A 56,296-nucleotide genomic window follows, 5' to 3' on the forward strand; every position below is an offset into this window, starting at 1 on the left:
CTCGAAGCGGTCGAGGAGGTCGCCCGGCGGGTCCAGCTCGGCGACCGGGAGATCTCCGCCGCCCAGCTCGCCGAGGTCTTCGGCTTCGACGACCGGCGGCTCTGGACCCCGGTCGGCGACCTGTCCGGCGGGGAGCGGCGCCGGCTGCAGATGCTCCGGCTGCTCGCCGGGGAGCCGAACGTGCTGCTCTTCGACGAGCCCACCAACGACCTGGACACCGACACCCTGGCCGCGCTGGAGGACCTGCTCGACTCCTGGCCCGGCACCATCGTGGTGGCCAGCCACGACCGCTACCTCATCGAACGGGTCACCGACACCGCGTACGGGATGTTCGGTGACGGCCGGCTGGTGCACCTGCCCGGCGGCGTCGACGAGTACCTGGCCCGCGCCGCCGGCCGGGCCGCCCCGGCCGAGACCGCGGCGCCCGCCCAGCCGAAGACCCCCGCGGCCACCGGCATGTCCGCCGCCGAGGCCCGGCAGGCCCGCAAGGAACTCGCCCGGCTGGAACGGCAGGTCGCCAAGCTGGAGCAGAAGGAGGCGGCCCTGCTCGACCAGCTCGCCGCGCACGCCACCGACTACGCCAAGGTCGCCGAACTCGACGCCCAGCTCAAGGAGCTGCGGGCCGAGCGGGAGCGGACCGAGGAGACGTGGCTGACCCTCGCCGACGAGATCCCGGCGAGCTGACCGGCCCCGCCGCGCACGGGTGCCCGGCACACCGGCACCCGTGTGCGGCGTCACACCTCGACGTGCGGAACAATCGTCGGCGAACCCTCACCCGAACGGCGTTGGAGACTCAGACATGGCCCACACCCCCGTCAACCACCCCGCGCGGCCGATCTACCGGGCGATCGGCGGGCTCACCGGTCTGTACCTGGTTGTCTTCGGCGTGCTCGGCATCATCGCCAGCGCCGGCAACGAGGTCCTCGCCCAGGACGACACCCGGGCCATCGGGCAGGGCACCAACCTCGGCTTCTCGCTGATCAGCGTCCTGCTCGGGCTCGCCGTGCTGGCCGGCACCGCGATCGGCCGCAACCTCGACGTGGTGGTCAACCAGTGGCTGGCGTACCTGCTGATGGCGGTCAGCCTGGCCGGGCTCGCGTTCCTCCGGACCGAGGCGAACATCTTCAACTTCAGCGTCGCCACCGTCATCGTGCTGATGGTGCTCAGCCTGGTGCTGCTGATGGTCGGGATGTACGGCAAGGTCGGCACGGACGAGGAGCGGGAGGCGTTCGAGAAGGCGCGCCTCGTCCTCTGATCCTTCCTCCCTGCCGCGGGCCCGGTTCGTCCGGGCCCGCTCTCGTTCGTGCCGCTCCGCCCGTGCGGCTGGCGGTTCGGCGGACAGACGCCGGTGGCCCGGGTGACAATCCTGGTGAATTGCTGCCATTCGGACGGAGGACGGGCGATGGTGCACTTTCCGGTGAACCATCCGGCGCGACCGATCTACCGGGTCCTGGCCGGGCTGGTGGGGCTGTACATCCTGGTCTTCGGCGTCTGGGGCGTCGCCCTGACCTGGGGTGATCCGCTCTTCGAGCGCGACGGCGACTGGGTGCTCGGGCTCCGGACCAACCTTGCGTTCTCGCTGGCCTCAGTGGTGTTCGGCGTCGTGCTGATCGTCGGCGCGTCCCGGCGCGGCAACCTCGGCCACTACATGAACCTGACCGCCGGCGTCGTCTTCCTGGTCACCAGCATCCTCATGATGTCCGTGCTGCAGACCGAGGCCAACTTCCTCAACTTCTCGATGTCCACCGTCGTGGTGTCGATGCTCTTCGGCCTGCTCCTGCTCGGCACCGGCCTGTACGACAAGGTCGGCACCGACGAGCACGCGGAGGAGCAGCGGCGCCGCCGGAACCACCCGGTGCACGAGACCCACCTGCGCCGGCCCTGAGGCCGCTCAGCGCCCCCGCACCGTGATCAGGCCCGGCTTGGCCTCCAGGTGCGACAACCCGTTCCAGGCCAGGTTCACCAGGTGCGCCGCCACCGTCTCCTTACGCGGCTTGCGCACCTCCAGCCACCAGCGGCCGATCAACGCCACCATGCCCACCAGCGCCTGCGAGTAGAGCTCGGCCAGCTTCGGGTCGTACCCCCGGCTGGAGAACTCCGCGCCCAGGATGTGCTCCACCTGGTGCGCCACGTCGTTCATCACGCTGCTGAAGTTGCCGGTCGCCGACATCACCGGCGACTCGCGCACCAGCACCCGGAACCCGCTGGTCTCCTCCTCGATGTAGCCGAGCAGAGCCAGCGCCGCCTGCTCCAGCAACTCCCGCGGGTGCCCGGCGGTCAGCGCCGTGGTGATCCGGTCCAGCAGGGACCGGACCTCCCGGTCCACCACCACCGCGTAGAGCCCCTCCTTGCCGCCGAAGTGCTCGTAGACCACCGGCTTGGAGACCTTGGCGCGCGCCGCCACCTCCTCTATCGAGGTGGCGTCGAAACCGCGCTCGGCGAAGATCTGCCGGCCGATCGAGATCAGCTGCTCCCGGCGCTGGGCCGCCGACATGCGTACCCGCGAGGTCTTGCCCGCCGCCGGGACCACCCGCCGCCGGCCGGTGCCCACGTCCTTGCCCGCGGCGTCCGTCATGTCGTCACCTCGCCGGCGTGCGGTGACGCCCTGTCGTGGGATGGAGCCAGCGTCTCGCTCGGTCACCCGGCAATACTGCCAGGTAACCTCCACCCGCACCGCCCGGTTTACCGCTCGGCGACCGGCTTGACGAGCTTCGCGGCGATCCGCTCGGGCTTCGGCCACCGCACGTTGTACGCCGCGCCGACCTTCTCGAGCAGCCAGATCACCCGGGCCGAGATGTCCACCTGCCCGCGCAGCACGCCGTGCCGGGCGCTGGTCGGGTCGGCGTGGTGCAGGTTGTGCCAGCTCTCGCCGAAGGACAGGATGGCCAGCGGCCAGAAGTTGGACGCCCGGTCGCCCTGGCGCACCGCGAACGGGCGCTCACCGTAGACGTGGCAGACCGAGTTGATCGACCAGGTGACGTGGTGCAGCAGGGCGATCCGCACCAGGCCGCCCCAGAAGAGCGCGGTGAGCGCGCCCTGCCAGGACCAGGTGAGCAGGCCGCCCAGCAGCGCCGGGCCGAGCACCGAGACGGTGACCAGCAGCGGGAAGAGCCGGTCCACCCGGCGGATGTCCCGGTCGGCCAGCAGGTCCGGCGCGAAGCGCCCCCGGTTGGACAGTTCGCGGCCGAAGAGCCAGCCGACGTGGGCGTGGAACATGCCGCGGGTCAGCCCGCCGAGGCTCTCGCCGAACCGCCACGGCGAGTGCGGGTCGCCCTCCTGGTCGGAGAAGGCGTGGTGGCGGCGGTGGTCGGCGACCCACTGGATGATCTCGCCCTGCACCGCCAGCGAACCGGAGGCTGCCAGCGCGATCCGCAGCCAGCGCTTGGCCTTGAACGAGCCGTGCGTGAAGTAGCGGTGGTAGCCGACCGTGATGCCGAGCCCGGAAACCACGTACCAGACCAGTGCGATGGCGACGTCGGTCCAGCTCAGCCAGCCGCCCCAGGCGACCGGGACGGCGGCGATCAGGGCCACGAAGGGGATCACGACGAATGCCCAGAGGGCGACCAGGATGCCTGGCGACTGGGTGCCCTGGGTAAGTGGCTTCGGTCCGGCGGCGTTCGGGTCCAGCAGAGCGGTCGACATGGCACCTCGCAGAGGGGTCGGGCAAGATCGCAAAGTTACGCCTACGTCACCGTAACTTGCGGCACCGCGGTTCGCACGAAAGAGTTCCGGGAATGAATGGGTGAGAACGTCGTACGTGCGTTCTAACCTGCTGGTCATGGTTGATCCGCTCGCCGCCGAGGTGTGTCGCCTGCGCACCGTCGAACAGCTCTCCGTCCGCGAGATCCGGGCCCGCACCGGCCTCAGCCGAACCAAGGTCTACGAGTTGCTGCGCGGCGCGCCGGCACCGGAGCGCACCCGCCGCCCCAACGCCAAGGACGAGTTGCGCCGCGGCACGGTGGTGGGCCGGAAGGCTCGGGCTGCCGGTCGACCGCTTCCAGCGCGCCACGCTGAAGAAACACAATCCGGCCACCATGCGCCGAAACACCGGCGACGACTATCGTGGCTGTCTGGTGATCACGGTGCCGCGCAGCCGCGAGCTCTACTGGCGGATCGAAGGTATGATCGCCGAGCTGTTCCAGATCTCCGGCGGCGCGGACGTGAATTGACGAGTCGCCGGGATTGACATTCTATGGGGTGTGGGGTAACGGCAACCCGCAGGCCTTTGGAGCCTTGAGCTCCTGGTTCGAATCCAGGCACCCCAGCTCAACGCATTCGTTGTGGCCGCGCCAACGGCAACCCGCCATCTGGTTAGCATGGCCGCGAGACTGTCCGTCGTCCCGACTGGAGCCGCGTCGTGTCCCAGCCCCACACCCGCACCGTCGTCGTGCTCGCCGCCGGTGAGGGCAAGCGGATGAAGTCGGCGCTGCCCAAGGTGCTGCACCCGCTGCTCGGCCGTACGCTGCTCGGCCACGTGCTGAGCGCCGCCGCGCCGCTCGGCGCGGACCGCACGGTGGTGGTGGTCGGCCACGGCGCCGACCAGGTGCGCGGCCACCTGACCGAGATCGCTCCCGAGGCCACCCCGGTGCTCCAGGCCGAGCAGCTCGGCACCGGTCACGCGGTCCGGATCGCGCTGGACGCGGCGCCGGACGCCACCGGCACCGTCGTGGTGATCAACGGTGACGTGCCGCTGCTCCGGCCGGAGACGGTCGCCGCGCTGGTGGCGGCGCACGAGGGTGCGCGCGCGGCGGCGACCGTGCTCGCCGCCGAGGTGCCCGACCCGACCGGCCTCGGCCGGATCGTCCGCAACGCCGACGGCCGACTGGAGCGGATCGTCGAGGAGCGGGACGCCACCGCCGCGCAGCGCGCGATCCGCGAGATCAACGCCGGGATCTACGCGTTCGACGCGGCCCGGCTGCGGGACGCGCTGGGCAAGCTCTCCACCGACAACGACCAGGGTGAGGAGTACCTCACCGACGTCTTCGGCCTGCTGGTCTCGGCCGGCGAGCCGGTGGCGGTGCACGTCGCGGCCGACCACGTCGAGACGCTGGGCTGCAACGACCGGGTCGAGTTGGCCGCGCTGCGCCGGCTGCTGCGCGACCGGGTGAACGAGGCCTGGATGCGGACCGGCGTGACCCTGCTGGACCCGGACACCACCTGGATCGACGTGACCGTCGCGCTGGACCGGGACGCGGTGGTGGACCAGAACACCCAGCTGCGCGGCGCCACGGTGGTCGGCACCGGGGCGGTGGTCGGGCCGGACGTCACCCTGATCGACACCGTGGTCGGCGCCGGTGCGACCGTGCTGCGCAGCCACGCGGTGGGCGCCGAGGTCGGCCCGGGGGCCAGCGTCGGGCCGTACGCGTACCTGCGGCCGGCCGCGCGGCTGGCCGGGAAGGCGAAGGTCGGCACGTTCGTCGAGGTGAAGAACTCCGAGGTCGGCGAGGGCGCCAAGGTGCCGCACCTGTCGTACGTGGGTGACGCGACGATCGGGGCGAAGGCCAACATCGGCGCGGCGACGATCTTCGTGAACTACGACGGGGTGAACAAGCACCGGACGGTCGTCGGCGAGGGGGCCTTCGTCGGCTGCGACACCAGTCTGATCGCACCGGTCGAGGTGGGTGCCGGGGCGTACGTGGCGGCGGGCAGCGCGATCGCCCAGGACGTGCCGCCGGGCGCGCTCGGGGTGACCCGGGCGCCGCACCGCAACATCGAGGGCTGGGTGGCCCGCAAGCGGCCGGGCACGGTCTCCGCGGCGGCGGCCGAGCGGGCGCTGCGGGCCGCGGAGGGTGCGTCGGGCGGGGCGGGTGCCGCAAGTGAAGGTGAGGCAATCCACGGGGATGCCGAGGCGGTGGGCCCGGCGTCCGGCGGGGGAGATACTGCAACCGAATAGTCCCCGGCCCACCACCACCGCGCGCCGGGTACCACCGACCACAACGGGAGCAGACGGGCCATGGGCAGCATCGTCGCCGAAAACCGCAAGAGCCTGATGCTCTTCTCCGGACGGGCCTTTCCGGAGCTGGCCAGGGAGATCGGCGAGGTGCTCGGCGTCGCGCCGACGCCGGCCGACGCGTACGAGTTCGCCAACGGTGAGATCTTCGTACGGTTCAAGGACTCGGTGCGTGGTTCGGACGCCTTCGTGGTGCAGTCCGTCACGCACGGAGTCAACACCTGGGTCATGGAGACCCTCATCATGATCGACGCGTTGAAGCGGGGTTCGGCGAAGCGGATCACCGTGGTCCTGCCGTTCTACCCGTACTCGCGGCAGGACAAGAAGCACCGGGGTCGGGAGCCGATCTCGGCGCGGCTGATCGCCGACCTGCTCAAGACCGCGGGCGCGAACCGGATCCTCACCGTCGACCTGCACACCGCGCAGATCCAGGGCTTCTTCGACGGTCCGGTGGACCACCTCTTCGCGATGGACGTGCTCGCCGAGTACGTCCAGCACCGGTACGCGGGCCGGCCGATGACCGTGGTGGCGCCGGACTCGGGCCGGGTGCGGGTGGCCGAGCGGTGGACGGACCGGCTGGGCGGCTGCCCGCTGGCCTTCATCCACAAGACCCGGGACCCGTTGAAGCCGAACCAGGTGGTGGCGAACCGGGTGGTCGGCGAGGTCGAGGGCCGGGTCTGCCTGATCGTCGACGACATGATCGACACTGGTGGCACGATCTGCCGGGCGGCGGACATCCTCCGGGAGTCCGGCGCGGCGGACGTGGTGGTCGCCTCCACCCACGCCCTGCTCTCCGACCCGGCGACCGAGCGGTTGAAGAACAGCCCGATCAGCGAGGTCGTGGTGACCAACACGCTGCCGCTGCCCCCGGAGAAGCAGCTCGACAAGCTCACCGTGCTGTCGATCGCGCCGCTGCTGGCCCGGGCGATTCGTGAGGTGTTCGACGACGGGTCGGTGACCACCCTGTTCGGTGGCCTGAGCTGAGCGACCGGCGGGGGTGGGGCGGCGGCCCGACCCCCGCCGGCCCGTTTCACCGACCGCCGACGCGGGCGGCGGGGCGGAGACATGGGGACTGCCGGAAGGCGCGGAATCAGCTCGGGTAGACTGGTGCGGTTGCCACGGCGAGGGTGCCCGGCGGGCCGCTGACAAGCGCCGCACGGAGGCACCGTGATCGACGCGGTGCTCCGGGCAGTCGTTCATGACGCATGAGCCCCAGCGAGCCCCTCGCCCCAGCACCGCCAGACGACAAGCCGCCGCAGCGAAGCATCAGGAGTTTCCCCGTGTCCGAGGTAAAGATCAGCGCCGAGCCCCGTACCGAGTTCGGCAAGGGTGGTGCCCGTCGTACCCGCCGGGCCGGCAAGGTGCCCGCCGTGCTGTACGGCCACGGCGAGAAGCCCAAGCACATCGCGCTTCCCGCCCGGGAGTTCGCCGCGGCGATCCGTAAGGGTGGCGCCAACCAGCTCTTCGCGATCGAGGTGAGCGACGGCACTCAGGCGCTGGCGCTGCCGAAGGCGATCCAGCGTGACCCGATCAAGGACACCTTCGAGCACGTCGACCTGCTGCTGGTCCGGCGTGGCGAGAAGGTCACCGTCGACGTCCCGGTCCAGCTGACCGGTGAGGCCGCCAAGGACACCCTGATCGTGCACGACCACGACACCCTCTCGGTGACCGCCGACGCCACCAAGGTGCCGGACCACCTGGAGGCCTCGATCGAGGGCCTGGAGCCGGGCTCGCAGATCACCGCCGGCGACGTGGCCCTGCCGGCCGGCGTCGAGCTGGCCGCCGACCCGGAGCTGCCGGTCGCCGCGGTGACCGCCGCGCCGACCGCCGAGCAGCTCGAGGCCACCCTGCCCGAGGTCGAGGAGGCCACCGAGGAGGCCGAGGCCGAGGTCGGCGAGGTCACCGAGGGTTCCGAGGGCGCCGAGGAAGCTCCGGCCGCCGAGGGCGGGGAGAACGCCGAGGCGCGTACCGAGGCCTGATCGGTTCGCTTCGTGCGACAGGCGTCCCCGAGCGGTTGGGGGCGCCTGTCGGCGTATTCGGGGTCTGGTGAGAGCGACAGCGGGAGGGGCGGGTCGTGACGGACGAGGCGGGGCCGTGGCTGGTGGTCGGCCTGGGCAACCCGGGCCGGGAGTACGCCGGTAACCGGCACAACGTCGGGTTCATGGTGGCCGACCTGCTGGCCGGGCGGCTCGGCGCGAAGTTCGGCCGGCACAAGCGTGCGGTGGCGGAGGTGGCCGAGGGGCGGCTCGGCTTCGGCGGGCCGAAGCTGGTGCTGGTGAAGCCGCTGACCTACATGAACCTCTCCGGCGGGCCGGTGGCGGCGCTGGCGCAGTTCTACAAGGTGGCGCCGGGCCAGGTGATCGCGGTGCACGACGAGCTGGACATCGGCTACGGGCAGCTGCGGGTGAAGTGCGGCGGTGGCGAGGGCGGGCACAACGGCCTGCGGTCGATGTCGAAGTCGCTGGGCACCAAGGACTACGTCCGGGTGCGGTTCGGCATCGGCCGGCCGCCGGGACGGCAGGACCCGGCTGACTACGTACTGTCGGATTTCGGCGCGGTGGAGCGCAAGGAGCTGGAGTTCCTGGTGGACCGGGCCGCGGACGTGGTGGAGTCGGTCGTCAGCCACGGCGTGGAGCCGACGCAGAACCTCTACCACGGCTCGTGAGCTGGGCGGGGCGTCCGGGACGGGACGTCGCCGGCGGGTAGTCTGCGCCTTTCGCCCGAGTGACGCGACCGGCGGCGCGGGTCGTCGGCGGCGCGCCGGGTGGCGCGGGACGGGACGAGGCGACGGGAGCGGAAGTCATGGGCAGTCCTCCGATGATCGACGGCGCGTTCGCCCGCTGGCTGGCCGCCCGGGCCGGCCAGGCGCTGCTGGCGTTGCGGGCCGAGCTGGGGTTCGCGGACGCGGGAGCGCTGAAGTCGGCCGGGGACAAGGTCTCGCACGACCTGATCCGGACGGAGTTGGCCAGGTGGCGGCCGGGCGACGCGGTCCTCTCCGAGGAGGACGAGGGGTCGCGGTTGGCCTGGGCGGCGGAGGTGAACACCGGGGCGGTGTCGCGGTTGACCGCCGACCGGGTGTGGATCGTCGACCCGCTGGACGGCACCCGGGAGTTCGCCGAGGAGGGCCGCGCGGACTGGGCGGTGCACGTGGCGCTCTGGTCGCGTACCGCGCCGACGCCGCACCGGCTGGTCGCCGGGGCGGTGGGGTTGCCGGCGCAGCAGCGGGTGCTGGCGACCGACTACCCGCCGGCGTACCCGCCGCTGACGGTGGAGGCGGCGGCCGCGGGCGGGCGGCGGACCATCCGGTTGGCTGCCAGCCGGAGCCGGCCGCCGGTCTTCCTCACCGACCTGGCCGAGGAGGTCGGGGCGCACCTGGTGCCGATGGGCTCGGCCGGCGCCAAGATCGCGGCGGTGGTGACCGGTGAGGTGGACGCCTACATCCACGCCGGCGGCCAGTACGAGTGGGACTCGGCGGCGCCGGTGGCTGTGGCGACGGCCACCGGGCTGCACGCTTCCCGGATCGATGGTTCTGCGCTGAAATACAACGAGGCGGATCCGCGCCTGCCCGACCTGCTGGTCTGCCGTGCGGATCTCGCTCCCCGGTTGCTTGCGGCGTTGCAGAGACATTCGGGGTAGCCTGAGCGTCTTCCTGACGTACCCGACCGGAAAGGTCTGGAATCGGATGAGCGAGCGAATCGAGTCCCGGTCGTGACCCGCCCCGCCTACCAGGTCTCGCACCTCGACGCGCTGGAAGCCGAGAGCATCTTCGTGATGCGCGAGGTGGTCGCCGAGATGGAGCGGCCGGTGCTGCTCTTCTCCGGCGGCAAGGACTCGATCGTGATGCTGCGGTTGGCGCAGAAGGCGTTCGCGCCGGCCAACATCCCCTTCCCGGTGATGCATGTGGACACCGGGCACAACTTCCCCGAGGTTCTCGAATACCGGGATCAGCGGGTGGCCGAGCTGGGCCTGCAACTGGTGGTGGCGAGCGTGCCGGAGGCGTTGGCCAGCGGGCTGGTGCGCGAGTCCGCCGACGGCATGCGCAACCGGATCCAGACCCCGGTGCTACTGGACGCGGTGGAGAAGCACCGCTTCGACGCGCTCTTCGGCGGCGCCCGCAGGGACGAGGAGAAGGCCCGGGCCAAGGAGCGGGTGTTCAGCTTCCGGGACGAGTTCGGCCAGTGGGACCCGAAGAACCAGCGTCCCGAACTGTGGGCGCTCTACAACGGCCGGCACCACCCGGGCGAGTCGATCCGGGTCTTCCCGCTGTCCAACTGGACCGAGCTGGACGTCTGGCACTACATCGCCCGGGAGCGGATCGCGTTGCCATCCATCTACTACGCGCACGAGCGCGAGGTGGTCGAGCGGGACGGGATGCTCTACGCGGTCAACGAGTTCTTCCGCCCCCGGGCGGGTGAGGAGCGGTTCAAGGCGCGGGTGCGCTACCGCACGGTGGGCGACGCGTCCTGCACCGCCGCCGTCCGCTCGGACGCCGACACGGTGGAGAAGGTCATCGAGGAGGTCGCCGCCACCCGGATCACCGAGCGCGGCGCGACCCGGGGCGACGACCGGGTCAGCGAGGCCGCCATGGAGGACCGCAAGCGGGAGGGCTACTTCTGATGACCACCGAGACCGTGGCGCCGGCGGCCACCGAGACGCCCGGCCGCCCCATGGACCTGCTGCGCTTCGCCACCGCGGGCAGCGTGGACGACGGCAAGTCGACCCTGATCGGCCGGCTGCTGTACGACACCAAGTCGCTCTTCACCGACCAGCTCGCCGCCGTCGAGGCGGTCAGCGCGGCCCGGGGCGACGAGTACACCAACCTGGCGCTGCTCACCGATGGCCTGCGGGCGGAGCGGGAGCAGGGGATCACCATCGACGTGGCGTACCGCTACTTCGCCACCCCGCGGCGGAAGTTCATCATCGCCGACACCCCCGGGCACATCCAGTACACCCGGAACATGGTCACCGGGGCGTCCACCGCGGACCTGGCGCTGATCCTGGTCGACGCCCGCAAGGGCCTGGTCGAGCAGTCCCGCCGGCACGCGTTCCTCTGCTCGCTGCTGCGGGTCCCGCACCTGGTGCTCTGCGTCAACAAGATGGACCTGGTCGACTACTCGCAGGAGGTCTTCGAGCGGATCGCCGACGACTTCACCGCGTTCGCCGCGAAGCTCGACGTGCCGGACCTGACCGTGGTGCCGGTCTCCGCGCTCAACGGCGACAACATCGTCAGCCGGTCGGCGAACATGCCCTGGTACGAGGGGCCGTCGCTGCTGCACCACCTGGAGCGGGTGCACATCGCCAGCGACCGCAACCTGGTCGACGTCCGGTTCCCGGTGCAGTACGTGATCCGTCCGCAGTCCACCACCGTCACCGACTACCGGGGCTATGCCGGCCAGGTGGCCTCCGGCGTGCTCAAGCCGGGTGACGAGGTGATGGTGCTGCCGTCCGGCTTCACCAGCCGGATCACCGCGGTGGAGACCGCCGACGGGCCGGTCGCGGAGGCGTTCCCGCCGATGTCGGTGACCGTACGCCTGGCGGACGAGATCGACATCTCCCGGGGCGACATGATCTGCCGGCCGAACAACGCCCCGGCGGTGGCCCAGGACATCGAGGCGATGGTCTGCTGGATGGACGAGACCCGGCCGTTGCGGGTCGGCGGCAGGTATGCCGTCAAGCACACCACCCGGTCGGCCCGGGCGATCGTCCGCGGCCTGCACTACCGGCTGGACATCAACTCGCTGCACCGCGACGAGGCGGCCGGCGAGCTGCGACTCAACGAGATCGGCCGGGTGCGGCTGCGCACCACGATCCCGCTGCTCGCCGACGAGTACCGACGCAACCGCACCACCGGCGGCTTCGTGATCATCGACGAGGCCACCAACCGCACGGTCGGCGCGGGGATGATCGTCGAGGCGCAGTGAGCCTCACCGACGGGCGGGTGCCGTCTCCCGCCCGTCGCCCGCCGCGTTGACCGCGCCGGCTCCTGCAGTTTCCGTCATGGCGGGCGGCGGTGTGCCGGTGGCGGCCGGGGCCGGCGCGTTCGCGCGGGCCATGAGGCGGGTCCAGATCCGGTAGCCGACCCACCGGACCACCGGGACGGCCCGGCGCGTGAGCTGCCGCCAGGCGCGGAAGGCGAGGACCGCGCCGACCGGGATCAGCAGCAGCGCGGCCATCCCGCCGGCCGGAGTGTCCCGCCCGGGGGCGAGGCCGCTGACGACCAGCCCGCCGAGCGCCGCCGCGGTGAGCGCCAGGCACAGCACGACGGAGGTCGAGCCGAGCTGGCGACGGAGCTGGCGGCGGACCGCCGGCGGCTGCCGGCGCCAGACCGGCACGACCGCCCCAGCGACGACCGCCAGGAGGGCCACGGCGGCGGCGAGCCGCCCGGGCCGCCCGGTGTCGACCAGCGCGAACACCGCCCAGTGGCCGACGCCGGCCAGCGCCGCCGCGTCGAACAGCCGCCAGCACAGGGCCGCCGTGACCGCCTCGTGCGCCACGGCGGACGGGCGCGCCTGTGGGTCGGCCGCCAGGGCGTCGGTGAACCCGCGGGCGGCCCGAGCGACCCGGTCCCGCGACGCGTCCATCCGCGCCAGCAGGGCCAGCGCCGGCTCGTACGCCGGGTCCAGGACGATGGCCTGCCGGCAGGCCTCCCGGGCCGCGCTGAGCCGGCCCATCCGCAGGTGGATCCGGGCGTCCAGCAGTTGTACGTCGGGGATGTCGCGGCGGATCTCCAGCGCGGTGTCGGCGTGCCGGCGGGCGACCACGACGCGGGTCGGGTTGCCGAGGGTCAGCAGCGCCTCCGCGAAGAGCGCGTGGGCCTCCCACGATCGCGGCGCGAGTTCCAGGGCGCGCTGGGCGGCGGCCGCCGCGTACCCAGGGTGCCCGGCCGCCAGCAGGATCCGGGCCTTCTCGGCGAGCAGGTGCTCCTGGGCGCGGGCGACGCCGAGGGCCTGGTCCACCAGGCGCATGGCCTCCGCCAGTTGCCCCGTCGACCGGTGGCAGCGGGCCAGCTGGACCAGCAACCCGGCGTGCTGGGGCTGCGCGGCCAGTGCGTCGCGCAGCACCTGAGCCGCCTCGGCGTGCCGGCCGACGCTGCTCAGCGCCTGCGCCCGCTCCTGCGCGACGATTCCGGCATCGGCCACGTCGTCTCCCTCCCCGACGGGATCCTCGGCGGGCACACCCTACCGTCCGTCGTGATCGGACGGCGGGCGCGGGCCGCTGCGTCCCGGGTTCAGTCCAGCCGGGTGGCGCCCGGGCCGGGCAGCACGGTGACGTGGCCGGGGGCGGTGAAGCCGCGCTCGGCGTACGCGGCCGTGACGGCGGCGGCGACCGCCTCGGCCCGGTCGGCGTCGACCAGGGCGAGGACGCAGCCACCGAACCCGCCGCCGGTCATCCGCGCGCCGAGCGCCCCGGCCGCCAGCGCCGCCTCGACCGCGGTGTCGATCTCCGGGACGGTGATCTCGAAGTCGTCCCGCATCGAGGCGTGCGAGGCGGTCAGCAGCGGGCCGATCTCGCGTACCCGGCCGGTGCGCAGCAGCGCCACGGTGTCCAGCACCCGCTGGTCCTCGGTGACCACGTGCCGGACCCGGCGGCGGGTCTCGTCGTCGTCGAGGCGGGCGAGCGCGTCGTCCAGGTCGGCCACGGCGACGTCCCGCAGCGCCGGTACGCCAAGCTGCTCGGCGGCGTGCTCGCAGGACTTCCGGCGGGCCGCGTACTCGCCGTCGGCGTGCCGGTGCGGTGCCCGGCTGTCGACCACCAGCATGGCGAGCCCGGCGGCGTCCAGGTCGAACGGGATGTGCTCGACCGATTCGTCCCGGCAGTCGAGGAAGAGCGCGTGCCCGGCCCGGCAGCGGATCGCGGCCGACTGGTCCATGATCCCGGTGGGCGCGCCGACGTAGGCGTTCTCGGCCCGCTGCGCCAGCCGGGGCTGCCGTTCGGCGGGCAGGTCCAGCCCGCCGAGGTCGACCAGGGCGGCCAGCACGGCCGACTCCAGCGCGGCCGAGGAGGAGAGCCCGGAGCCGAGCGGCACGTCGGAGGCGATCGCCAGCCGGGCGCCGGGCACGGCGTGGCCGGCCTTGCGCAGCGCCCAGACCACCCCGGCCACGTACGCGGCCCAGCCGGTGACCCGGCCCGGCGCGGCGACCTCGGCGGCGCCGAAGGTGACCGTCTCGCCGGTCAGCTCCGACCAGACGGCCCAGGTCTCGTCGGGCCGGGCGGCGGCCGCCGCCACGGTGCGCAGGGAGAGCGCGAACGGGAGCACGAAGCCGTCGTTGTAGTCGGTGTGCTCGCCGATCAGGTTGGCCCGCCCGGGAGCCGCCCAGCGGCCCGCCGGTTCCGCCCCGTAAGCCGACCGGAAGCCGGCGGTGGCGCGGGCCGCGACGTCGTCGGTCACCGCTGCTCCAGCACGTGCGCGCGGTAGAAGGCCCAGGCGTCGCCGACCATGTCGTGCAGGGTCGGCTTGCGCGGCACCCAGCCGAGTTCGCCGCGGGCCAGCGCGGACGAGGCGACCAGCTCGGCCGGGTCGCCCTCCCGGCGCGGCGCGACCTCGACCGGCACCGGGTGCCCGGTGACCTCGCGGACCACGTCCACGACCTGCCGGTTGGTGAAGCCGCTGCCGTTGCCGAGGTTGTAGATCCGGTGCTGGCCGGGGGTCGCCGTGTCGAGCGCGAGCAGGTGGGCCCGGGCCAGGTCGGCGACGTGGATGTAGTCGCGCACGCAGGTGCCGTCGACGGTGGGGTAGTCGTCGCCGAAGAGCTGGAGCTTCTCCCGGCGACCGGCGGCCACCTCGAGCGCGATCGGGATCAGGTGGGTCTCCGGGTCGTGCCGCTCGCCGAGCGCGACGTCGCCGTCGAGGTGGGCGCCGGCCACGTTGAAGTAGCGCAGCGAGACGGCGGCCAGGCCGTGCGCGATCGCCTCGGAGGTGAGCGCCATGTCGACGGCGAGCTTGGTGGCGCCGTAGGTGTTGGTGGGCGCCTTGACAGCGGTCTCCGGGATCGGCAGCTCGGTCGGGTTGCCGTAGACGGCGGCGGTGGAGGAGAAGACCAGCCGGGGCACCCCGGCGGCGCGGACCGCGTCGAGCAGCGCGAGCGTGCCGACCGTGTTGGTGTGCCAGTAGAGCTCGGGCTTGACCATCGACTCGCCGGCGGCGATCAGGGCGGCGAAGTGCAGCACCCCGTCGAAGCCCGCCTCGGGGGTGACCACCCGGGCCGCTTCGTGGATGGACGCCTCGACGTGCGTCGCCTCGGGGGCGAGCGCGGCCCGGTGCCCGGTGCGCAGGTCGTCGAGGACGACCACCTGGTGACCGGCGTCCAACAGCATCCGGGTCACCACGCTGCCGATGAAGCCGGCGCCGCCGGTGACGAGCAGTTTCACGTCGCTCTCCTTCTGCCTGGCCGCTCCGGCCGCCACCATGTGGTGATCACCCTACGGCCGCCGGTCGGGGCGCGCTCCGCGTCCGTCACGGCCGTCATCCCATCATAAACTGTCACGATTAAACAGACTCGAACATGCGCGGCTGCGGGTGGCGACGGCCTCCGATGTCTACCATCCAAGGCATGCGGGAAGCGGGTCGTCCCGGGCTCCGGCGGCGGACGCGGGAGCGGCGGCGCCGCGAACCGGGCCCGCTGGCCCGGGCGGTCGCCCGGGTGGTGGTCCGCGCCGCGGACGGCGCCACCCGGCTGGTGACCGACCTGCTGGGTGCCAGCCCGGCCGCCGGTCGGGAGCGGATCAGCGAGGCGGACCTGCGCGACCTGGTCGCCGCCAACACGCTGCTGGACCCGGTGGAACGCCGGATCATCGACGAGGTGCTGGTGGCCGGCGCGAGCCTGGTCCGCGAGGTGATGATGCCCCGCACCGAGGTGGTCTTCCTCTCCGCCCGGATGGCCATCGCCGAGGCGGCCCGGCTGGTCCGCGCCGAGCCGCACACCCGCTACCCGGTGGTCGACGGCACCCACGACGACGTGGTCGGCTTCGTGCACCTGCGCGACGTGCTGTTGCGCCCCGAGGTCGATCCGTGCGCCACGGTCGGCGAGTTGACCCGGGAGGTGAAGCGGCTGCCCGGCAGCAAGCGGGTGCTGGCCGCGCTGACCGAGATGCGCCGGGAGGGGCACCACCTGGCGGTGGTGGTCGACGAGTACGGCGGCACCGCCGGCATCGTCACCTGCGAGGACCTGATCGAGGAGCTGGTCGGGGAGATCCACGGCGAGTACGACGGCCCGCCCGAGCCGGTGCGCGTCGGGCTGCCCGCGGTGGTCGACGGCCGGCTCAACCTCGCCGACTTCGCCGAACGCACCGGGGTGCGCCTGCCCGCCGGCCCGTACGAGACGGTCGGCGGGTACGTGATGGCGGCGCTGGGCCGGCTTCCGGTCGCCGGCGACGAGGTGCCGGTGGCCGTCGAGCCGGCCGGCGGGCCGGCGGGGGAGCCGCCCGGCGGTTGGCTGCTGCGGGTGCTGGCCCTGGAGGGGCGGCGGGTGGCCCGGCTCGCCGTCTCGGCGGTGCGCCTGCCCGAGCAGCGCCGCGAGGTCGACGCGCCCACCGCGACCGGCCCGCGTCGACGCGTGGGGCCGTCATGACGCCCGCCGGGCGTTGCTGACAGAATTGCCGGCATGTCCGACGTTCCCGCCCGCCCCCGTGTCTTCTCCGGCATCCAGCCGACGGCCGACTCGTTCCACCTCGGCAACTACCTGGGCGCGGTGCGGCACTGGGTGGCGTTGCAGGACACCCACGACGCCTTCTACTGCGTGGTCGATCTGCACGCGATCACCGCGGGGCACGACCCGAAGGTGCTGCGGCAGCGCTCCCGGCTGGCCGCCGCGCAGCTGTTCGCGGTCGGGCTGGACCCGGAGCGCAGCACGCTCTTCGTGCAGTCGCAGGTGCCCGAGCACCCGATGCTGGCCTGGGTGCTGGGCTGCATCACCGGCTTCGGCGAGGCCAGCCGGATGACCCAGTTCAAGGACAAGTCGCAGAAGCAGGGCGGCGAGCGGGCCAGCGTCGGCCTGTTCACCTACCCGATCCTGCAGGCCGCCGACATCCTGCTCTACCAGGCCAACGCGGTGCCGGTCGGCGAGGACCAGCGCCAGCACCTGGAGCTCTCCCGCGACCTGGCCCAGCGGTTCAACTCGCTGTTCGGCCCGACCTTCACCGTGCCGGCGCCGCACATCGTCAAGGACACCGCCAAGATCACCGACCTGCAGGACCCGGCCGCCAAGATGTCGAAGTCCAGCTCCTCCCCGGCCGGCATCATCGACCTGCTGGAGGACCCGGCCCGGTCGGCCAAGAAGATCCGCTCCGCGGTCACCGACACCGGCCGGGAAATCGTCTTCGACGCCGAGACCAAGCCCGGCATCGCCAACCTGCTCACCATCTACTCCGCGCTCAGCGGGCGGAGCATCGACGACCTGGTGGCCGCGTACGCCGGCAAGGGCTACGGCGACCTGAAGAAGGACCTGGCCGAGGTGGTCGGGGACTTCGTCCGCCCGATCCAGGAACGCACCCGCGGCTACCTGGACGACCCGGCGCAGCTGGACAAGCTGCTCGCCGCCGGCGCGGAGAAGGCCCGCGCGGTCGCCGCCGCGACGCTGCGCACCGCGTACGAGCGGGTGGGCTTCCTCCCACCGGTGCGCGGCGAGTAGCGCCGACGGCGCGACGGGTACGAGAGGTCGGCGGTCGGAGGGGTGGCGCGAAGCGTGGACGGCAGCAACGGGGCGCCCGGGGTGGACGACACCATCCAGATCGGGGTCGCGGTCGACATCCCCGAGCCGTGGGGGGCGATGCTGACCCGACGCCGGGCCGAGGCCGGCGACCCGCAGGCCGCGGACATCCCGGCGCACGTGACGCTGCTCGGGCCGACCGAGATCCCGGTGGCGACGCTGCCGGCCGTGGAGCGGCACCTGGGCGCGGTCGCCGCCGCCCACCTGCCGTTCACCCTGCACCTGCGGGGCACCGGCACGTTCCGGCCGGTGACCCAGGTGGTCTTCGTCGCGGTGGCCGCCGGGATCAGCGAGTGCGAGCTGCTGGCCGCCGCGATCAGCGCCGCCCCGGAGCTGCGCCGGGAGGCCCGCTTCCCGTACCACCCGCACGTCACGGTGGCGCAGGACGTCGCGCCGGAGGCGCTGGACAAGGCGTACGAGGACCTGGCCGACTTCTCCGCGATGTTCGAGGTGGAGGCGTTCACCCTCTTCTCGCACAGCGGGCAGACCCGGTGGCAGCCGCGCCGGGATTTCCGGTTGGGCGGCTGATCCGGCCGACGGCCGGACGGGCGCGCGGCGGGCGGGTTACCCGCGCGGGCGCCGGGGATCGGCGAGGATGACCGCGTGAAGGTGTTCGGCCGCCTGGAGGCGGGTATCGCGCGACGGTTGGACGCCGCCCGCCACCGCTCCGGCGCGTTCGACCACCTGTGGCGGGCCGGGGTGCGCTACAACGACGTGCTGGGCGGGCGGCTGGCCGCGGCGATCGCCTACTACGGCTTCTTCGCGGTCTTCGCGCTCGCGCTGGTGGCGTACTGGGTCTTCGGCGCGATCCTGCAGGGCAACCGCGAGGTGAGCGTGGCGGCCGCCGACTTCGTCCGGGAGAACCTGCCGTTCCTCGACCCGGTGCAGATCGCCGAGAGCAGCGGCACGGTCGGGGTGGTCGGCCTGGTCATCCTGGTCTTCACCGGGATCGGCTGGGTGGAGGCGATCCGCTCGTCGCAGCGGCTGATGTACGGGTTCGACCAGCAGCCGGGCAACCTGGTGATCCGCCGGCTGGTCGACCTCGGTGTGCTGATCGTCGTCTTCGTGCTGCTCGGCGTCTCGGTGGCCGCGGTCGACGCGCTGGAGTCGCTGCTGCGCTGGCTGCTGCGCAGCACCGGCTCGGTCGGCCTCACCACGGTCAGCGCCGTGCTGAGCGTGCTGGTCAACGCGGTGTTGGCCACCCTGCTGCTGGTCGCCGTGCCCCGGCTGCGGATGAGCCGGGTCCGGCTGCGCCCGGTGGTGCTGCTGGTCGCGGTCGGCATCACGCTGCTCAACACCGTCGGGCGCTACTACGTGGTACGCACCGAGCGGAACCCGGCGTACACCGTGGTGGCCGGGGCGGTGGGCCTGCTGCTCTACCTCTACCTGCTCAACCAGCTGCTGCTGTTCGGCGCGGCGCTCGCCGCGACGAGCACCCGGGGGCGGGTGGTGGACCTCGCGGCGGGCGGCCCGCCGCCGGGTGACCTCGACGTGGACACCGATCCCGGCACCCCGGGCGGGGCCGGATGAGGGGGAGGGAGGAGTCGGTGCTGATCGTCGTCGACCAGGACTCGTCGGTGCCGCCGTACGAGCAGGTGCGCGGGCAGCTCGCGGAGATGGTCGGCGACGGCCGGCTGCCGGTGGGCACCCGGCTGCCCACCGTCCGGCAGCTCGCGGCGGACCTGGACCTGGCCGCCAACACGGTGGCCCGGGCGTACCGCGAGCTGGAGGCGGCCGGCCTGCTGCGCACCCGGGGCCGGCACGGCACGTTTGTCGCACCCGGGCGGGACGATGCGATGGACCGGTTGCAGCGGGCGGCGGCCGACTACGCGGCGCGGGCCGTCGAGCTCGGGGTGCCACCCGCGGCGGCGCTCGCCCTGGTCCGTGCCGCGCTGGACGCGGCCCGGCCGGGCTGACGACGACAGGAGGAGACCGATGCTCGGATCGAACACTCTGGTGGTGGAGGTTCCGGTGGCCGCGCCGCCCGAGCGGGTCTGGTCGGCGCTGACCGTGCCGGAGCAGATCCGGGAGTGGTTCGGTTGGGAGTACGACGGGCTGGCCGACGAGATCCACTACATCTTCGTGACGCACGCCGAGCCCTTCCCGCCCGACCGGTTGGCGATGGCCGACGGTTCCGAGCTGCGGGTCGTGCCGGACGGTGCCGGGGCGCAGCTGCGGGCGGTCCTGCCGGCCCCGGCGGACGCCGCGGCAGCGGCGGAACGGGACGCCGTCGCGGAGGGCTGGCGGACCTTCTTCCAACAGCTGCGCTTCCTGCTCGAACGGCATCCGGCCGGCCGCCGGCGGACGCTCCACCTGACCGGCACGGCGACCGGCGCGCGACTGCTCGCGGCGCTCGACGCCGGCGGCCCGGTCGAGTCGTGGCACACGAGCCGGCACCAACGGCTGGCGGTCGACACCGAGGGGCGGCTGCTCGCCGCGCTCGCCGAGGCGCCGCTGGACAGTGGCGCCGCGTCCCCGGTCAGCCTGACCATCAGCGCGTACGGCCTGGACGACGCGGCGCTGGGCCGGCTGCGGGAGGACTGGACGGCCCGCTGGCGCTCCCTCGTCGCCGTGCCCGAGCGTGAATAGGGCGATTGCCGCCCAGGGTTCCGGCGGGACGGACCATGATGGGCCGGTGGGCGCACTCGTGACGTTGGACCTGCCGGACGACTCGCCGATGCTCGGCCTGCCCTGGATCATCACCTTCGGCCCGCTCGGCGAGGCCGACGAGTGGGAGCCGGTGGTCTGTGGCCCGTACGAGCGGGCGCACGCGCTGGCGCTGGCCGAGGCGGTGGTGGCCGAGGAACAGCTGATGGCGGTGGTCGAGCCGCTGCTGCCGGCGGTCTCCGCGGATGAGATCCGGGGCGAGATCGCGGCCGCGCAGATCGCCGCCGAGGACGAGATCGCGCAGATCGAGGGGGCCGACCTCTACGGCGACTTCGAGGACACCATCGACGAGGAACTGGAGGCGGCCGCCGCGGCGGACCAGCGCACCGAGCCGACCCGCCCGCCGAGCGAGGCCGAGCTGCGGGAGGGCTTCCGCCGGATTGCCGCGAAACTCACCGGCACCGCGTCCTGAGCACGGCGGCCACCGACCCGGGCGGGACCGGTCGCGCCGCTGGCGGGGGACCGTGGACGGTCGGGGCGCGGGACCGGTCCGGCGGTGCGGCCGGTCAACCGCGTCGCGGTGGACCGTCCAGTACGCAGAACTCGTTGTCCTCCGGGTCGGCGAGGACGACGAAGCCCTCGTCGCCGGTCTGTCCCACGTCGGCCGGCCGGGCGCCCAGCTTCACCAGCCGATCCACCTCGTCGGCCGGCTCACCGTCGGCGACCAGGTCGAGGTGCAGCCGGTTCTTGTCGCGCCTGGGCGTGCCCGACCCCTGCAACCAGACAGTGGGCGCGCCGGTCGCGTCCGGCGGCGGGTACAGCCCAGCCGCCCGTCGGCGCGGGGCACAACGGACGACCAGGTCGATGACGGGTTACCCGCTCAGCGCCGTTCGAACCAGGCAGCCGCGTCGACCGGGAGCAGATGGCCGGAGCCCTGCCCGGTGAGCGTCTCGCTGGCGGCGATCGGCTCGCCGTACCCGTCGATCAGGGCCGGGGCGCCGCTGATGTTGACCACGCAGGTCAGCACGGTGTCACCAGCGGCGCGACTGAAGGCCAGCACGCCCGGCGCGGTCTCCAGCCAGGTCACCGGGCCGGCGTCGGCAGCCAGCGCCGGGTGCGCCCGGCGGATCCGCAGCGCCGTGCGGTAGAGCTCCAGGGTCGAGCCCGGCACGCCGGTCTGCGCGGCGACCGAGAGAGCCCGCCAGGTCTCCGGGGCGGGCAGCCAGCTCAGCTCGCTGCCGGCGGGCCCGAAGCCGTACGGGGCCAGCTCGCCGCTCCACGGGATCGGCACCCGGCAGCCGTCCCGGCTCTCGCCGGTGCGCAGGAACGCCGGGTCCTGGCGCAGCTCGTCGGGGAGGTCGAGCACCTCCGGCAGGCCCAGCTCCTCGCCCTGGTAGAGGTACGCGCAGCCGGGCAGGGCGAGCATCAGCAGGGTGGCCGCGCGGGCCCGGCGCAGCCCCTCCGGGCCGTCGCCGTAGCGGGTGACGTGCCGCTGCTTGTCGTGGTTGGAGAGCACCCAGGTGGTGGGCGCGCCGACGATGGTGGCCTCGGCGAGCGCGGTGTCGATCACCTTGCGGAACGACTCGGCCGACCAGGTCGCGTCGAGGAAGTCGAAGCTGAACGCCTGGTGCAGCTCGTCCGGGCCGATGTAGCGGGCCAGCCGCTGCGGCGTCTCGGCCCACGCCTCGGCGACCGCCATCCGGCCGCCCGGGTAGCTGTCCAGGATCGGCCGCCAGGCGCGGTAGATGTCGTGTACCTCGTCCTGGTCGAAGTAGGGGAGCCGGCCCTTGCCGAGCAGCTCCACCTGGCGCTGGCCGGTGGTCATCGTGCTGAAGCCGACGTCCGGCAGGCCCTCGGCCTTGATCATCCCGTGCGCCACGTCGATCCGGAAGCCGTCCACGCCCCGGTCCAGCCAGAATCGCAGGACGTCCTCGAACTCGGCGCGCACCTCCGGGTGCCGCCAGTTCAGGTCCGGCTGGGCCGGGTCGAACAGGTGCAGGTACCACTGGCCGTCCGGCACCCGGGTCCAGGCCGGACCGCCGAAGATGCTCTCCCAGTCGTTCGGCGGCAGCTCGCCGTGCTCGCCCTTGCCGTCGGCGAAGAGGTAGCGCGCCCGCTCCGCGGAGCCGGGGGCGGCGGCCAGGGCGGCCTGGAACCACGGGTGCGCGCTGGAGGTGTGGTTGGGCACCAGGTCGACGATGATCCGCAGGCCGAGCGCGTGCGCGTCGGTGATCATGGCGTCGAAGTCGGCGAGGGTGCCGAACATCGGGTCGACGTCGCGGTAGTCGGACACGTCGTAGCCGCCGTCGACCATCGGCGAGGTGTAGAAGGGGGTCAACCAGAGCGCGTCCACGCCGAGGTCGCGCAGGTACGGCAGGCGCTCCCGGATGCCGCGCAGGTCGCCGATGCCGTCGCCGTCGCTGTCGGCGAAGCTGCGGACGTAGACCTGGTAGACGACGGCGGAGCGCCACCAGTCGGCGTCGGAGGTCTGCGGGGTGGGGTGGCTGGCGGTCATCGAGGCGTTCCCCGTTCTGTGGCGCGGGACGGCGGCACCCGGCGTGGGCGGTTGGCGCAAGGGTGCCTGAGCAGAATGCCGCTCCGGTGTTGCAAGAGTCAAGCAGTTCTTGCGCAAGAAATGACGCCGATCACCGGATCAGGCCGGCACGGCGAGCGCGGGCGGCGCGGGCCGTTGCCCGCTCACGCCGCCGCCGACCGGCCGGCCGCCGGCCGCCGGGGCGACCGCTGTCGAGCCGCGCACCACCAGCTCCGGGCGGAACAGGTACTCCGAGTGCGGCGCGGCGTGCCCGTTGATCTCGTCGACCAGGGCCCGCACCGCGGCCACCGCCATCGCCGTCACCGGCTGGCGCATGGTGGTCAGCGGCGGGTCGGTGAACGCCATCAGCGGCGAGTCGTCGTAGCCGACCACCGAGACGTCGGCCGGCACCGACAGGCCGCGCTGCCGGGCCGCCCGGATGGCGCCGAGCGCCATCAGGTCGGAGCCGCAGACGACGCCGGTGACGCCCCGGTCGAGCAGCCGGCCGGCGGCCGCCTCGCCACCCTCCACACCGAACAGTGACAGCTCGGCCAGCTCGTCGAGGTCGGCGGCGGGCAGCCCGGCCAGCCGGCTCATCGCGCTGCGCCAGCCGGCCACCTTCCGCTGCACCGGCACGAACCGGTCCGGGCCGGTGATCAGGCCGATCCGGCGGTGGCCGAGCGCCACCAGGTGGGCCACCGCGAGCTCGGCGGCCTCGCCGTCGTCGCAGGAGACGAAGGGTGCGGCGATGCCGGGCACGTAACCGTTGATCATGACCACCGGCAGCGGGCGGGCGATCAGCGCCCGGTAGCGGTCGTGGTTGGCGGCGGTGTCGGCGTGCAGGCCGGAGACGAAGACGATCCCGGAGACCTGCCGGTCCAGCAGCATCTCGACGTACTCGTCCTCGGTGACCCCGCCGGCGGTCTGGGTGCACAGCACCGGGGTGAACCCGCTCTGCGCCAGGGTCGACTCGATCACCTGGGCGAAGGCGGGGAAGATCGGGTTGTCCAGCTCCGGGACGACCAGGCCGACCAGGCCGGCGCTGCGCTTGCGCAGCCGGGCCGGGCGCTCGTAGCCGAGCACGTCGAGGGCGGTCAGGACGGCCTGCCGGGTCTCCGGGGCCACTCCCGGGCGGTCGTTGAGCACCCGCGACACCGTGGCCTCGCTGACTTCGGCCTGTTGGGCGATGTCGGACAGTCGAGCGCGCATGGCGGCACTTTAGCTCACGGGCAAGTTCTTGCGGACACTCTTGCAAGCCCTTCCATTCTCTGAAATGCCTTGCTAACGTCCCCGCAACATGCGAGAGCAGCGGCGCGGCACCCTAGCGCCGGTTGGCAAGAACTTACAGAGGTTTCCACTGGCGGGCCGCCCTTCCCCCGGCGGACCGCCATGACGACAGGAGTACCGATGCGCATCCGTACCGCGGGTGTGGTCGCCGCCTTCGCCCTGGCGCTCGCCGCGTCCGGCTGTGGCGGCGGCAGCGACGAGCCGGCCGCCAACGAATCCCCCAAGGCTGCCGCCGGCGGCAAGCTGGTGATCTGGGCCGACGACAAGCGGACCGCGGCCCTCAAGCCGTTCGCCGAGAAGTTCGGCCAGGAGAACGGCGTCACCGTCGAGGTGCAGGCCGTCTCCAAGGACCTGCAGACCAACTTCGTCACCGCCCACCAGCAGGGCAGCGGCCCGGACGTGGTGGTCGGCGCGCACGACTGGATCGGCAACCTGGTGCAGAACGGGGCCATCGACCCGGTCCAGCTCACCGCCGAGCAGAAGAACGGCTTCAACTCCACCGCCGTCAAGGCCGTCACGTTCAACGGTCAGCTCTACGGCGTGCCGTACGCGATGGAGAACCTCGCCCTGATCCGCAACACCGAGCTGGCCCCCGAGGCGCCGAAGACCATCGAGGAACTGGTCGCCACCGGCAAGAAGCTCAAGGCGGAGAAGAAGGCCAGCGAGATCCTCTGCCTGCAGTCCGGCCAGAACGGCGACGCGTACCACATCTACCCGCTGTACACCTCGGCCGGCGGCTACCTCTTCGGCACCGCCGCCAACGGCGACTACGACCCGAAGGACCTGGGCGTGGGCAAGCCGGAGTCGATCGAGGCGTTCAAGAAGATCGCCGCCCTCGGCGAGAAGGGTGAGGGTGCGTTGAAACGCTCCATCACCGCCGAGAACTCGATCGCCACCTTCGGCGCCAAGAAGTGCGCCTTCCTGGTCTCCGGCCCGTGGGCCATCGCGGACGCCAAGAAGGCGAACATCAAGTACGACATCTCCCCGGTCCCCGGCTTCGCCGGTGGCAAGGAGGCCCAGCCGTTCGTCGGCGTCCAGGCGTTCTACGTGGCGGCCAAGGGCAAGAACAAGGCGCTGGCCCAGGAGTTCGTGGCCAACTACGTCACCACCCCCGAGCTGGCCGTGGCGCTGTACAACGCCGAGCCCCGCCCGCCGGCGCTGACCGCGGCGCTGGACCAGGTCAAGGGCACCGACCCGGACCTGGCCAAGTTCCAGGAGGCCGGCAAGAACGGCCAGGTGCTCCCGGCGATCCCGGCGATGGCCGCGATCTGGGACCCGTTCGGCAAGGCGCAGGCCGCCATCATCGGCGGCGCCGACCCGGCCAAGACGATCACCGCGGCCGGCAAGACCATCTCCGGCCAGATCAAGTAATGAGCACGCCGCTGTCCGGCCCGGGACCTGCCCAGCAGGTCCCGGGCCGGGAGCCCGTCGGCTCCGGGCTCCCGCGCTCGTCCCGTACCGCGCGGAACCACGCGCCGATCACCGTGACCGGCCTGCTGGTCAAGGTGGTCCTGCTCGGCCTGGTGGCCGGGATCGCGATCTGGGCGGCCTTCCCGCTCATCGAGGCCGAGAAGTGGGCCGGGCTGGCCCTGCTGGCGGTCATCACCGCCGGACTGTTCTACCTCTACCTCACCCGCCGGCACGTCCCGGCCAAGTACCTGGTCCCCGGCACGCTCTTCCTGATCGCCTTCCAGGTCTTCCCGGTGCTCTACACGGCGAGCACCGCCTTCACGAACTTCGGCGACGGGCACCGCGGCAGCAAGGACGACGCGATCGTCGCCATCCAGACCGCCTCGGTCAAGCAGGTGCCCGGCTCCACCGAGTACGCCCTCTCCATCGCCACCACCGGCGACCCCGCCACCGGTCCGCTGGTCTTCCTGGTCACCGACCCGGCCACCGGGGTGGTGTCGGTCGGCGATGCCGACGGGCTGCGCCGGCTCGACCCGGCCGACGTCACGGTCGCCCCGGGCGGCAAGGTCACCGCCGCCGACGGCTACACGGTGCTGAACTTCGGCCAGGCCGGCGCCCGCAGCCAGGAGATCACCGACCTGATCGTGCCGACCACCGGGGGCGCCATCCGCTCCACCGGCCTCACCCGCGCCTACGAGGGCAAGGCGATGCGGGCGTACGACGCGGGCTGCGACTGCGTCCGGGACACCGAGAGCGGCAGGACCTGGACCGCTGACGAGTCCAGCGGCGCCTTCGTGGCCGCCGACGGCGAGCGGCTGGCGCAGGGCTGGAAGGTCAACGTCGGGTTCGACAACTTCGCCCGGGTGCTCACCGAGCCGGCCATCTCCGGCCCGTTCTTCGGCACGCTGGTCTGGAACTTCGCCTTCGCGATCGGCTCGACCGGACTGACCTTCCTGCTCGGCATGGGCATCGCGCTGGCGTTGCACTCGCCCCGGATGCGCGGCACCAACCTCTACCGGGTGCTGCTGATCCTGCCGTACGCCATGCCGTCGTTCGCCATGCTGCTGGTCTGGCGGGACATGTTCAACACCGACTTCGGCCTGATCAACAACCTGTTCGGGCTCGGTGTGGACTGGTTCGGCCAGGACTGGTCGGCCCGCGCCGCGGTGCTGCTCGTGCAGCTCTGGCTCGGCTACCCGTACATGTTCCTGGTGGCCACCGGCGCGCTCCAGGCCATCCCGCGCGAGCTGACCGAGGCCACCTCGGTCGACGGCGCGTCGCCGTTGCAGTCGTTCCGGTCGGTCATCCTGCCGCTGCTGCTGGTCGCGCTCTCCCCGCTGCTGATCGCGTCGTTCGCGTACAACTTCAACAACATCAACGCGATCTGGCTGACCACCGAGGGCGGGCCGTTCCCGGCCGACAACCCGACCAACGGGGCCACCGACCTGCTGATCACCTACACCTACCGGTTGGCGTTCGGCGCGCAGGGCGCGGAGTTCGGCATGGCCGCCGCGGTGTCGATCTTCATCTTCGCGATCGTCGCGACGGTCTCGGCGATCAGCTTCCGGCGCACCCGCAAGCAGGAGGAGGTGTATTCGTGAGCGCGAGGAGTGAGCTTGCGAGCCCCGCAGTCGCGAACGGAAGGTGGGTCCGGTGAGCGCGAGGAGTGAGCTCGCGAGCCCCGCAGTCGCGACCGGAGGGTGGCTCCGGTGAGCACCCTCAGCAGCAGCGGCGTCCGGGCCGCCGGTGACACGGCCGGCGGCGCGCCGGTCGCCAACCGCAACGCCCGGGGCGGGCGGCGCAACCAGTGGTTCCGCCAGGTCGGCTGGCGGCACGTGGTCGGGGTGCTGGCGGTGGCGTTCAGCCTCTTCCCGATCCTGTTCGTGCTCTCCGCGGCGCTGAATCCGCGCGGCACGCTCTCCTCGACCGAGCTGGTGCCGACCGGCGGTGTGTCGTTCGAGAACTTCGGCAACCTCTTCGAGCGGACCGCCTTCGGCCACTGGTTCCTCAACAGCCTGCTGATCGCCGGCACGGCCAGCTTCGTGTCGATCTTCCTCTCCGCGCTGGCCGCGTACGCCTTCTCCCGGATGCGGTTCGCCGGCCGCCGGATCGGGCTGCTCACCCTGCTGCTGATCCAGATGTTCCCGCAGTTCCTGGCGATCGTGGCGATCTTCCTGATCTTCACGACGGTCACCGACCTGTGGCCGGGCATCGGGTTCAACACGCCCTGGGGGCTGTTCCTGCTCTACATGGGTGGCGCGCTGGGCGTGAACACCTGGCTGATGAAGGGGTTCTTCGACACCCTGCCCCGGGAGCTGGACGAGTCGGCCACCATGGACGGCGCCACTCACGCCCAGGTCTTCTTCCGGATCATGTTGCCGCTGGTGGCGCCGATCCTGGCGGTGACCGCCCTGCTCTCCTTCATCGGCACCATCAACGAGTTCATGATCGCGAACGTGTTCCTCACCGACACCGAGTCGAAGACCCTGGCGGTCGGCATGTTCGGCCTGGTGGCTGGCGAGCGGAACAACAACTTCGGGATGTTCGCGGCGGGCACCCTGCTCACCGCGATCCCCACCGTGCTGGTGTTCCAGCTTCTCCAGCGCTACATCGTCTCCGGGCTGACCGCCGGAGCCGTCAAGGGATGACCCGCGGTGGTGGCCGCTCGCCGTCGTGAGCGCGGCGAGCGGTGCCACCGCGCTGAGGTACCGCCGGCGACCGTGCGAGCGGCCGCCATCCCCGCACCGCGACCGCGGCGTCCGGTGCGAGCTGCGGCAAGGGCGTCGTGTCGACGTACACCGGAGCAGCCACGGGCTGCCCGCCGCGGCCGGGAAACCGGCCGCGGCGGCGTCCCTTCCTCTCCCCGGCCGACCCAACCCGAAAGGTCCGACCATGCCGATCCAGCCGCACCACGACGGGTCCGAGCTGTACGTCCCCGAGCAGGAGCCGTCGCTCGGCGACACCGTCGACGTCTTCGTCCGGGTGCCGGCCGGCGCCGACGTCCGCCAAGTGCACGTGCGGACCACCGGCGACGGCGAGCCCCGGTTCACCGAGGCGGTCGTCGACCGCTCGGCCGGCGGCGAGGTCTGGTGGCGGGCCGCGGTGCAGGTGCGCAACCCGGTCAGCAACTACCGGTTCCTGCTCACCGGCGCGCGCGGCCGCCGCTGGTTGAACGCCGCCGGGCTGGTCGACCACGACGTGCCGGACCACGGGGACTTCCGGCTGGTCGCGTACGACCCGCCGCCGGCCTGGGCCCGGGACGCGGTGGTCTACCAGATCTTCCCGGACCGGTTCGCCCGCTCGGCCGCCGCCGACGGCCGGCCGCTGCCCGACTGGGCGATCCCCTGCGACTGGGACACCCCGGTCATCGGGCGCGGCCCGGAGACCCCGCGCCAGTTCTACGGCGGCGACCTGGACGGGATCGCCGAACGGCTGGACCACCTGGCCCGGCTCGGCGTGAACACCGTCTACCTGACCCCGATCTTCCCGGCCCGCTCGAACCACCGCTACGACGCGGCCAGCTTCGACACCGTGGACCCGCTGCTCGGCGGGGACGCCGCGCTGGTCCGCCTCGCCGACGCGGTGCGGGCCCGGGGCTGGCGGCTGCTCGGCGACATCACCAGCAACCACACCGGCGACGCGCACCAGTGGTTCACCGCCGCCAGCTCGGACGTGCGCGCGGCCGAGCGGGAGCTGTACTACTTCGACGAGGTGACCGGCGACTACGAGTCCTGGAACGGGGTCAAGTCGCTGCCGAAGCTGAACTGGGGCAGCGCCGAGCTGCGCCGCCGCTTCGCCACCGCCGACGACGCGCTGCTGCGCCGCTGGCTGCGCCCGCCGTACGGGCTGGACGGCTGGCGGGTGGACGTGGCAAACATGACCGGCCGGCGGGGCGCGGACGCGTACACCCACGAGGTGGCGGCGCTGCTGCGCCGGGTGGTCTCGCAGACCCGCGCCGACGGGCTGCTGATGGCCGAGCACGGTCACGACCACACCGGTGACCTGGACCGCGACGGCTGGCACGGCACGATGAACTACGTCGGGTTCACCGACCCGGTCTGGTCCTGGCTGCGCCACGGCGACCAGCCGCTGCCGAACTTCCTCGGCACCCCGGGCGGGGTGGCCCGCCGGGACGCCGACGCCGTGCTCGTCACCATGAACTCCTACCGGTCGCTGGTCTCCTGGCGGTCGTATGTGCACTCGTGGCAGCTGCTGGGCTCGCACGACTCGGCGCGGATCCGCACGGTGGTCGGCGACGCGGCCCGGCACGAGGTCGCCGCCGGCCTGCTCGCCACCATGCCGGGCATTCCGATGATCTTCGCAGGGGACGAACTGGGGCTGACCGGCGACAACGGCGAGGGGTCGCGCACCCCGATGCCGTGGCACCGACCGGAGCGCTGGGACGCCGGCACGTTCGCCACCTACCGGGCGCTGCTCGCCCTGCGCCACGCCGAGCCCGCGCTGCGCCGGGGCGGACTGCGCTGGCTGCACGTCGACGCCGACACGCTGGTGTTCCTCCGCGAGGCCCCGACCGGGGCGGTGCTGGTGCTGGCCCGGCGGGCGGCCGGCGCGCCGGTCCGGTTGGCCGGCCTGCCGGCCGGCGAGAACGTCCACGGCGGAGCCCCGGCGCTGCGCCCGGACCCGGACGGCGTGTCCACCCTGCCGGGTGACGGCCCGACCTTCCAGGTGTGGCGGCTCTGACGGCGGTGCCGATCGCGGATTTCCGGCTTCCGGGCGTACCTCGGTACGGAATTGCCGGTCCGGCGGAATGAGTGGACGTACGAACGTCTTCAACAATTACCCGAACGACGTGCAACCTGCTGGCTGTTGCCGCCGATTCTGATCGTCCACCCGTCGGTCGACGCGCTGGTCAGGGTCGAATCGGCGGCATGGGTGGCAATTGCCTCGGGCGTGCCGCTTCCGTTATGGGTCCTTTTTCCATAGGGGCGGCGGCTCGATGTCCGATCTGTTTCACTGACGCCTTCCTGTCGGTCACCCGCGAGCCGGCGCCATCGGCGCCGTCGATTCTTCGGAGATTCCTTTGAAGCTGTCGATCCTCATGCCCGTCTACAACGAAGCGGCACGCGTAGCGGATGCCGTGAAGCAGGCGCTGGCGGTCGACTACCCGTGTGCGGTCGAACTCGTCGTGGTCGACGACGGCAGCCGGGACGGCACCGGTGAGATCCTCGGCCGCGCCGACGACGCCCGACTGCGGGTGATCACGCATGCGCGTAATGCGGGCAAGGGCGCGGCCATCAAGACAGCTGTCGACAATGCCGAGGGTGACTACCTGGTCATCCTCGACGCCGATCTGGAGTACGACCCGCAGGACATCCCCAAGCTGCTCGACCCGGTGCTCGACGGCCGGGCGACGGTGGTTTACGGCAATCGCACGTTCGGCAGCCACAGCGCCTACAGCTTCTGGTACGTGATGGGCAACAAGGGCGTCACGATGGCGGCGAACGTGCTGTTCAACTCCTACATCGGCGACCTGGAGACCTGTTTCAAGCTGATGCCGGTGGCCCTTTACCGCTCGCTCGACATCCGCTCCCGCGGTTTCGGGATGGAGGCCGAGGTGACCGGCAAGCTGCTGCGTCGCCGGATCCGCCCGTACGAGGTGCCGATCAGCTACCGGGCGCGGGGCCGCGAGGAGGGCAAGAAGATCACCTGGAAGGACGGGGTCGAGGCGCTCTGGATCCTCGGCCGCGAGCGCACCCGCCGCCGCCCCACCGGCACCCCTGCCCACTGAGCGCGGCAGGTCGTGATGGCGAGAGAGCGTGGTGCGGGGGCCGTCGGTCGCCTCGTCGTCCGGGTCGTCGTGGCGACCCTCGGCGTCGGTTGTCTGGTCGCGACCGGTGAAGGGGCCTGGCAGGCCACCGGTCACGGGGTCACCTATCTGCGTAACCCCGAGCACAACCAGGGGGGCCGGCGCTCCCAGGTGGACTTCGAGTCGCTGCGCCGGGAGTTCGCCGACCAGGTGCCGCCCGGAAGTCGGGTCTATCCGGTGCCGGCGGCCGCCGACCGGACCCTGTGGCGGCAGCGGTTGGCCGAGTTCGCCGCGCTGGCCGGCAGCCTGGTCGTCGGCACCCCGGAGGCGGCCGACTTCCTGGTGAGCGTCGCGGCGGTGGAGCAACCGGGGCCGACCGGCCCGCGGGTCCGGCTGATCGTGCGGCGGGCCGACCGATGACGCCGGTCGTCGCCGGCCTGTCGCTCCTGGTTGGCGGGTTTCCGCTGGCGTACGCGCTGCTCCGCAGCCCGTACCTCGCCGTGCTGCTGGCGCCCCTGGTGTCGGCGCTGCTGAGCACCGCCGCGGTGATCCTGATGCTGCTCGCCGGCGGGCCCCTGGTGCTCTGGCTCGCGCTGGTGCTGCCCGCGGCGGCGGCGCTGGCGTGGTGGCTGCTGCGCCGGCCCGGCGAGCCGGTGCCCTACGGCGGCTGGTCGTCCGCGCTGCTGACCGCCCTCCCGCTGCTCCCGCCGCTGCTCTTCGTCCTCGAACCGGCGGTCCGCTGGGATCCGCACTCCATCTGGTGGTTGCGCGCCGGCTACCTGTCGCACGACGGCGGGTACGCCCGGGAGGCGATCGGCAGTGCCGGCTTCGTCTTCTCGCACACCGACTACCCGCCGCTCGCCTCGGCTCCGCTGGCGGCGGTGTGGAGTGTCGCCGAGCCGGATTTCCGGACCGCGCAGGCGGTGGGGATCCTGATCGGCTTCTCGGCGATCGCCATGCTGGTGCACCTGATGCGCCGGGTGCTCGCGTTCGCCCCGGCCCCGGTCGCCTGGCCGCTCGCCATCGGGGTCGGCCTGGCCACCTGGTCGACCGCGCCGCACGCGCTCACCAGCGGCTACGTCGATCCGCTCTGGTCGGCCGCCGCGGCCGGCGCCGCGGTCGCCCTGCTCCTCGCGGCCGACCCGCTGCGCCGACCGGCGCTGGCCCTGCTGCTGCTGACCGTGGCCGCGCTGGCCAAGAACGAGGGCCTGGTGGTCGCCGGCGCGGTCGCGGTGCTGGCCACGGTGCGGGCCCGGGCCCGGTTGCGGCGGGCCGGGCTGGTCTGGCTTCCGGTGCTGGCCGGGGTCGGCTGGGCGCTGCTGGCCCGGCTGCTGGGTGCCCGCTCCGACATCACCGGGCACGCCGGCCGGGGCACGGTGTCCGGCTGGGACCCGGAGACGGTCGAGCGGTACCGGACGACCCTGCGGGTGCTGCGCGACGTGGTCGGGCCGGTGACGGCGGCCGCGCTGGCCGTGGCGTTGCTGGGCGCGCTGTTCCTGCGGCGTCGACGCCGGCGGGCCGGACTCGGGTCGGACAGCTGGCTCTGGGCGCTCTGCGGGTGCTACCTGGCCGCCCTCACGCTGACCTACGCGTTGGGGCCGAACGACATCGACTGGTGGCTGCGCACCTCGGCGGCCCGGGTCGCCGTGCTGGTCGTCCTGCTCGCGGCGCTCAGCTGCGCCGGCTGGGTAGCGGTCGCCGTCACCGCCGACCGGAGCGACGAGCCGGCGGTCGCCGAGCCGCCGCCGGAGGAGATGACGGGACCGGCCGGCGGGGACGCGGAGCCCGACCCGCGGGTGTCGGCTGACCGGGCGGTGTCGGCCGCCGACGGGCGCTGACCGGGGCGTCGGACGTCGCCGGAGCTAGCCGCGCGGCGTCGCGCCGAGCAGGGCCCGCACCCCGGCCAGGTAGGTCCGCCGGTCCGGCCCGCCGGTCAGGATGCGCTGGGTGAACCAGCCCGGTATGAGGGCGAAGAGTGCCGCGGCGATGGCGTCCGGGTCGGTGTCGGCAGGCAGCTCGCCGGCCTGCTGAGCCCGCCGCACCAGCAGCCCGAACTGGCTGCGGAAGCCGGTGTACTTCTCCGCGACGAACGTGGCCAGCGCCGGGTCGCGCTGCGCCTCGCCCCAGACCTGGATCGCGATGCGCAGCACGCCGTCGGTGCCGAGCTGGGCCTCCACGTACGTCAGGACGCGGTCCAGCGCCTCGACCAGCGGCAGCGGCGGGTCGTGCCGGGCCAACCCGGCGAGCACCTCGCCGGCCCCGCTGACCGCCTCCTCGGCGATGGCGCTGATCAGGTCGTTCTTGCTCGGGAAGTAGCGGTAGACGGCGCCGACCGAGAGTCCGGCCTCGGCGATCACGTCCTGCATCGAGGTGCGGTGGAAACCCTCCCGCAGGAAGCAGCGCCGGGCCGCGTCGACGATCTGGCGGCGGCGGGCGGCGAGGTGTTCGGCCGAGACACGTGGCACGGGATACATCGTAAAGCGAACGATCGTTCTTGACAGCGGGGTGGAGCGGGAGGAGCCTGAACCTCAAAGAGAACGAGCGTTCGTTTTAGGAGATGGGACATGTCGACCCGTACCCGCTCGCCGTTGCTGCTCGCCGTCCTGGCCGCCGTCCTGGTGGTGGGCGTCCAGGCGCTGCTCGTACCACTGTTCGCGGCACCGGCCGCCAACCTCGCGCCGCGCGACCTGCCGGTCGCCGTCGCCGGCCCCGCACCCGTCACCGCCGAACTGGCCGGCCGGCTCGCCACCGCGCGGCCCGGCGCGTTCGAGGTCACCACCCTGCCGGATGCGGCGGCGGCCGACCGGGCGCTGCGCGACCGCGAGGTCTACGCGGCCTTCGTCGCCGGCCCGGACGGGGTCGCGCTGCACACCGCCCCGGCCGCCAGCCCGACGGTGGCGGCGCTGCTCACCGAGGCGGCCGGCCAGCTCTCCGCCGGGCGGCCGGTGCCGGTGGTCGAGGTGGTTCCCGCCGACCCGGACGATCCGCGGGGCGCCGGGTTCGCCGCCGGCTTCCTGCCGCTGGCGCTGACCAGCATGCTCGCCGGGGTGCTGCTCGCCCTGCTGGTCACCGGCCGGGCGGCCCGGCTGGCCGGGCTGGCGGCGTACGCCGTGCTGGCCGGCGGGGTCGGCGTGGCGGTGCTGCACGGCTGGCTCGGCCTGCTCGGCGGCGGCTGGCTCGCCGAGGCGGCCGCGATCGGGCTGTTCGGGCTGGCCACCGCGGCCACCGTCACCGGCCTGGGCGCGCTGCTCGGCCGTGCGGGGATCGGGCTGGGCGCGCTGCTGATCTTCCTGGTCGGCAACCCGCTCTCGGCGGTCGGCGCGGCCCCCGAGCTGCTGCCGCAGCCGTGGGGCGCGGTGGGCCAGTGGCTGCCCGTGGGCGCCGGCGGCACGCTGCTCCGCTCGGCGGCGTTCTTCGACGGCGCCGGGGCCGGCACGCCGCTCGCCGTGCTCGCCGGGTACGCCGCGGTCGGCCTCGCCCTGGTGCTGCTGGCCCGGCCTACCCCGGCCCCGGCCGGCGAGCCGGTCGCCGCCCGGCCGGCGGAGGTCGCCGCCTGACCCGCGCCGCCAATGACCATCCGCCCCCTACTACAAACTGTCGTTGATAGGGGAGGATGGTCGCCGTGGAAGCTCTGAGACTGATACTGCGCTACGTCCACCTGATCGGGTTCGCGTTGCTGCTGGGCGGGGCGATCGTCCAGTACCTCAGCGGGCGGCTGCGGATCAACCCCGCCATGCTCTGGGGCTCGGTGATCATGCTGCTGACCGGCATCGGCCTCGCCGCACCGCTGCGCGACGGCGACGAGCCGGCCCCGGCGAAGCTTGTTACCAAGTTGGTGCTCGCGCTGCTGATCTTCGTCATGGTCTTCTTCTCCCGGAAGCGTGACGTGGTCAACCGCGGCCATTTCCTCGCCATCATCGGTCTGACCCTGGTCAACGCGGCGGTGGCGGTCTTCTGGCGGTAACGTCCCCGAAAGCGGGACGGCCCGGGAAAACGGACGTTCGCGACGCCCGGACGCTTGCCTACCAGCACCGAGAGTGACTTGGCCCACCCAAGGGTTACATAGGGGTAACAGGCACTCAACAGTCGTGCACGATTGTCGGCCGGTGGGTGGGCGCGGGCGTACGCTCCCGTCCGTAACGTGGGACGCCGGCGGCAAGTCGCCAGGCCGGCTAATGGGCTGCCACCGCGCGACCCGCGGTGTGCAATGGGAAGGAGACGTCTTGCGCTCGGTGCGTGGGATGCGGATCGCCTCGGTCCTCGCGGTGGGTGGGCTCGTGCTGAGCGCCGCCGCGTGTGGCGAGGCCCCCGATGAGAACAACGGCGCCGGTGACGGCGGCAAGAAGTACAGCGCCTGCATGGTGACCGACGTCGGCGGCATCGACGACAAGTCGTTCAACACCTCCGCTTGGCAGGGCCTGCAGGCCGCCAAGGCCGAGAACGACAACATCGACATCAAGTACGTGGCGTCGAAGGCCCAGGCGGACTACGAGCCGAACCTGACCCAGTACGTCAACCAGAAGTGCGACTTCATCCTCGCGGTCGGCGGCCTGATGGCCGACGCCACCTCGAAGATCGCCAAGGCGAACCCGAACCAGCAGTTCGGCATCGTCGACGCGAAGCTGCCGGAGAGCAACGTCTACCCGATGCAGTTCGACACCGCCCAGGCCGGCTTCCTGGCCGGCTACCTGGCCGCCGGGATGACCAAGTCCGGCACCGTCGGCACCTACGGCGGCCTGAAGATCCCGCCGGTGACCATCTTCATGGACGGGTACGCCGACGGCGTGGCCCACTACAACAAGACCAAGAACAAGACCGTCAAGGTCCTGGGCTGGGACAAGGCCACCCAGAACGGCTCCTTCACCAACTCCTTCGAGAAGCAGGACGAGGGCAAGAAGGTGAGCGACGCGCTGGTCGCCCAGGGCGCCGACATCATCATGCCGGTCGCCGGCGGCGCCGGCCTCGGCACCACGGGTGCGGCGAAGGCCTCGGGCGGCAAGTACAACACCATCTGGGTCGACGTCGACGGCTGCCAGAGCACCCCGGACTGCCCGGCCATCATCACCACCGTGGTGAAGAACATTCCGGACGCCGTCAAGGAGGCCGTGCTCAAGGCCGCCGGTGGCGAGAAGCTCAGCGCCAACCCGGGCTTCCTGGGCACCCTGGCCAACAACGGTGTCTCGCTGGCCCCGTACCACGAGTTCGAGAGCAAGGTTCCGGCCGAGCTGAAGGCCGAGGTCGACAAGCTGAAGGCGGACATCGCCGCCGGCACGGTCACGGTCACCTCCAAGGCCCAGCCGAAGTGACGCTCTGCCGGCCGCCCGTGGTGAGACGATCACCCGGGTAGGCCGGCGAGCGGTACGGCACGACGATCCGGCCGCCCCGGGCGCCGCGGGAGTTCACCCGCGGGGCCGGGGCGGCCGATCCGCTCCACCCCACGACCGGCCCCGCGCCGCGACCGGCCGGCAGCTACGCTGCACCATCGTTTCGCACTCCAGGAGGTTGCGCTGAGACTCGAACTGCGCGGCATCACCAAGCGGTTCGGTGATCTGGTCGCCAACGACCACATCGACCTGACGGTGGAGCCTGGAGAGATCCACGCCCTGCTCGGCGAGAACGGCGCCGGCAAGTCGACCCTGATGAACGTGCTCTACGGGCTCTACCAGCCCGACGAGGGCGAGATCCTGGTCGACGGCCAGCCGCTGAAGCTGAAGGGCCCGTCGGACGCGATCTCGGCCGGGATCGGCATGGTGCACCAGCACTTCATGCTGGTGCCGGTCTTCACCGTGGCGGAGAACATCATGCTCGGCGCCGAGCAGGTGCGCGGCGGCCTCGCCGGCTTCCTGGACCGGCGCCGGGCCCGGCGCGAGGTCGCCGAGGTCTCCGAGCGGTACAACCTACGGGTCGACCCGGACGCGGTGATCGAGGACCTGCCGGTCGGCATCCAGCAGCGGGTGGAGATCGTCAAGGCGCTCACCCGCGACGTCGACCTGCTGATCCTGGACGAGCCCACCGCGGTGCTCACCCCGCAGGAGACCGAGGAACTGCTCGCCGTGATGCGGTCGCTCAAGGCCGCCGGCAAGTCGATCGTCTTCATCACCCACAAGCTCGGCGAGGTCAAGGCGATCGCCGACCGGATCACGGTGATCCGGCGCGGCAGGACCGTCGGCACCGCGTCGCCGGAGGCGAGCCGGGACGAGTTGGCCGCGCTGATGGTCGGCCGGAGCGTCCGGCTCACCGTGGACAAGACCCCCGCCACGCCGGGCCGGCCGGTCCTGGAGGTCGCCGGCCTGGTCGTCGACGACGACCGGCAGGTGCGCGCGGTGGACGGCGTGGACCTCACCGTGCACGCGGGCGAGGTGCTCGGCATCGCGGGCGTGCAGGGCAACGGCCAGACCGAGCTGATCGAGGCGATCATGGGCCTGCGTCCGCTGCTGGCCGGGACGGTCACCCTCGACGGGCAGCCGGTGCACGGCTGGTCGACCAAGAAGGTGCTCCGCGCCGGCGTCGGCTACGTGCCCGAGGACCGCAGCGTCGACGGCCTGGTCAAGGAGTTCAGCGTCGCGGAGAACCTGGTGCTGGACATCTACGACCAGCCGCCGTTCGGCGTCGGCCTGGCGCTGAAGCCGGACGAGATCGCCCGGTCGGCCAGGGAGCGGATCGAGCAGTTCGACGTCCGTACCTCCTCCGCCGAGGCGGCGGTGGGCACCCTCTCCGGCGGCAACCAGCAGAAGGTGATCGTGGCCCGGGAGCTGTCCCGGCCGCTGAAGCTCTTCATCGCCGCCCAGCCGACCCGCGGCGTGGACGTGGGCTCCATCGAGTTCATCCACAGCCGGGTCATCCGGGAGCGGGACATCGGCACCGCCGTCATGGTGGTCTCCAGCGAACTCGACGAGGTGATCGGCCTGGCCGACCGGATCGCCGTGATGTATCGCGGCCGGATCATCGGCGTGGTCGGCCCGGACACCCCGCGCGAGGAGATCGGCCTGCTGATGGCCGGCATCACCCCCGACGCGACCGGCGCCCCCGACACCTCCGGCGGCGCCACGGCCCCGGACGGCGCGGCGGCTCCGGCCCCCGAGGTCCCAGGCAGCGAGGACAAGGCATGACGAACCCAGACCCCCAGTCGGGCTCCCCGGACAAGGAGCCGGCGACGGAGGCGCAGGCCGCACAGACCGCGCTCGGCAACACCGAGCGGGCCGAGACGGCGACCACGCCGAAGCAGCCGGGCGACGGGGGCCGGCCGTCGCTGGGACGGCTGTTCCTGGACAACCTCTGGGCCGCCAACACCTTCACGGTGACCCTGCTGTCGCTGGTGCTCGCGATGCTCGTCGGCGCGGTCCTGATCATCGTCTCGGACCCGGACGTGCTGGCCACCTACGGCTACATCACCGCCCGGCCGTCCGACGCGATCAACGCCAGCTGGACGCTGGTCAGCGAGGCGTACGCCAACCTGTTCAAGGGCGCGGTCTTCGACCCGGAGGCGTTCTCCGGTTGGCTGAACGGCAGCAACGGCTGGGAGGCGGTCTTCGCGCCGATCTCCGAGACGCTCACCTACACCGCGCCGCTGGTCTTCACCGGGCTCTCGGTCGCGCTGGCCTTCCGGGGCGGCCTGTTCAACATCGGCGCCCAGGGCCAGGCCACCATCGGCGTCATCCTGGCCGCGCTGGCCGGCTTCCTGCTGCCGCTGCCGCCCGTCCTGCACGTGCTGGTCGCGGTGCTCGCCGGTGCCGTCGGCGGGGCGATCTGGGGCTTCATCCCGGGCATCCTCAAGGCCCGGGCCGGCGCCCACGAGGTGATCAACACGATCATGCTCAACTACATCGCCACGTACTTCCTGACCTGGCTGATCGTGCAGAACGGCGTGCAGGACCCGAGCCGGACCGACGCGATCAGCCGGCCCGTGGACGCCTCGGCCCAGCTGCCCCGGCTGCTCGGCGACAACCTGCGGGTGCACGCCGGCATCCTGGTGGCGGTGCTGGCCACCTGGGCGGTCGCCTGGCTGCTCAACCGGTCCACGCTCGGCTTCGAGCTGCGCGCGGTGGGCGCCAACCCGGACGCCGCGCGGACCGCCGGCATCAGCGTCACCCGGACGTACGTGCTGATCATGGTGTTCTCCGGGATCCTGGCCGGCCTCGGCGGCTCGAACATGGTGCTCGGCTCCACCGCCAGCGCGCTGACCCCGCTGGTGGTCGCGCAGATCGGCTTCGACGGCATCCTGGTGGCCCTGCTCGGTCGGGTGAAGCCGTGGGGCGTGGCGCTGGCCGCGCTGCTCTTCGGCGCGCTCCAGGCCGGTGGCAACCGGATGCAGTCGTACTCGGGGATCTCGCTGGAGCTGGTCACCGTGCTCCAGGCGCTGATCGTCATCTTCATCGCCGCGCCGGCCCTGGTGAAGGCGATCTTCCAGCTCCGGGCCGCGCGCGCCGCCCGGTTGCAGACGAGCCTGGCGAAGGGCTGGTAAGTCATGTCCACCATGGCTGTCCCCGACATCGCGGTCGCCCCGGTCGACGAGGGCTTCTGGACCCGTACCCGCAAGGTCGGCCTGACCCTGCTCGGCCTCGGCCTGATCAGCGCGGTGCTCTTCGGCGCGCTCGCCACCGACCAGCCGGCCCGCTTCACGTTGAGCGAGGACGCCGCCGGCGCCGCGCTGAAGATCAACGGCACGGTCGGCGCGATCCTCTTCGGCGTGGTCGCGATCGCCGCCGGCGTGGCGATGCTCGCCGGGCTGCCGAAGCGCTGGTTCACCCTGGTGCTCGGCGTCGGGCTGATCGGCTTCGTGCTCTCCTTCCTCTGCTGGCAGGTCTCCGCGGCCCCGACCGGGCAGAACTTCATGCCCCTGGTCAACATGGTGCGCGGCACGTTCGTGCTGGCCCTGCCGCTGATCTTCGGCGCGCTCGCCGGCGTGCTCTGCGAGCGCTCCGGCGTGGTCAACGTGGCGATCGAGGGCCAGCTGCTGATGGGCGCCTTCAGCGGCGCGCTCTTCGGCAGCATCTCCGGCAGCGTCTGGGTGGGCCTGGTCGCGGCGGCGATCGGCGGTGCCTTCATCTCGCTGCTGCTGGCCGTCTTCGCCATCCGCTACCTGGTCGACCAGGTCGTCATGGGCATCGTGCTCAACCTGCTCGCGGTCGGCGTCACCGGCTTCATCTACGAGCGGCTGATGCAGACCAACGCGCAGCGGTACAACAGCGCCCCGCGGTTCAGCAACTGGGAGATCCCGCTGCTCAAGGACATCCCGGTGCTCGGACCGGCGCTGTTCCGCGGCAACATCTTCCTCTACCTCGGCCTGCTGCTGGTGCTGGTGATCCACATCGCGCTGTTCCGCACCCGCTGGGGGCTGCGGACCCGCGCGGTCGGCGAGCACCCGACCGCGGCCGACACCCTGGGTGTGCGGGTGCTCGGGCTGCGCTACCGCAACGTGCTGCTCGCCGGGGTGGTGGCCGGCATCGGTGGCGCCTCCTACACGCTGGCGCTCTACTCGTTCACCAAGAACATGATCGGTGGCAAGGGCTTCATCGCCCTGGCCGCGCTGATCTTCGGCCGGTGGAGCCCGACCGGTGCGCTGCTCGCGGCGCTCTTCTTCGGCTTCGCCGACCAGCTCGGCACCTACCTCGGCGCGATCAACAGCGTGATCCCGAGCCAGTTCCTGGCCATGCTGCCCTACCTGGCGACGATCCTGGCGGTGGCCGGGCTGGTCGGCCGGGTCCGGGCGCCGGCCGCGGACGGCAAGCCGTACATCAAGGGCTGACGGGGGAGTACCCATGGAGATCGACTGGGAGCGGCTGCGGGCCGCCGCCACCGAGGTGATGCGGCACGCGTACGCGCCGTACTCGAAGTTCCCGGTCGGGGCCGCCGCCCTGGTCGACGACGGCCGGGTGGTGGTCGGCTGCAACGTGGAGAACGCCGCGTATGGCGTGGTGCTCTGCGCCGAGTGCGGGGTGGTCTCCTCCCTGCACGCCACCGGCGGCGGCCGGATCGTCGCGCTGTCCTGCGTCGACGCCACCGGTGAGCCGCTCATGCCGTGCGGCCGGTGCCGGCAGCTGCTCTGGGAGAACGGCGGCCCGGAGTGCCTGATCGAGGCGAAGGGCCGGCCGCTGCGGATGGCCGAACTGCTGCCGCACGCGTTCGGCGTGGAGGACCTGGAGGCCGTCACCGGCGAGACGCCGGTGCCGGTCGTGCCGGAGCGGCTGGCCGCCTGGCGGGGCCGCGGCACCGTCTTCGTCCACCCGGACCTCTCCGCCGGCCAGCAGGTCTGGACGGCGTACTGGGAACGGTCCGCCGGGGCTGACGCGGGCGCCGAGACCGGGGTGCTGGAGGAGGGCCCGAGCTGGGACGACCCGGCGGAGGCGATCACCTGGGGGTTGGCGCGGACGCCGCGGGTGGTGGTGGTGGACGCGGCCGGGACCATCTTCTGGGCGGGTGAGGGTGAGCCGCCGATGGAGATCCCGGTTCGTTGGTCCGCTTGAACGTGGCCTGTCCGGTCCCACGTGGTCGAGCTTGGGGATCGGGCCGACCGCACCCGGCTCCGGGCGGTCAGGCTTGATCCCTCCGCCGGGCGCGGTCGGCCCGATCCCGTGGTGGTCGGCCGCCGCGGGTCGGTTGCGGCGTGGCACCCGGGCGGGGCACGGTTTCTGCCCTACGACGAGGAAAGATCTAGCTGATGAGTGCTTTCACGGCGGTTGACGTCATTCGGGTCAAGCGGGATGGCGGGGTGTTGTCGGACGGGCAGATCGACTGGGTGGTGGACGCGTACACCCGAGGGCTGGTCGCCGACGAGCAGATGTCGGCGCTGGCCATGGCGATCCTGCTGCGCGGCATGACGCCGGCCGAGATCGCCCGGTGGACGGCCGCGATGATCGCCAGCGGGGAGCGGCTCGACCTCTCCGCGGTGGACCGCCCGACCGCCGACAAGCACTCCACCGGAGGCGTCGGCGACAAGATCACCCTCCCGCTGACCCCGCTGGTAGCGGCGTGCGGCGCGGCCGTGCCGCAGCTCAGTGGACGCGGCCTCGGGCACACCGGCGGCACGCTGGACAAGCTGGAGTCGATCCCGGGCTGGCGGGCGGCGCTGAGCAACGACGAGTTCATCGGCCAGCTGCGGGATGTCGGGGCGGTGATCTGCGCGGCGGGCGCGGGGCTCGCCCCCGCCGACCGCAAGCTGTACGCGCTGCGCGACGTGACCGGCACCGTCGAGGCGATCCCGCTGATCGCCAGCTCGATCATGAGCAAGAAGATCGCCGAGGGGACCGGCGCGCTGGTGCTCGACGTCAAGGTCGGCTCCGGCGCGTTCATGAAGTCCGTCGACGACGCCCGCGAGCTGGCCCGGACCATGGTGGAGCTGGGCGGCGCGCACGGGGTGCGGACCGTCGCCCTGCTCACCGACATGTCCACCCCGCTCGGCCGGGCCATCGGCAACGCGGTGGAGGTGACCGAGTCGGTCGAGGTGCTGGCCGGCGGCGGCCCGGCCGACGTGGTGGAGCTGACCCTGGCGCTGGCCCGGGAGATGCTCGACGCGGCCGGCCTGCCGGACGCCGACCCGGCGGCCGCGCTGCGCGACGGCCGGGCGATGGACGCCTGGCGGGCGATGATCCGGGCCCAGGGCGGCGACCCGGACGCCCCGATGCCGACCGCGAACGAGGTCGAGGTGGTGCGCGCGGACGCGGACGGTTTCGTCGCGGCGGTCGACGCGTACGCCATGGGGGTGGCCGCCTGGCGGCTCGGCGCCGGCCGGGCCCGCAAGGAGGACCCGGTCAGCGTGCCGGCGGGCGTGGTGCTGCACAAGCGCCCGGGCGATGCGGTGCGAGCCGGCGAGCCCCTCTACGAGCTGCGCGCCGAGCACGCCGGGCGGATCCCGGCGGCGCTGGCCGAGGCGGAGCCGGCGGTGCGGATCTCCCCGACCGCACCGGCCGCGACCCCGCTGGTGATCGAGCGGATCGGCTGAGCGGTCGCCGGGGCGGCATGGTGCTGGTCACCTCGGAGCGCTATTCTCCCAGGCCAAGGGGGGAACACCGGCGCTGAGCCGTCGCGAGCAGACAGGAATTTTCCGCCGTGATCGTTGCTGCCCCCGACCCCCGTGAGGTGCGCGAGGCCAGCCTGGACGAGCTGTCCCGGTTGCGCCTGCCCCTGCCACCGCCGCAGTTCCCGCTGGTCTGGGAGCCCGGCGACCAGATCGAGCTACGCCCCACGGTCGAGATAGAGGCGCGGGTCGCGGTGCTGCACCTGATCCTGGCGCGCTGCTTCGGCATGCCGCCGCAGGCCGCGATGAGCTGGCTGCTCGCCTCGCACCTGGTCGAGATGGTCACCCCGCCGGAGTGGCAGTTCGTGACCGGCGGCCGGGGCGACCACCGCTCGTTCGTGCTGCACCACGACGCGCTCTTCGCGCTGGCCTGGGTGCTCGGGCTGACCAAGCAGCTCGACCCGACGCTGCCGGTGGACGAGCGGCTGGTGGAGCGGATGCCGTACATCGCCGGCGGGGAGACCTTCGGGCAGTGGCGCTCGCGCATCCTGGCCGCCCCGCAGCACCCGGCCGACGCGGCGGCCCTGCTCGACCTGCACTACTGCCTGGACTGGGCGTACCTGGACGTGCAGCGGGCCGGCCGGACGCCGCCCGGCCTGGTGGACGCCAACGCGATCGGGCAGCGACGGTGGGCGCTGGAGTGGGCGGTGATCCTGCGCGGGCCGTACCACGACGAGCCCCCGGGCTGGGAAGAGGTCGACCTCTCCACCTGAGCGATCAGCGCGGCCGGTACGCGCCCAGCCGCACGGCCACGGTTACCTCGACCGGCTCGGGCAGGGCGGCGATACGAGCGGCCAGGCCGGCCGGGTCGGTGTGCCAGGCGCTCGGGCCCATGCCGACCAAAGTGGCGACCTCTGGCGCGGTGAGCCGCAGCTCGCGCCGGTGCTCGCTCGCCACCATCTCGGTGAAATGTCCGCCGAGGTTGTCCGCAACCCGTCTTGCCTTGGCCGGGTCCACGCGCAGTAGCCCGAGCCGCCCTACCAGTTCCGCGAGGTGGTCCTCGGCCGGAGTGACCACGAGCAGCGCCCCCGCCGGGTCGAGCACCCGGCGGAACTCGGCGCCGTTGCGTGGGGCGAACACGTTCAGCAGCACGGCCGCGGAGGCGTCGGCCAGTGGCAGCCGCTGCCAGGTGTCGGCCAGGGCCGCCGCCCCGCGTTCGTGGGCGCGGGCCGCGCGGCGCAGCGCCGGTTTCGACACGTCCAGCGCCAGGCCGACGGCGTCCGGCAGCGCCGCCAGTACCGCGGCGAGGTGCCGGCCCGTCCCGGCGCCAGCGTCCACGATCAGGGGGTGCACCCCGAGGCCTGCTCCGTCTGCCGGCGTACGCGCCGCTGCTGGCCGAGAACGGGCGGCCCGGTAGCTGGCGGCGGCCTCGGTGGCGGCCCGGGCGAGGGCGGCGGAGATGAGGTCGTAGTGGCCTGCGGCGAGGAAGTCAGCGCGGGCCGCGACCATTTCGGCGGTGTCTCCGGCGTGCGGGGCGCGGCCGGCGAGCAGGTTGACGTAGCCCTGACGGGCGATGTCGAAGGTGTGCCGGCGCGGGCAGCGCAGCCCTCGGGTGTCGCCGGCCTCGGCCAGCGGCTCGCCGCAGACCGGGCAGCGTAGTCGTTCGAGCACCCTGGGGTGCAGCGCGCCTCCGGGTTGGTCGGACGGGTGCGGCGCGGTCACCAGGGCAGCGTACGGGAGTGGGGTCGGGGAATCGTGCGGTGAGCCGTGCCAGCGGCGGCCGTATTCCGACGGGCGAGGAGCGGCCAGCCGGTCGACGACGCGGGTGCGCCCGTGCAGGGCGGCTAGCTCGTCGGGGTGAGCAGGTTGGCCAGGGTGCCGGCGGAGGCGGCGACGTGACCGAGACGGTCTGCTCGATGCCCGGCGGCCGTCGGCGGGCATCACACCGAGCGTGGTTATCGATGGCGTACCTCTCCCCATCGGGAGCGATCCGGTCATTTAGGTAGCCGCGCCGGCCGGGAGGCGAACGCCGGGGCGGCGGCGGGTCGGTCGCCCGGTCCCGGCGCCCTGGACGCGAAGATCACCTTCCGTGTCCGGCTGACACGGCGAGCGAGCCGATCGCGGGTGGCCGGCCATCACGAATGCCCTGGCCAAGCGGCCCGAGGAAACGGAGAATGACAAACGGAAGCGTGACGGAGATGATGAAGACCCGCGCCGAAAGTTACCTCCAGTAATCTTTCTAGCGTCAATGTGTCCTCCTGTACACGACTGGCTGGAACTGATAACGTTCCAGTCACGTCGAGCAGCGGACTTAACGGGATTGCGCCGCTGGTGTTGAAACGGGGAGGAACATGAACATCCGAAGAATTGCGGCTTCCGCATTGTCGTGCGCGGCGATTGTCGGTGGCCTGGTCGCCATGAGCGGGAGCCCGGCGCAGGCCACGCCGCAGAGCTGCTCCCACGGGAAGTACAGCGCGACCGCCGCCCTCGCAATCTGCAACAGTGGCACCGGCAGTTTCCGTTCGGTCGTGCGCTGCCACTACTCACCCTACGAGGGTGCGACGCGGTACACCAACGGATACGGCCCCTACAAGACCGCTGGAAGCGGTCAGGTCTCGTACTCCTACTGCCCCAAAGTCAACAATGTGCAGTCCTACTATTCTTCGGACTGGATCGAGATCTCCTGACCAGCGCCTGTCGTTGTCCCGTCCAATGAAAACCGTGTTGGCAAATTCGGAGGAATTTCGTGGGAATTCGTAGACTCGCTGCCGGGATATTCGCCGCTTCGGCGATGACGGTCAGCGCGCTCGCCGCCACTGGGTCACCCGCGCTCGCCACCCCGACCGACTGTTCATGGGCCCGCTACACGACCAACTCGATCGTCGCGGTGTGCCACGGTGGCACCGGCTACTACGCGGCAAAGATCACCTGTAGGCACTGGTACGCCGGCGGGACCGAGTACTACTACACGTACGCCTATGGCCCGTACAAGACCGCGGGCAGTGGCCAGCCGTCGTACGCGTACTGCCCCTCGGGCGATCAGTACTCCACGGGCGGCGTGGCCCTGAAGTAACCGATCGTTGTCCGCGACCTGAAGGGGTAGCGGCGGCAGGGCGAAGCGGTGGGGCGGGGTCGGCGTTACTGGCGTCGACCCCGCAACACTTGTCGCCACGCTCACCGGCCGCGGCTACGCCGCGTCGTTGGCCGCCGCGCAGTAACGCCGTCCCTGTCCGTAGGTGATGCCGCTAGGGGTTGAGGGCTCAAGGGCGGACGGCTTCACGGTCGACTGCGCTGGATGCTCGGCACGGCCGACGAAGGCGCACGGTTCGGAAGATCGACGGTCCGGCGTTGGACGCCACCCGGAGGCCGAAGCGGGGGTGCGGCCTCCGGTGGGTCTGCGCCCTCAAACCGGGATCTGTGAGCCGAGCTTCCCGATCAGGGGAGCCCGGTCCGCCCCACCGCACCCTGGCCCGGTCGGGTCGGCGCCGCACGGCGGTCGGGATCGGTCAGGTGGGCGATCACCCGGTGGGTGAGCGCGTCGAGGGCGGCGATCTCCTCGGATGTACACAGGTCGATGAGGTGCCGCCGGACGGCCGCCGCGTGGCCGGGGGCGGCGGCCTCGATCGCCTGCCGGCCCGCGGCGGTGAGCGCGACGATCGCGCCCCGGCCGTCCGTCGCGCACTCCTCGCGGGTGACCAGCCCGCGTTGCTGCATCCGGGTGAGGTGGTGGGAGAGCCGGCTGCGGGACCAGAGCATCCGGTCGGCCAGTTCGCTGAGCCGCAGCCGCTGCCCGGAGGTCTCGGAGAGATCGGAGAGGACGTCGTAGTCGGGCTCGGAGAGCCCGGCGTCCCGCATCAGCTCGCGGGCCAGTTCGAGGTCCAGCAGGCGGCGCATCCGGCGGTAGCCCCGCCAGGCGCGCTGCTCCCGCTCGTCGAGCCAGCGTGGTTGCTCCATGCCGGTCAGCGTAGTCATCTGGTTGACACGTCACCAACCTGCTCCTAGGGTGAGTGACATGTCAACTACCCTGCCCGACCCCTGGCCGACCCGATTCACATCGGAGTGATCCCGCCATGCCCCGCCTGACCGTCATCGTCGCGAGCACCCGGCCCGGCCGGGTGGGCCGCCGGATCGGCGACTGGTTCACCGAACTCGCCACCCGCCACGGCGCCTTCGACGAGGTGCGCCTGGTCGACCTCGCCGAACTCGCCCTTCCCTTCCACGACGAGCCGCACCACCCGTCCGAGGGGCGCTACCTGCACCAGCACACCCGCGACTGGAGCGCCACTGTCGCCGCCGGGGACGCCTTCGTCTTCGTCATGCCGGAATACAACTACGGCTTCAGCGCTCCGTTGAAGAACGCCATCGACTACCTCTACACCGAGTGGCAGTACAAGCCGGTCGGCTTCGTCAGCTACGGCATGACCTCCGGCGGCCTGCGCGCGGTCCAAATGATCAAGCAGGTGGTGACCACGCTCAAGATGGTGCCGGTGAACGAGGCGGTGACCGTGTTCCTGCGGGAGGCGTTGGACGACACCGGCGCGCTGCGGCCGGACGCCGGGCGGGACGCCGCCGCCGAAGTGATGCTCGCCGAGGTGGCCCGGCTGGCCGCCGCCCTGACGTCGCTGCGGGTGCCCGCGTGAACGCCCGGCTCTGGGAGCTGTTCGGGCAGCGCGGCCGGGGCGTCCTGGTCACCCTCCGCCGGGACGGCCGGCCCCAGCTCTCCAACGTGGACTACCTCGCCGAGCCGGGCTTGATCCGATGCTCGACCACCGCCGACCGGGCCAAGGTGCGCAACCTGCGCCGCGACCCGCGGGCCAGCTTCCACGTCAGCACGCCGGACGGCGGGGCGTACGCCGTGGCCGAGGGGACGGTCAGCTTCAGCGCACCGGCCGCCGCCGAGGACGACGCCACGGTCGAGGAACTGGTCGAGGTCTACCGGAAGATCCGCGGCGAGCACCCGGACTGGGCCGACTACCGCGCCGCGATGGTCGCCGACGGCCGCCTGGTGCTCCGGCTCACCGTCGACCGGCTCTACGGCTGGCGCCCGTGAGGGCCGGTCGGGTCGGCGGCCGGTCCGCCGCCGACTAGGGTCTGAGCATGGTCGCAACGATCCGGTACGAGGACATCGTCAAGGTCCCCAAGGCGCTGCTGCACGACCACCTCGACGGCGGCCTGCGGCCGGCGACGGTCGTCGAGCTGGCCGCCGAGGTCGGTCACGAGCTGCCCACCACCGACCCGGTGGCGCTCGGCCGCTGGTTCGTCGAGGCGGCCGACTCGGGCTCGCTGGAGCGCTACCTGGCGACGTTCGCGCACACCGTCGCCGTGATGCAGACCGCCCCGGCGCTGCGCCGGGTGGCCCGCGAGTGCGCGCTCGACCTGGCGGCCGACGGGGTGGTCTACGCCGAGGTGCGGTTCGCCCCGGAACAGCACCTGGAGCGGGACCTGACCCTGGACGAGGTGGTCGAGGCGGTGCTGGCCGGATTCGTCGAGGGCAGCGCGCTGGCCGCCGAGGCGGGCACGCCGATCCGGGTCGGCACCCTGCTCACCGCTATGCGGCACGCCGCCCGCTCGCAGGAGATCGCCGAGCTCGCCGTGCGGCACCGGGACGCCGGGGTGGTCGGCTTCGACATCGCCGGCGCCGAGGCGGGTTTCCCGCCCACCCGGCACCTGGACGCCTTCGAGTACCTCCAGCGGGAGAACTTCCACTTCACCATCCACGCCGGCGAGGCGTTCGGGCTCCCGTCGATCTGGCAGGCGATCCAGTGGTGCGGTGCGGACCGGCTCGGCCACGGGGTGCGGATCGTGGACGACATCACCCCGGGCCCGGAGCCGACGCTCGGCCGGCTGGCCGCGTACGTGCGGGACAAGCGGATCCCGCTGGAGCTGTGCCCGTCCTCGAACGTCCAGACCGGCGCCGCCCCGTCGATCGCCGAGCACCCCATCGGGCTGCTGCGGGACCTGCGCTTCCGGGTCACCGTCAACACCGACAACCGGCTGATGAGCGGTACCTCGATGTCCCGCGAGATGGCGCTGCTGGTGGAGGCGTTCGGCTACGGCTGGCGCGAGTTGCAGTGGTTCACCATCAACGCGATGAAGAGCGCGTTCATCCCGTTCGACCAGCGGCTGCGGATCATCGACGAGGTGATCAAGCCGGCTTACGCCAAGCTGCTGCCCTGATCATCGGCGGTGCGGGTGGCCGGCGAGCAGGCCGGCCACCCCGCGCAGCACCTGGCGGGCCCGGGCCGCCTCCGCGCCCAGGCCGGTCTGCCGGCGCAGCACCGCCGGCTCGGCGCGCAGCAGCGCCACCCCGCGCCGGATCAGCACCCGGGGCGCCTTGCGCTGTTCGGCCAGGTCGCGGGCCAGCCGGCGGACGAAGGTCGCGCCGCGCGGCCGCCGCAGGGCGTACGCCCCGGCGAGCAGCCCCCGTCGCCGGCACTCCTCGACGATGTCCGCGGCAAAAATGCCTTCGGCGATGAAAAGTGGCGAACCGGCGACATCAAATGACCGGGTGGCCACCCGACGATCAGCCTCGATGGCATAGACCGGCACATCCGCCCGACCCTCCCGGGCCAGGCGGGCGATCGCCTCCACCGCCGCGTCGGCGTCCCAGGACAGCGGGGACTCCCAGTCCACCTGGCCGTTTCGTCGCGGCAACGTAGGGTCATCACCGTCCTTGTAGAAGTCGTCCAGGCACAGCACCGGAAGCCCGGTTCGCTGCGCTATGTACGACTTTCCGGACCCGGAGGGGCCCGCGAGCAGCACGACGCGGTGGGGGTGATTCATTACCTTCAGTTACTCCGGCCAGACGGATTGCTATCAAATCGCATCAACATCTCATCACACCGTCCGCGACGGCCAACCTGGGCTTTCTCTTTGCCGGACGGCGTGATGGAATCTCGGATGGTCCGACCCGCCGGGTCGGCCGCTAGGCGTTGCCCGAGGGCAACGCGACGCTGAATCGCGAGGGCGGTGACGTGAGCAAACGGCCAAAGACGGCGGGCTCTTTCCTGTCGCGGCTGCGCCGGCCGGCCGGTCGGCTCCGCGACATGCCGATCTGGTCCAAGCTCGGTCTCATCATGATCGTGCCGACCATCGCCACGGTCGTCGTGGGTACCAGTGGTCTGATCGACCACCTGCAGACGCTCAACAACGCCAACCGGGCCGGCGAGCTGGCCAGCCTGGTCGGCTACTCCGGAGAGCTGGTCGACACCCTCCAGGACGAGCGGACGGCTGCGCTGCGGCTGCTCGGCGCGCCGCCGGCGCAGGCGGACCCGTTCAAGGACGCGTACAACCAGGCGAACGGCCTGGTGGACAAGGCCAGGGTGCCCTACTCCTCGCAGCGGACCGAACTCGAGGACCTGCCGTCGAGCCTGAACGGGCACCTGAACGAGATCGACCAGCTCCTCAGGGACCTGCCCGCCGCGCGCAGTCAGGTGCTCAACGGCAAGCAGGGCCTCGTCGACGCGCAGCGGAGCTACGACGAGCTGATCAGCGGCCTCATCGCTATCCGGGACTCGGCCACCCAGCTGGCTGGCGACAACAACCTGAGCGACCGGATGCGCGCCGCCACCGCCACCGCCCGTGGCAAGGAGTTCCTCTCCCAGCAGCGGAACGTGGTGCACCTGGCACTGATCCGCACGGAACTCACTCCGACCCTGCGTAACGACTACATCGCCAGCGTCACCGGCCAGGACCAGGCGAAGCAGAGCTTCGATGTGGTCGCCAACCAGGCCGAGACCGACTTCTACTCGCGTACGATCGCCGGTCCCGACCGACGCGAGGCGCTCCAGTACAGCAGCTGGGTAACCGAGATCAACACCAGCGACAACCTGGCGGGCGCGCCGTTCGACGCCAACCAGTGGGACGCGGCGATGGTCGCCTTCGCCGACCTGCACCGCACCGCGGAAGCGAAGTTCGACCGCGACGTGGTCGCCCTCGCCGACGACCTCCGCGCGGAGGTGCAGCGCCAGGTCTTCCTCGAGTCCGGCCTGCTGCTGAGCATGCTGCTGCTGGCCATCCTGTTCGCCTACCTGGTCGCCCGCTCGATGGCCCGCTCGCTGCGCGACCTGCGCCAGGGCGCCCTCTCCGTCGCCCAGTACGGCCTGCCGCAGGCGGTGGCCCGGCTGCGTGACCCGCAGGTCACCGGGTCGCTGACGCCGACCCAGCTGGCCAACCAGATCGCCGAGCCGCTGCCGGTGCGCAGCAAGGACGAGTTCGGCCAGGTGACCGAGGCGTTCAACGCCGTCCACCTGGAGGCCGTCCGGACCGCCGCCGAGCAGGCCGCGCTGCGTGCCTCCGTCGCGACGATGTTCGTCAACCTGGCCCGCCGGTCGCAGATCCTGGTCGACCGGCTGATCGGTCACCTGGACCGGCTGGAGCGCGGCGAGGAGGACCCGGACCGGCTGGCCGAGCTGTTCCAGCTGGACCACCTGGCCACCCGGATGCGCCGCAACGACGAGAACCTGCTGGTCCTCGCGGGCGCCGACTCGACCCGCGTGCAGCGGGAGCCCGCCGCGCTGATCGACGTGCTCCGGGCCGCGCAGTCCGAGGTCGAGCACTACACCCGGATCGAGTTCGGGATCATCGACCGGGACATCGAGGTGGCCGCGCACGCCGTCAACGACCTGGTCCACCTGGTCGCCGAGCTGTTCGACAACGCCACCGCGTTCTCGCCGCCGGACTCGCAGGTGCTGATCGAGGCCCGCCGGGTCGGCGACCGCGCCTCGCTCTACGTCGAGGACCGCGGTATCGGCATCAGCCCCGACCAGCTGCACGAACTCAACGAGCGGCTCGCCACGCCGCCGCAGGTGGACGTGGCCGTCTCCCGGATGATGGGTCTGGTCGTGGTCGCCCGCCTGGCGTCCCGGCACGGGGTGAAGGTCGAGCTGCGTCCGGGTGCCGACCGGGGCACGGTGGCGGATGTCACGCTGCCGCCGTCGGTGCTGGTGCCGCGGGCGCTCGCCGGGCGGGCCCAGCCGGCCCCGGCGCTGCCCGCCGGCAACGCGCCGTCGTCCGGCCCGGCACCCGTCTTCGGTGCGCTGCCGGCCCTCGGCAACCTGCCGAACAGCCCGCGCCCGAGCGGGTCCGGCAACCAGGTCACCCTGGGCGGCCGGCCGTTCGATCCGGCACCCGCCAACGGCACCGGCAGCCCGGCTCCGGCCGGCGCCGGCCGGAGCATGCCGGCCTGGTCCGATCTCACCGGCGCGACCGCGGCCAACGGCAGCGACGCGTTCGCCCCGCGCACCTCCAACGGCCAGCCGATCGACCCGCTGCCGCAGCGGCGGGCCACCGACGGCGACCCGGCCAGCACCGGCCAGCAGTCCGGTATCCCGCGGCAGTTGCCGAGCAGCCCGGAGGCGCAGCCGTACCTCCCGCCGCCGGTGTCGGCTCCGCCGGTGCCGCCGCACTCGGCGCCGCCGTACTCGGGGCAGCCGTACTCCGGGCCGCCGTACTCCGGACCGGTCTCCTCGCCGCCGGTCTCCGGGATGCCGGTCTCGTCGTCCCCGGTCTCCGGGATGCCGGTCTCCGCGTCGCCGGTGTCGGGCATGCCGGTCTCCGGGCAGCCGATGTCGTCGCCGCCCGGCGGCCCGCTGCCGCAGCGCCCGGTGACGCCGCCGAACACCTCGGCGCCGCCGGCCTGGCCGCCGGTCGCCGGGACGGACCCGGCCACCCCGCCGGTCCCCGAGCGGCTGGCCGCCGCGCTCGACATGACCACCGAGCTGCCGCGGATGCCGCGTACGGACCAGCCGGCCCCGCCGACCCCGAACCCGGCGCAGGCCGCGAACCCCGCGCCGGCCCCGGCGGCCCGGCCGACCACGCCGCAGCCGCAGAACCGGCAGCGGTACGCGGACGAGACGATGGAGCTGCCGATCTTCCGGGAGCTCGAGTCCGCCTGGTTCCGTACCCGGCGACCGGGGCCGGAGGAGGCGGCCGGCGCTCGGCAGCCTGCGACGAACGGCTCCGCCGCGACCCAGCAGTTCAGCAAGGTCGACGCGGCGGGTCGCGCCGTACAGCAGACACCACCCGCAACGACAGGTAACGCACCGATGGCACAGACACCGACGGCCGGAGGAGCGCCGCGCGAGAACGGGGCCACAGCGAACGGCGGGGCCCGCCCCGCGTCCGCCGAGAGCCTGCCCAACCGCCGCCCGCAGCCCAGCGACGGCGGCGGCTGGGCGACCGCGGCCGACGAGGGCTGGCGGGCGGCTTCGGCCGCCAGCGCGGTGCCGGTGGCGGCCACCACGCCGACGGGCCTGCCGAAGCGCACCCCGATGGCCCAGCTGGTGCCCGGCGCGGTGGAGAAGCCGACCACCTCGGTGCAGCGGCGGACGCCGGAGTCCGTACGCGGCCTGCTCTCCGCCTACCACCGCGGCGTCCAGCGAGGGCGTAGCCACCCGTCCGACAGCAACCCGACCAGCCCGGAGGCGACTCCGGGAGGGCAGCAATCCTCGCAGTCTGGCTCAGGCCCGGTGGCCGGGAGCGGGCAGAAGGAGCAAGAAGGATGACTACTACGCAGGATCTCGGTTGGCTGCTCGCCAACTTCGCCGATCGGGTTCCCGGTGTCGCGCACGCGGTCGCCGTCTCCGCGGACGGCCTGCTCCTCGCTGCGTCACGGGATCTCCCGCGGGACCGGGCCGACCAGCTGGCCGCGATCGCGTCCGGCCTGGTCAGCTTGACCCAGGGCGCGGCTCGCTGCTTTGAGGGAGGCGCGGTGCTGCAGACGGTGGTGGAGATGGACAATGGCTTCCTGTTCCTGATGTCCATCTCGGACGGCTCGTCGTTCGCCGTGCTCGCCGCTCGCAGTTGCGACGTCGGGCAGGTCGGGTACGAAATGGCGTTGCTGGTCGACCGGGTGGGCGACGCGTTGACCCCGCAGCCGCGCGCGGCAGCGGGCATGCTGGGCTGACGTCCTGCTGACCTTGAGGTCGGCGGGGCGGCAACGACGGGACGGACGGGCTCCAACGGACGGAGCCGGTGTCGGGTACGAAGGAGGTGAGCGGCGACATGGTTGATCGTGACGAACCGACCGGAGCGTTGGTCCGTCCATACGCCGTGACCCGTGGTCGTACCCGCCCCCGACTCGACATCGCGCTGGAGGCGCTCGTCGAGACGACGGTGCGCGGCCGGGCCGCTGCCAACGGCAGTGGCGGCCAGGGCCGCGAACACCAGTACATCGCCGCGCTGTGTGACGGACGCGTGCAGTCGCTAGCCGAGATCGCGGCGCGAATGCAGCTCCCGCTCGGTGTGGCCCGGGTGCTCATCGCCGACATGGCGACGGACGGCCTGGTCGCGGTCCACGAGCCGACCATCCTGGACGACTCGGACGACGCGGTGGGCACTGAACTGCTGGAGAGGGTGCTGAGTGGACTTCGCAGGCTCTGACATGTCGCACCGCCCGCCGACCCCGAGCGGGCGCGTGACGTCGGCGAAGATCGTTATCGCCGGTGGCTTCGGCGTCGGCAAGACGACGCTGGTCGGCTCGGTCTCGGAGATCACGCCGCTGACCACCGAGGCCATCATGACCTCCGCCGGCGTGGGCGTCGACGACAACCGGCAGGTGCCGGGCAAGACGACGACCACGGTGGCGATGGACTTCGGCCGTATCTCGATCGACCGTGACCTGATCCTGTACCTGTTCGGTACGCCGGGTCAGACCCGCTTCTGGTTCATGTGGGACGAACTGGTGCGCGGGGCGATCGGCGCGGTCGTGCTGGTGGACACCCGCCGGCTGGCCGACTGCTTCGCGGCGATCGACTTCTTCGAGCACCGGCGGCTGCCGTACCTGGTGGCCATCAACTGCTTCGACGGGATGCAGTACCACGACCCGCAGGACGTCCGGGACGCGCTGGCGATCTCGAACGACGTGCCGGTGGTGGCCTGCGACGCCCGCAACCGGGAGTCGACGAAGCACGTGCTGATCTCGCTGGTCGAGTACGTGCTCACCATGCGTCGCTCGCGCCAGGTCGCGCCGGCCTGATCGTTCCGCCCAGCGCCCGGTGGCCGCTCCGCCACCGGGCGCTGGACGCTGTCCGGGTTCCGGCGCGGCCGCCGTCCAGCGCCCGACGGGCCCCGCCGCCGTCGGGCGCTGCCCGCTGTCCCGGCCCGGGGCGCCGTCCACCGTGGACCGCCGGAGTGGCGGCACCTCGTGTGCGCCTCGTCGTTCAAGGCGGTGGTCGCTCCGCGATCCCCCGCGGGTGCCGCGTCCCGGCCGGGCGTCGAGCTGTCGTCGGCCACTGTGGCCGGTCCGCCGTCGTGGTCGCGACGGCGGCCGTCGGGCAGGGTGGCCTCCGGCCCGGTGTAGTGCCCGCTGGCGGACGGAGGCGGCGTGACGGTACCTCTCTAGTGGCCGGACTCGTCCTGGCGCCGCTGACGGCGACGTGCGGGCGGTGCGGTGCAACCCGGGACCGTGGGCCGGGGAAGGCCGGAGTGTCGCCTCGGGTGCCCACGCCGGTCCGGTCGCCGGCATCGGTCGCTGGCACGGCCGCGCCCCCGGTCACTGTGGACGTCCACGGTGACCGGGGGCGCGCTGCCAGGTGTGGCGTACCTCCGCCGGTCAGGAGCGGTAGCCGGCGGACCGGTACTCGTACTCCCGATCGTCGTCGCGGTCGCCGGTGTCGCGGGTGAAGTCCCAGCCGCCGGCGGCCTCGCGGCCCGGCCGACCGCCGACCGCGAACCCGCCGATCTCCTGCCCGCGGCGCCAGCCCCGGAAGTAGCCGGTGGTGTTCTCGGCGAGGCTCGCCGCGTCCCGGACGATCCGCAGTGGACGCTCCTCGCGCAACGGTGAACCGGGGACGAGGTTGGCCTGCGGGACCCGCTTGGGCAGCCCGGCCTTGGTCTCGGCGCCGACCGACGGCCGGGCCGCCTGCTCGGCCGCCTGCCAGCCGGTGTCGGCCGTGGTCGACCAGTCCAGGTCGGCCGAGTCGCTGTGCCCGACGAACCAGGCGGACTTTGCCTGGGCGAAGATCAGCAGGTCGCCGTCGCCCTCGTCGGAAACGGGCGGCGGACGCCGCTCCACCGGCGGCGCCGGCCGGTGCTCGGGCGCCGGGCGCTCGGCACGCGGGGGGACGGGCCGGCCGTTGCGCGG

56 protein-coding genes and 1 tRNA gene (2 of these 57 only partly in view) are annotated in these 56,296 nt (G+C 72.5%); 44 read left to right on the plus strand and 13 right to left on the minus strand.

Annotation, left to right across the window (positions count from 1 at the left end):
* The 3 genes from FHX32_RS13290 to FHX32_RS13300 form a co-directional block, all read left to right on the plus strand.
* Positions 1–684, plus strand: partial view of an ABC-F family ATP-binding cassette domain-containing protein gene (locus tag FHX32_RS13290; protein ID WP_167181443.1) — the 3' end only. It extends 1,116 nt beyond the left edge of the window; 684 of the gene's 1,800 nt are visible here — the last part of the coding sequence; its start codon lies beyond the left edge, outside the window; the stop codon is at positions 682–684.
* A gap of 115 nt (positions 685–799) precedes the next feature.
* Positions 800–1,255 carry a DUF4383 domain-containing protein gene (locus tag FHX32_RS13295; protein WP_167181445.1) on the plus strand — a complete coding sequence of 152 codons (456 nt, stop codon included), beginning with the start codon at positions 800–802 and terminating at the stop codon, positions 1,253–1,255.
* Positions 1,256–1,402: 147 nt separating this feature from the next.
* On the plus strand, positions 1,403–1,885 hold the full coding sequence (locus FHX32_RS13300; RefSeq protein ID WP_167181447.1) for a DUF4383 domain-containing protein: 483 nt from the start codon (positions 1,403–1,405) through the stop codon (positions 1,883–1,885).
* A 6-nt stretch (positions 1,886–1,891) separates the two neighbouring features.
* Here FHX32_RS13300 and FHX32_RS13305 read toward each other — a convergent pair whose 3' ends face one another.
* Both FHX32_RS13305 and FHX32_RS13310 read right to left on the minus strand, forming a co-directional pair.
* On the minus strand, positions 1,892–2,575 hold the full coding sequence (locus FHX32_RS13305; RefSeq protein WP_167181449.1) for a TetR/AcrR family transcriptional regulator: 684 nt from the start codon (positions 2,573–2,575) through the stop codon (positions 1,892–1,894).
* 107 nt (positions 2,576–2,682) lie between these two features.
* The gene (locus tag FHX32_RS13310) at positions 2,683–3,642 is read right to left on the minus strand and encodes an acyl-CoA desaturase (RefSeq protein ID WP_167181451.1); all 960 of its coding nucleotides are present in this window, start codon (positions 3,640–3,642) and stop codon (positions 2,683–2,685) included.
* Positions 3,643–4,034: 392 nt separating this feature from the next.
* Here FHX32_RS13310 and FHX32_RS35090 point away from each other — a divergent pair, with 392 nt between their 5' ends.
* From FHX32_RS35090 to FHX32_RS13355, 9 genes are all read left to right on the plus strand, one after another.
* Positions 4,035–4,169, plus strand: a complete 135-nt coding sequence (locus FHX32_RS35090; protein ID WP_486481045.1) for a hypothetical protein — start codon at positions 4,035–4,037, stop codon at positions 4,167–4,169.
* A gap of 24 nt (positions 4,170–4,193) precedes the next feature.
* Positions 4,194–4,265 (plus strand) — tRNA-Gln (locus FHX32_RS13320).
* 92 nt (positions 4,266–4,357) lie between these two features.
* On the plus strand, positions 4,358–5,893 hold the full coding sequence (gene glmU / locus FHX32_RS13325; RefSeq protein ID WP_167181453.1) for a bifunctional UDP-N-acetylglucosamine diphosphorylase/glucosamine-1-phosphate N-acetyltransferase GlmU: 1,536 nt from the start codon (positions 4,358–4,360) through the stop codon (positions 5,891–5,893).
* A gap of 60 nt (positions 5,894–5,953) precedes the next feature.
* Positions 5,954–6,934 carry a ribose-phosphate diphosphokinase gene (locus FHX32_RS13330; protein WP_167181455.1) on the plus strand — a complete coding sequence of 327 codons (981 nt, stop codon included), beginning with the start codon at positions 5,954–5,956 and terminating at the stop codon, positions 6,932–6,934.
* A gap of 296 nt (positions 6,935–7,230) precedes the next feature.
* Positions 7,231–7,929: a 50S ribosomal protein L25/general stress protein Ctc gene (locus FHX32_RS13335; protein WP_167181457.1), complete on the plus strand. Its 699-nt coding sequence runs from the start codon at positions 7,231–7,233 to the stop codon at positions 7,927–7,929.
* A gap of 95 nt (positions 7,930–8,024) precedes the next feature.
* Positions 8,025–8,615 (plus strand): aminoacyl-tRNA hydrolase, encoded by a 591-nt coding sequence (gene pth, locus FHX32_RS13340; RefSeq protein WP_167181459.1) that lies wholly within the window; start codon positions 8,025–8,027, stop codon positions 8,613–8,615.
* 137 nt (positions 8,616–8,752) lie between these two features.
* Positions 8,753–9,586 (plus strand): inositol monophosphatase family protein, encoded by an 834-nt coding sequence (locus tag FHX32_RS13345; protein ID WP_167181461.1) that lies wholly within the window; start codon positions 8,753–8,755, stop codon positions 9,584–9,586.
* 72 nt (positions 9,587–9,658) lie between these two features.
* A complete protein-coding gene (cysD, locus tag FHX32_RS13350; protein WP_167181463.1) occupies positions 9,659–10,567 on the plus strand; it encodes a sulfate adenylyltransferase subunit CysD in 909 nt (302 codons plus the stop codon).
* Positions 10,567–11,871, plus strand: a complete 1,305-nt coding sequence (locus FHX32_RS13355) for a GTP-binding protein (protein ID WP_167181465.1) — start codon at positions 10,567–10,569, stop codon at positions 11,869–11,871. The genes cysD and FHX32_RS13355 overlap by 1 nt, the downstream gene beginning before the upstream one ends.
* Before the next feature lie 3 nt (positions 11,872–11,874).
* Here the strand turns inward: FHX32_RS13355 and FHX32_RS13360 are convergent, their stop codons facing one another.
* The 3 genes from FHX32_RS13360 to galE all read right to left on the minus strand — a co-directional run bounded on the left by FHX32_RS13360 (position 11,875) and on the right by galE (position 15,358).
* Positions 11,875–13,089 carry a tetratricopeptide repeat protein gene (locus FHX32_RS13360; protein WP_167181467.1) on the minus strand — a complete coding sequence of 405 codons (1,215 nt, stop codon included), beginning with the start codon at positions 13,087–13,089 and terminating at the stop codon, positions 11,875–11,877.
* 89 nt (positions 13,090–13,178) lie between these two features.
* A complete protein-coding gene (gene galK / locus FHX32_RS13365; protein WP_486481046.1) occupies positions 13,179–14,339 on the minus strand; it encodes a galactokinase in 1,161 nt (386 codons plus the stop codon).
* Positions 14,336–15,358 (minus strand): UDP-glucose 4-epimerase GalE, encoded by a 1,023-nt coding sequence (galE, locus tag FHX32_RS13370; protein WP_167181469.1) that lies wholly within the window; start codon positions 15,356–15,358, stop codon positions 14,336–14,338. Before galE ends, galK begins: the two co-directional genes overlap by 4 nt.
* Positions 15,359–15,501: 143 nt before the next feature.
* Between galE and FHX32_RS13375 the strand changes: the two genes are divergently transcribed.
* The 7 genes from FHX32_RS13375 (at position 15,502) to FHX32_RS13405 (ending at position 20,734) form a co-directional block, all read left to right on the plus strand.
* The gene (locus tag FHX32_RS13375; protein WP_167181471.1) at positions 15,502–16,518 is read left to right on the plus strand and encodes a hemolysin family protein; all 1,017 of its coding nucleotides are present in this window, start codon (positions 15,502–15,504) and stop codon (positions 16,516–16,518) included.
* A 33-nt stretch (positions 16,519–16,551) separates the two neighbouring features.
* On the plus strand, positions 16,552–17,577 hold the full coding sequence (gene trpS, locus FHX32_RS13380; protein ID WP_167181473.1) for a tryptophan--tRNA ligase: 1,026 nt from the start codon (positions 16,552–16,554) through the stop codon (positions 17,575–17,577).
* Between the two features lie 42 nt (positions 17,578–17,619).
* Entirely contained in the window at positions 17,620–18,183 is a 564-nt protein-coding gene (locus FHX32_RS13385) for a 2'-5' RNA ligase family protein (protein WP_167181475.1), read from the plus strand.
* 75 nt (positions 18,184–18,258) lie between these two features.
* Positions 18,259–19,185, plus strand: a complete 927-nt coding sequence (locus FHX32_RS13390; RefSeq protein ID WP_167181477.1) for a YhjD/YihY/BrkB family envelope integrity protein — start codon at positions 18,259–18,261, stop codon at positions 19,183–19,185.
* Positions 19,182–19,571 carry a GntR family transcriptional regulator gene (locus tag FHX32_RS13395; protein WP_167181479.1) on the plus strand — a complete coding sequence of 130 codons (390 nt, stop codon included), beginning with the start codon at positions 19,182–19,184 and terminating at the stop codon, positions 19,569–19,571. Before FHX32_RS13390 ends, FHX32_RS13395 begins: the two co-directional genes overlap by 4 nt.
* A 19-nt stretch (positions 19,572–19,590) precedes the next feature.
* The gene (locus FHX32_RS13400) at positions 19,591–20,244 is read left to right on the plus strand and encodes an SRPBCC family protein (RefSeq protein WP_167181481.1); all 654 of its coding nucleotides are present in this window, start codon (positions 19,591–19,593) and stop codon (positions 20,242–20,244) included.
* Between the two features lie 46 nt (positions 20,245–20,290).
* Entirely contained in the window at positions 20,291–20,734 is a 444-nt protein-coding gene (locus FHX32_RS13405) for a hypothetical protein (RefSeq protein WP_167181483.1), read from the plus strand.
* A gap of 94 nt (positions 20,735–20,828) precedes the next feature.
* Here FHX32_RS13405 and FHX32_RS13410 read toward each other — a convergent pair whose 3' ends face one another.
* The 3 genes from FHX32_RS13410 to FHX32_RS13420 all read right to left on the minus strand — a co-directional run bounded on the left by FHX32_RS13410 (position 20,829) and on the right by FHX32_RS13420 (position 24,004).
* Positions 20,829–21,128 (minus strand): VOC family protein, encoded by a 300-nt coding sequence (locus FHX32_RS13410; RefSeq protein ID WP_167182707.1) that lies wholly within the window; start codon positions 21,126–21,128, stop codon positions 20,829–20,831.
* 14 nt (positions 21,129–21,142) lie between these two features.
* On the minus strand, positions 21,143–22,777 hold the full coding sequence (locus FHX32_RS13415; RefSeq protein ID WP_167181485.1) for a glycoside hydrolase family 13 protein: 1,635 nt from the start codon (positions 22,775–22,777) through the stop codon (positions 21,143–21,145).
* A gap of 138 nt (positions 22,778–22,915) precedes the next feature.
* Positions 22,916–24,004, minus strand: coding sequence for a LacI family DNA-binding transcriptional regulator (locus FHX32_RS13420; protein WP_486481047.1), 1,089 nt, complete (start codon positions 24,002–24,004; stop codon positions 22,916–22,918).
* A gap of 198 nt (positions 24,005–24,202) precedes the next feature.
* Between FHX32_RS13420 and FHX32_RS13425 the strand changes: the two genes are divergently transcribed.
* The 7 genes from FHX32_RS13425 to FHX32_RS13455 all read left to right on the plus strand — a co-directional run bounded on the left by FHX32_RS13425 (position 24,203) and on the right by FHX32_RS13455 (position 33,097).
* Complete coding sequence (locus tag FHX32_RS13425; RefSeq protein WP_167181487.1) at positions 24,203–25,453, plus strand: sugar ABC transporter substrate-binding protein; 1,251 nt, start codon at positions 24,203–24,205, stop codon at positions 25,451–25,453.
* A complete protein-coding gene (locus FHX32_RS13430; RefSeq protein WP_167181489.1) occupies positions 25,453–27,093 on the plus strand; it encodes an ABC transporter permease subunit in 1,641 nt (546 codons plus the stop codon). Before FHX32_RS13425 ends, FHX32_RS13430 begins: the two co-directional genes overlap by 1 nt.
* A gap of 234 nt (positions 27,094–27,327) precedes the next feature.
* Positions 27,328–28,140: a sugar ABC transporter permease gene (locus tag FHX32_RS13435; protein WP_167182710.1), complete on the plus strand. Its 813-nt coding sequence runs from the start codon at positions 27,328–27,330 to the stop codon at positions 28,138–28,140.
* 244 nt (positions 28,141–28,384) lie between these two features.
* Positions 28,385–30,193, plus strand: a complete 1,809-nt coding sequence (locus tag FHX32_RS13440; RefSeq protein WP_167181491.1) for a glycoside hydrolase family 13 protein — start codon at positions 28,385–28,387, stop codon at positions 30,191–30,193.
* A 340-nt stretch (positions 30,194–30,533) separates the two neighbouring features.
* The gene (locus FHX32_RS13445; RefSeq protein ID WP_167181493.1) at positions 30,534–31,241 is read left to right on the plus strand and encodes a glycosyltransferase family 2 protein; all 708 of its coding nucleotides are present in this window, start codon (positions 30,534–30,536) and stop codon (positions 31,239–31,241) included.
* A 15-nt stretch (positions 31,242–31,256) separates the two neighbouring features.
* Complete coding sequence (locus tag FHX32_RS13450; RefSeq protein WP_167181495.1) at positions 31,257–31,679, plus strand: hypothetical protein; 423 nt, start codon at positions 31,257–31,259, stop codon at positions 31,677–31,679.
* Positions 31,676–33,097, plus strand: coding sequence for a hypothetical protein (locus FHX32_RS13455; protein WP_167181497.1), 1,422 nt, complete (start codon positions 31,676–31,678; stop codon positions 33,095–33,097). The genes FHX32_RS13450 and FHX32_RS13455 overlap by 4 nt, the downstream gene beginning before the upstream one ends.
* 24 nt (positions 33,098–33,121) lie before the next feature.
* Here FHX32_RS13455 and FHX32_RS13460 read toward each other — a convergent pair whose 3' ends face one another.
* Positions 33,122–33,724, minus strand: coding sequence for a TetR/AcrR family transcriptional regulator (locus tag FHX32_RS13460; RefSeq protein WP_486481048.1), 603 nt, complete (start codon positions 33,722–33,724; stop codon positions 33,122–33,124).
* 99 nt (positions 33,725–33,823) lie between these two features.
* Here FHX32_RS13460 and FHX32_RS13465 point away from each other — a divergent pair, with 99 nt between their 5' ends.
* The 9 genes from FHX32_RS13465 (at position 33,824) to FHX32_RS13505 (ending at position 43,985) form a co-directional block, all read left to right on the plus strand.
* Positions 33,824–34,816, plus strand: coding sequence for a hypothetical protein (locus FHX32_RS13465; RefSeq protein WP_167181502.1), 993 nt, complete (start codon positions 33,824–33,826; stop codon positions 34,814–34,816).
* A gap of 65 nt (positions 34,817–34,881) precedes the next feature.
* Positions 34,882–35,223, plus strand: coding sequence for a hypothetical protein (locus FHX32_RS13470; protein ID WP_167181504.1), 342 nt, complete (start codon positions 34,882–34,884; stop codon positions 35,221–35,223).
* 277 nt (positions 35,224–35,500) lie between these two features.
* On the plus strand, positions 35,501–36,565 hold the full coding sequence (locus FHX32_RS13475; protein ID WP_167182716.1) for a BMP family ABC transporter substrate-binding protein: 1,065 nt from the start codon (positions 35,501–35,503) through the stop codon (positions 36,563–36,565).
* A gap of 261 nt (positions 36,566–36,826) precedes the next feature.
* Positions 36,827–38,368: an ABC transporter ATP-binding protein gene (locus tag FHX32_RS13480; protein WP_486481108.1), complete on the plus strand. Its 1,542-nt coding sequence runs from the start codon at positions 36,827–36,829 to the stop codon at positions 38,366–38,368.
* Positions 38,365–39,720: an ABC transporter permease gene (locus FHX32_RS13485; RefSeq protein WP_167181507.1), complete on the plus strand. Its 1,356-nt coding sequence runs from the start codon at positions 38,365–38,367 to the stop codon at positions 39,718–39,720. Before FHX32_RS13480 ends, FHX32_RS13485 begins: the two co-directional genes overlap by 4 nt.
* Positions 39,721–39,723: 3 nt before the next feature.
* A complete protein-coding gene (locus FHX32_RS13490) occupies positions 39,724–41,004 on the plus strand; it encodes an ABC transporter permease (protein WP_167181509.1) in 1,281 nt (426 codons plus the stop codon).
* A gap of 13 nt (positions 41,005–41,017) precedes the next feature.
* A complete protein-coding gene (locus tag FHX32_RS13495; protein WP_167181511.1) occupies positions 41,018–41,722 on the plus strand; it encodes a cytidine deaminase in 705 nt (234 codons plus the stop codon).
* A 194-nt stretch (positions 41,723–41,916) separates the two neighbouring features.
* The gene (locus FHX32_RS13500) at positions 41,917–43,197 is read left to right on the plus strand and encodes a thymidine phosphorylase (RefSeq protein ID WP_167181513.1); all 1,281 of its coding nucleotides are present in this window, start codon (positions 41,917–41,919) and stop codon (positions 43,195–43,197) included.
* 107 nt (positions 43,198–43,304) lie between these two features.
* Positions 43,305–43,985, plus strand: a complete 681-nt coding sequence (locus tag FHX32_RS13505; RefSeq protein WP_167181515.1) for a DUF4272 domain-containing protein — start codon at positions 43,305–43,307, stop codon at positions 43,983–43,985.
* A gap of 4 nt (positions 43,986–43,989) precedes the next feature.
* Here the strand turns inward: FHX32_RS13505 and FHX32_RS13510 are convergent, their stop codons facing one another.
* On the minus strand, positions 43,990–44,895 hold the full coding sequence (locus FHX32_RS13510) for a putative RNA methyltransferase (protein WP_167182720.1): 906 nt from the start codon (positions 44,893–44,895) through the stop codon (positions 43,990–43,992).
* A gap of 668 nt (positions 44,896–45,563) precedes the next feature.
* Here FHX32_RS13510 and FHX32_RS13515 point away from each other — a divergent pair.
* Positions 45,564–45,899 carry a hypothetical protein gene (locus FHX32_RS13515; RefSeq protein WP_167181517.1) on the plus strand — a complete coding sequence of 112 codons (336 nt, stop codon included), beginning with the start codon at positions 45,564–45,566 and terminating at the stop codon, positions 45,897–45,899.
* A 59-nt stretch (positions 45,900–45,958) separates the two neighbouring features.
* Positions 45,959–46,285, plus strand: coding sequence for a hypothetical protein (locus tag FHX32_RS13520; RefSeq protein WP_167181519.1), 327 nt, complete (start codon positions 45,959–45,961; stop codon positions 46,283–46,285).
* Between the two features lie 362 nt (positions 46,286–46,647).
* Here the strand turns inward: FHX32_RS13520 and FHX32_RS13525 are convergent, their stop codons facing one another.
* On the minus strand, positions 46,648–47,166 hold the full coding sequence (locus FHX32_RS13525; RefSeq protein ID WP_167181521.1) for a MarR family transcriptional regulator: 519 nt from the start codon (positions 47,164–47,166) through the stop codon (positions 46,648–46,650).
* A 116-nt stretch (positions 47,167–47,282) separates the two neighbouring features.
* Here FHX32_RS13525 and FHX32_RS13530 point away from each other — a divergent pair, with 116 nt between their 5' ends.
* From FHX32_RS13530 to FHX32_RS13540, 3 genes are read left to right on the plus strand one after another with little or no spacing between them, the layout of a single operon-like run.
* Positions 47,283–47,852, plus strand: a complete 570-nt coding sequence (locus tag FHX32_RS13530) for an NAD(P)H-dependent oxidoreductase (protein ID WP_167181523.1) — start codon at positions 47,283–47,285, stop codon at positions 47,850–47,852.
* Entirely contained in the window at positions 47,849–48,262 is a 414-nt protein-coding gene (locus FHX32_RS13535; RefSeq protein WP_167181525.1) for a PPOX class F420-dependent oxidoreductase, read from the plus strand. Before FHX32_RS13530 ends, FHX32_RS13535 begins: the two co-directional genes overlap by 4 nt.
* 47 nt (positions 48,263–48,309) lie before the next feature.
* The gene (locus FHX32_RS13540; RefSeq protein ID WP_167181527.1) at positions 48,310–49,389 is read left to right on the plus strand and encodes an adenosine deaminase; all 1,080 of its coding nucleotides are present in this window, start codon (positions 48,310–48,312) and stop codon (positions 49,387–49,389) included.
* Here FHX32_RS13540 and FHX32_RS13545 read toward each other — a convergent pair whose 3' ends face one another.
* Positions 49,390–49,845 (minus strand): ATP-binding protein, encoded by a 456-nt coding sequence (locus FHX32_RS13545; RefSeq protein WP_486481049.1) that lies wholly within the window; start codon positions 49,843–49,845, stop codon positions 49,390–49,392. It lies immediately after the preceding gene.
* 341 nt (positions 49,846–50,186) lie between these two features.
* Here FHX32_RS13545 and FHX32_RS13550 point away from each other — a divergent pair, with 341 nt between their 5' ends.
* From FHX32_RS13550 to FHX32_RS13565, 4 genes are all read left to right on the plus strand, one after another.
* Positions 50,187–53,717 carry a nitrate- and nitrite sensing domain-containing protein gene (locus FHX32_RS13550; protein WP_167181531.1) on the plus strand — a complete coding sequence of 1,177 codons (3,531 nt, stop codon included), beginning with the start codon at positions 50,187–50,189 and terminating at the stop codon, positions 53,715–53,717.
* On the plus strand, positions 53,714–54,118 hold the full coding sequence (locus FHX32_RS13555; protein ID WP_109901346.1) for a roadblock/LC7 domain-containing protein: 405 nt from the start codon (positions 53,714–53,716) through the stop codon (positions 54,116–54,118). Before FHX32_RS13550 ends, FHX32_RS13555 begins: the two co-directional genes overlap by 4 nt.
* A gap of 98 nt (positions 54,119–54,216) precedes the next feature.
* Entirely contained in the window at positions 54,217–54,594 is a 378-nt protein-coding gene (locus tag FHX32_RS13560; protein WP_088997952.1) for a DUF742 domain-containing protein, read from the plus strand.
* 1 nt (position 54,595) lies between these two features.
* A complete protein-coding gene (locus FHX32_RS13565) occupies positions 54,596–55,189 on the plus strand; it encodes a GTP-binding protein (protein ID WP_167181533.1) in 594 nt (197 codons plus the stop codon).
* A gap of 576 nt (positions 55,190–55,765) precedes the next feature.
* Here the strand turns inward: FHX32_RS13565 and FHX32_RS13570 are convergent.
* Positions 55,766–56,296, minus strand: partial view of a transposase gene (locus FHX32_RS13570; protein WP_167181535.1) — the end only. It continues 1,830 nt past the right edge of the window; the window shows 531 of its 2,361 coding nt (coding positions 1,831–2,361); the start codon falls outside the window, past its right edge; the stop codon is at positions 55,766–55,768.

This window comes from Micromonospora sp. CNZ280 (assembly GCF_011759515.1).

Excerpts from the sequence above, each read along its gene's own strand:
- FHX32_RS13295 (WP_167181445.1), top strand. The coding sequence starts at position 800 with ATGGCCCACACCCCCGTCAACCACCCCGCGCGGCCGATCTACCGGGCG.
- FHX32_RS13300 (WP_167181447.1), top strand. The coding sequence starts at position 1,403 with ATGGTGCACTTTCCGGTGAACCATCCGGCGCGACCGATCTACCGGGTC.
- FHX32_RS13305 (WP_167181449.1), bottom strand. The coding sequence starts at position 2,575 with ATGACGGACGCCGCGGGCAAGGACGTGGGCACCGGCCGGCGGCGGGTG.
- FHX32_RS13310 (WP_167181451.1), bottom strand. The coding sequence starts at position 3,642 with ATGTCGACCGCTCTGCTGGACCCGAACGCCGCCGGACCGAAGCCACTT.
- FHX32_RS35090 (WP_486481045.1), top strand. The coding sequence starts at position 4,035 with ATGCGCCGAAACACCGGCGACGACTATCGTGGCTGTCTGGTGATCACG.
- FHX32_RS13330 (WP_167181455.1), top strand. The coding sequence starts at position 5,954 with ATGGGCAGCATCGTCGCCGAAAACCGCAAGAGCCTGATGCTCTTCTCC.
- FHX32_RS13345 (WP_167181461.1), top strand. The coding sequence starts at position 8,753 with ATGGGCAGTCCTCCGATGATCGACGGCGCGTTCGCCCGCTGGCTGGCC.
- FHX32_RS13355 (WP_167181465.1), top strand. The coding sequence starts at position 10,567 with ATGACCACCGAGACCGTGGCGCCGGCGGCCACCGAGACGCCCGGCCGC.
- galE (WP_167181469.1), bottom strand. The coding sequence starts at position 15,358 with ATGGTGGCGGCCGGAGCGGCCAGGCAGAAGGAGAGCGACGTGAAACTG.
- FHX32_RS13375 (WP_167181471.1), top strand. The coding sequence starts at position 15,502 with ATGCGGGAAGCGGGTCGTCCCGGGCTCCGGCGGCGGACGCGGGAGCGG.
- trpS (WP_167181473.1), top strand. The coding sequence starts at position 16,552 with ATGTCCGACGTTCCCGCCCGCCCCCGTGTCTTCTCCGGCATCCAGCCG.
- FHX32_RS13395 (WP_167181479.1), top strand. The coding sequence starts at position 19,182 with ATGAGGGGGAGGGAGGAGTCGGTGCTGATCGTCGTCGACCAGGACTCG.
- FHX32_RS13400 (WP_167181481.1), top strand. The coding sequence starts at position 19,591 with ATGCTCGGATCGAACACTCTGGTGGTGGAGGTTCCGGTGGCCGCGCCG.
- FHX32_RS13415 (WP_167181485.1), bottom strand. The coding sequence starts at position 22,777 with ATGACCGCCAGCCACCCCACCCCGCAGACCTCCGACGCCGACTGGTGG.
- FHX32_RS13420 (WP_486481047.1), bottom strand. The coding sequence starts at position 24,004 with ATGCGCGCTCGACTGTCCGACATCGCCCAACAGGCCGAAGTCAGCGAG.
- FHX32_RS13425 (WP_167181487.1), top strand. The coding sequence starts at position 24,203 with ATGCGCATCCGTACCGCGGGTGTGGTCGCCGCCTTCGCCCTGGCGCTC.
- FHX32_RS13430 (WP_167181489.1), top strand. The coding sequence starts at position 25,453 with ATGAGCACGCCGCTGTCCGGCCCGGGACCTGCCCAGCAGGTCCCGGGC.
- FHX32_RS13440 (WP_167181491.1), top strand. The coding sequence starts at position 28,385 with ATGCCGATCCAGCCGCACCACGACGGGTCCGAGCTGTACGTCCCCGAG.
- FHX32_RS13450 (WP_167181495.1), top strand. The coding sequence starts at position 31,257 with ATGGCGAGAGAGCGTGGTGCGGGGGCCGTCGGTCGCCTCGTCGTCCGG.
- FHX32_RS13455 (WP_167181497.1), top strand. The coding sequence starts at position 31,676 with ATGACGCCGGTCGTCGCCGGCCTGTCGCTCCTGGTTGGCGGGTTTCCG.
- FHX32_RS13465 (WP_167181502.1), top strand. The coding sequence starts at position 33,824 with ATGTCGACCCGTACCCGCTCGCCGTTGCTGCTCGCCGTCCTGGCCGCC.
- FHX32_RS13475 (WP_167182716.1), top strand. The coding sequence starts at position 35,501 with ATGCGGATCGCCTCGGTCCTCGCGGTGGGTGGGCTCGTGCTGAGCGCC.
- FHX32_RS13485 (WP_167181507.1), top strand. The coding sequence starts at position 38,365 with ATGACGAACCCAGACCCCCAGTCGGGCTCCCCGGACAAGGAGCCGGCG.
- FHX32_RS13490 (WP_167181509.1), top strand. The coding sequence starts at position 39,724 with ATGTCCACCATGGCTGTCCCCGACATCGCGGTCGCCCCGGTCGACGAG.
- FHX32_RS13495 (WP_167181511.1), top strand. The coding sequence starts at position 41,018 with ATGGAGATCGACTGGGAGCGGCTGCGGGCCGCCGCCACCGAGGTGATG.
- FHX32_RS13500 (WP_167181513.1), top strand. The coding sequence starts at position 41,917 with ATGAGTGCTTTCACGGCGGTTGACGTCATTCGGGTCAAGCGGGATGGC.
- FHX32_RS13515 (WP_167181517.1), top strand. The coding sequence starts at position 45,564 with ATGAACATCCGAAGAATTGCGGCTTCCGCATTGTCGTGCGCGGCGATT.
- FHX32_RS13525 (WP_167181521.1), bottom strand. The coding sequence starts at position 47,166 with ATGGAGCAACCACGCTGGCTCGACGAGCGGGAGCAGCGCGCCTGGCGG.
- FHX32_RS13530 (WP_167181523.1), top strand. The coding sequence starts at position 47,283 with ATGCCCCGCCTGACCGTCATCGTCGCGAGCACCCGGCCCGGCCGGGTG.
- FHX32_RS13540 (WP_167181527.1), top strand. The coding sequence starts at position 48,310 with ATGGTCGCAACGATCCGGTACGAGGACATCGTCAAGGTCCCCAAGGCG.
- FHX32_RS13555 (WP_109901346.1), top strand. The coding sequence starts at position 53,714 with ATGACTACTACGCAGGATCTCGGTTGGCTGCTCGCCAACTTCGCCGAT.
- FHX32_RS13560 (WP_088997952.1), top strand. The coding sequence starts at position 54,217 with ATGGTTGATCGTGACGAACCGACCGGAGCGTTGGTCCGTCCATACGCC.
- FHX32_RS13565 (WP_167181533.1), top strand. The coding sequence starts at position 54,596 with ATGTCGCACCGCCCGCCGACCCCGAGCGGGCGCGTGACGTCGGCGAAG.